General features: G+C 73.2%; 56 protein-coding genes, 2 tRNA genes, 2 pseudogenes and 2 riboswitches (2 of these 62 cut by a window edge). Of the genes and pseudogenes, 15 read left to right on the top strand and 45 right to left on the bottom strand.

All coding sequences use genetic code 11. From position 1 onward, the window contains the following. On the bottom strand, positions 1–1935 hold the 5' portion of the coding sequence (locus ABD981_RS25345) for an SPFH domain-containing protein (RefSeq protein WP_345530388.1). 864 nt of this gene lie to the left of the window's left edge; the window shows 1935 of its 2799 coding nt (coding positions 1–1935); it begins with the start codon at positions 1933–1935; the stop codon falls past the left edge of the window. A gap of 24 nt (positions 1936–1959) precedes the next feature. Continuing rightward, entirely contained in the window at positions 1960–3336 is a 1377-nt protein-coding gene (locus ABD981_RS25340; protein WP_046912141.1) for a peptidoglycan-binding protein, read from the bottom strand. Between the two features lie 183 nt (positions 3337–3519). Here ABD981_RS25340 and ABD981_RS25335 point away from each other — a divergent pair. After that, positions 3520–3593, top strand: a tRNA-Lys gene (locus ABD981_RS25335). A 257-nt stretch (positions 3594–3850) separates the two neighbouring features. Here the strand turns inward: ABD981_RS25335 and ABD981_RS25330 are convergent. From ABD981_RS25330 to ABD981_RS25270, 13 genes and pseudogenes are all read right to left on the bottom strand, one after another. After that, a complete protein-coding gene (locus tag ABD981_RS25330) occupies positions 3851–4501 on the bottom strand; it encodes a class F sortase (RefSeq protein WP_046912142.1) in 651 nt (216 codons plus the stop codon). Positions 4502–4505: 4 nt separating this feature from the next. Then, positions 4506–5093 (bottom strand): hypothetical protein, encoded by a 588-nt coding sequence (locus tag ABD981_RS25325; RefSeq protein WP_046912143.1) that lies wholly within the window; start codon positions 5091–5093, stop codon positions 4506–4508. An 86-nt stretch (positions 5094–5179) separates the two neighbouring features. Next, positions 5180–5959 carry an HAD-IIA family hydrolase gene (locus ABD981_RS25320; protein ID WP_046912144.1) on the bottom strand — a complete coding sequence of 260 codons (780 nt, stop codon included), beginning with the start codon at positions 5957–5959 and terminating at the stop codon, positions 5180–5182. Positions 5960–6040: 81 nt separating this feature from the next. Next, on the bottom strand, positions 6041–7621 hold the full coding sequence (locus tag ABD981_RS25315) for an alkaline phosphatase family protein (protein WP_046912145.1): 1581 nt from the start codon (positions 7619–7621) through the stop codon (positions 6041–6043). A gap of 144 nt (positions 7622–7765) precedes the next feature. Beyond that, complete coding sequence (locus ABD981_RS25310; protein ID WP_046912146.1) at positions 7766–8833, bottom strand: 2-aminoethylphosphonate ABC transporter substrate-binding protein; 1068 nt, start codon at positions 8831–8833, stop codon at positions 7766–7768. A gap of 14 nt (positions 8834–8847) precedes the next feature. Then, positions 8848–9645: an ABC transporter permease gene (locus tag ABD981_RS25305; RefSeq protein WP_046912147.1), complete on the bottom strand. Its 798-nt coding sequence runs from the start codon at positions 9643–9645 to the stop codon at positions 8848–8850. Next, complete coding sequence (locus tag ABD981_RS25300) at positions 9632–10564, bottom strand: 2-aminoethylphosphonate ABC transporter permease subunit (protein WP_123955226.1); 933 nt, start codon at positions 10562–10564, stop codon at positions 9632–9634. Before ABD981_RS25300 ends, ABD981_RS25305 begins: the two co-directional genes overlap by 14 nt. Beyond that, positions 10557–11612 (bottom strand): ABC transporter ATP-binding protein, encoded by a 1056-nt coding sequence (locus ABD981_RS25295; protein WP_046912149.1) that lies wholly within the window; start codon positions 11610–11612, stop codon positions 10557–10559. Before ABD981_RS25295 ends, ABD981_RS25300 begins: the two co-directional genes overlap by 8 nt. Next, a complete protein-coding gene (locus tag ABD981_RS25290; RefSeq protein WP_046912150.1) occupies positions 11609–12307 on the bottom strand; it encodes a phosphonatase-like hydrolase in 699 nt (232 codons plus the stop codon). The genes ABD981_RS25295 and ABD981_RS25290 overlap by 4 nt, the downstream gene beginning before the upstream one ends. Before the next feature lie 5 nt (positions 12308–12312). Beyond that, on the bottom strand, positions 12313–13449 hold the full coding sequence (locus ABD981_RS25285) for a TIGR03364 family FAD-dependent oxidoreductase (protein ID WP_046912151.1): 1137 nt from the start codon (positions 13447–13449) through the stop codon (positions 12313–12315). A gap of 182 nt (positions 13450–13631) precedes the next feature. Next, positions 13632–14399, bottom strand: coding sequence for a GntR family transcriptional regulator (locus tag ABD981_RS25280; protein ID WP_046912152.1), 768 nt, complete (start codon positions 14397–14399; stop codon positions 13632–13634). 50 nt (positions 14400–14449) lie between these two features. Beyond that, positions 14450–15382 (bottom strand): hypothetical protein, encoded by a 933-nt coding sequence (locus tag ABD981_RS25275; RefSeq protein ID WP_046912153.1) that lies wholly within the window; start codon positions 15380–15382, stop codon positions 14450–14452. A 125-nt stretch (positions 15383–15507) separates the two neighbouring features. After that, positions 15508–16720: pseudogene (locus ABD981_RS25270) on the bottom strand (ROK family transcriptional regulator). 158 nt (positions 16721–16878) lie between these two features. Here ABD981_RS25270 and ABD981_RS25265 point away from each other — a divergent pair. Beyond that, the gene (locus ABD981_RS25265; RefSeq protein WP_046912155.1) at positions 16879–17961 is read left to right on the top strand and encodes a Gfo/Idh/MocA family protein; all 1083 of its coding nucleotides are present in this window, start codon (positions 16879–16881) and stop codon (positions 17959–17961) included. A gap of 98 nt (positions 17962–18059) precedes the next feature. Further along, entirely contained in the window at positions 18060–18527 is a 468-nt protein-coding gene (locus ABD981_RS25260) for a heme-degrading domain-containing protein (RefSeq protein ID WP_046912159.1), read from the top strand. Here the strand turns inward: ABD981_RS25260 and ABD981_RS25255 are convergent. The 5 genes from ABD981_RS25255 to ABD981_RS25235 form a co-directional block, all read right to left on the bottom strand. After that, positions 18490–20022, bottom strand: a complete 1533-nt coding sequence (locus ABD981_RS25255) for a choice-of-anchor A family protein (protein WP_338058662.1) — start codon at positions 20020–20022, stop codon at positions 18490–18492. The genes ABD981_RS25260 and ABD981_RS25255 overlap by 38 nt on opposite strands. Positions 20023–20142: 120 nt before the next feature. Then, on the bottom strand, positions 20143–21000 hold the full coding sequence (locus ABD981_RS25250) for a fumarylacetoacetate hydrolase family protein (RefSeq protein WP_046912156.1): 858 nt from the start codon (positions 20998–21000) through the stop codon (positions 20143–20145). A gap of 137 nt (positions 21001–21137) precedes the next feature. Continuing rightward, entirely contained in the window at positions 21138–21860 is a 723-nt protein-coding gene (locus ABD981_RS25245; RefSeq protein ID WP_046912157.1) for a YidC/Oxa1 family membrane protein insertase, read from the bottom strand. Positions 21861–21970: 110 nt separating this feature from the next. Then, a complete protein-coding gene (locus ABD981_RS25240; protein WP_046912158.1) occupies positions 21971–22273 on the bottom strand; it encodes a DUF6412 domain-containing protein in 303 nt (100 codons plus the stop codon). Positions 22274–22352: 79 nt separating this feature from the next. Beyond that, positions 22353–22883, bottom strand: coding sequence for a winged helix-turn-helix transcriptional regulator (locus ABD981_RS25235; RefSeq protein ID WP_046912160.1), 531 nt, complete (start codon positions 22881–22883; stop codon positions 22353–22355). Between the two features lie 104 nt (positions 22884–22987). On the opposite strand from ABD981_RS25235, the gene ABD981_RS25230 reads away from it, so the two are divergent. Next, positions 22988–24514: an MFS transporter gene (locus ABD981_RS25230; protein ID WP_345530387.1), complete on the top strand. Its 1527-nt coding sequence runs from the start codon at positions 22988–22990 to the stop codon at positions 24512–24514. Here ABD981_RS25230 and ABD981_RS25225 read toward each other — a convergent pair. From ABD981_RS25225 to ABD981_RS25215, 3 genes are read right to left on the bottom strand one after another with little or no spacing between them, the layout of a single operon-like run. Continuing rightward, positions 24503–26143: a sodium:solute symporter family protein gene (locus tag ABD981_RS25225; RefSeq protein WP_046911974.1), complete on the bottom strand. Its 1641-nt coding sequence runs from the start codon at positions 26141–26143 to the stop codon at positions 24503–24505. The genes ABD981_RS25230 and ABD981_RS25225 overlap by 12 nt on opposite strands. After that, a complete protein-coding gene (locus ABD981_RS25220) occupies positions 26140–26322 on the bottom strand; it encodes a hypothetical protein (protein ID WP_046911975.1) in 183 nt (60 codons plus the stop codon). The genes ABD981_RS25225 and ABD981_RS25220 overlap by 4 nt, the downstream gene beginning before the upstream one ends. A 24-nt stretch (positions 26323–26346) precedes the next feature. Beyond that, on the bottom strand, positions 26347–27189 hold the full coding sequence (locus tag ABD981_RS25215; protein ID WP_240495481.1) for a class E sortase: 843 nt from the start codon (positions 27187–27189) through the stop codon (positions 26347–26349). 63 nt (positions 27190–27252) lie between these two features. Here ABD981_RS25215 and ABD981_RS25210 point away from each other — a divergent pair, with 63 nt between their 5' ends. After that, positions 27253–28260, top strand: a complete 1008-nt coding sequence (locus ABD981_RS25210) for an SEC-C domain-containing protein (protein ID WP_046911977.1) — start codon at positions 27253–27255, stop codon at positions 28258–28260. 7 nt (positions 28261–28267) lie between these two features. On the opposite strand, the gene ABD981_RS25205 is transcribed toward ABD981_RS25210, so the two are convergent. Both ABD981_RS25205 and ABD981_RS25200 read right to left on the bottom strand, forming a co-directional pair. After that, a complete protein-coding gene (locus ABD981_RS25205) occupies positions 28268–29380 on the bottom strand; it encodes an MrcB family domain-containing protein (protein WP_046911978.1) in 1113 nt (370 codons plus the stop codon). Between the two features lie 70 nt (positions 29381–29450). Further along, positions 29451–30092: an ATP-binding protein gene (locus ABD981_RS25200; RefSeq protein WP_046911979.1), complete on the bottom strand. Its 642-nt coding sequence runs from the start codon at positions 30090–30092 to the stop codon at positions 29451–29453. 163 nt (positions 30093–30255) lie between these two features. On the opposite strand from ABD981_RS25200, the gene ABD981_RS25195 reads away from it, so the two are divergent. From ABD981_RS25195 to ABD981_RS25185, 3 genes are all read left to right on the top strand, one after another. After that, positions 30256–31104 carry a helix-turn-helix domain-containing protein gene (locus ABD981_RS25195; protein ID WP_046911980.1) on the top strand — a complete coding sequence of 283 codons (849 nt, stop codon included), beginning with the start codon at positions 30256–30258 and terminating at the stop codon, positions 31102–31104. Then, positions 31101–31310 carry a DUF397 domain-containing protein gene (locus ABD981_RS25190; protein WP_123955202.1) on the top strand — a complete coding sequence of 70 codons (210 nt, stop codon included), beginning with the start codon at positions 31101–31103 and terminating at the stop codon, positions 31308–31310. Before ABD981_RS25195 ends, ABD981_RS25190 begins: the two co-directional genes overlap by 4 nt. 129 nt (positions 31311–31439) lie before the next feature. Continuing rightward, on the top strand, positions 31440–31748 hold the full coding sequence (locus ABD981_RS25185) for a hypothetical protein (RefSeq protein ID WP_046911981.1): 309 nt from the start codon (positions 31440–31442) through the stop codon (positions 31746–31748). 77 nt (positions 31749–31825) lie between these two features. Here ABD981_RS25185 and ABD981_RS25180 read toward each other — a convergent pair whose 3' ends face one another. The 5 genes from ABD981_RS25180 to ABD981_RS25160 all read right to left on the bottom strand — a co-directional run bounded on the left by ABD981_RS25180 (position 31826) and on the right by ABD981_RS25160 (position 36775). Then, positions 31826–32575, bottom strand: a complete 750-nt coding sequence (locus tag ABD981_RS25180) for a hypothetical protein (protein WP_240495482.1) — start codon at positions 32573–32575, stop codon at positions 31826–31828. A 56-nt stretch (positions 32576–32631) separates the two neighbouring features. Beyond that, on the bottom strand, positions 32632–33900 hold the full coding sequence (locus ABD981_RS25175) for a DUF445 domain-containing protein (protein ID WP_046911982.1): 1269 nt from the start codon (positions 33898–33900) through the stop codon (positions 32632–32634). Between the two features lie 25 nt (positions 33901–33925). After that, positions 33926–34939, bottom strand: coding sequence for an ABC transporter ATP-binding protein (locus ABD981_RS25170; RefSeq protein ID WP_046911983.1), 1014 nt, complete (start codon positions 34937–34939; stop codon positions 33926–33928). Positions 34940–34950: 11 nt separating this feature from the next. After that, the gene (locus ABD981_RS25165; RefSeq protein ID WP_123955206.1) at positions 34951–35853 is read right to left on the bottom strand and encodes an ABC transporter permease; all 903 of its coding nucleotides are present in this window, start codon (positions 35851–35853) and stop codon (positions 34951–34953) included. Positions 35854–35974: 121 nt separating this feature from the next. Then, the gene (locus tag ABD981_RS25160; protein ID WP_046911996.1) at positions 35975–36775 is read right to left on the bottom strand and encodes an ABC transporter permease; all 801 of its coding nucleotides are present in this window, start codon (positions 36773–36775) and stop codon (positions 35975–35977) included. Between the two features lie 205 nt (positions 36776–36980). On the opposite strand from ABD981_RS25160, the gene ABD981_RS25155 reads away from it, so the two are divergent. Continuing rightward, entirely contained in the window at positions 36981–39449 is a 2469-nt protein-coding gene (locus ABD981_RS25155; protein ID WP_345530386.1) for a transglycosylase domain-containing protein, read from the top strand. On the opposite strand, the gene ABD981_RS25150 is transcribed toward ABD981_RS25155, so the two are convergent. The 3 genes from ABD981_RS25150 to ABD981_RS25140 all read right to left on the bottom strand — a co-directional run bounded on the left by ABD981_RS25150 (position 39443) and on the right by ABD981_RS25140 (position 40662). Further along, positions 39443–39763, bottom strand: a complete 321-nt coding sequence (locus ABD981_RS25150; protein WP_046911998.1) for a DMT family transporter — start codon at positions 39761–39763, stop codon at positions 39443–39445. The genes ABD981_RS25155 and ABD981_RS25150 overlap by 7 nt on opposite strands. Positions 39764–39797: 34 nt before the next feature. Further along, positions 39798–39868, bottom strand: a riboswitch (guanidine-III (ykkC-III) riboswitch). Between the two features lie 58 nt (positions 39869–39926). Continuing rightward, the gene (locus ABD981_RS25145) at positions 39927–40265 is read right to left on the bottom strand and encodes a GroES family chaperonin (protein WP_046911984.1); all 339 of its coding nucleotides are present in this window, start codon (positions 40263–40265) and stop codon (positions 39927–39929) included. 76 nt (positions 40266–40341) lie between these two features. Then, on the bottom strand, positions 40342–40662 hold the full coding sequence (locus ABD981_RS25140; RefSeq protein WP_046911985.1) for a DUF3618 domain-containing protein: 321 nt from the start codon (positions 40660–40662) through the stop codon (positions 40342–40344). 142 nt (positions 40663–40804) lie between these two features. On the opposite strand from ABD981_RS25140, the gene bcp reads away from it, so the two are divergent. Continuing rightward, on the top strand, positions 40805–41272 hold the full coding sequence (bcp, locus tag ABD981_RS25135) for a thioredoxin-dependent thiol peroxidase (RefSeq protein ID WP_046911986.1): 468 nt from the start codon (positions 40805–40807) through the stop codon (positions 41270–41272). A 51-nt stretch (positions 41273–41323) separates the two neighbouring features. Further along, positions 41324–41407 (top strand) — tRNA-Leu (locus tag ABD981_RS25130). A gap of 26 nt (positions 41408–41433) precedes the next feature. On the opposite strand, the pseudogene rdgB reads toward ABD981_RS25130, so the two are convergent. The 4 genes and pseudogenes from rdgB to ABD981_RS25110 form a co-directional block, all read right to left on the bottom strand. Further along, positions 41434–42037 (bottom strand): annotated as a pseudogene (gene rdgB / locus ABD981_RS25125) (RdgB/HAM1 family non-canonical purine NTP pyrophosphatase). 59 nt (positions 42038–42096) lie between these two features. After that, on the bottom strand, positions 42097–42480 hold the full coding sequence (locus tag ABD981_RS25120) for a hypothetical protein (protein ID WP_046911988.1): 384 nt from the start codon (positions 42478–42480) through the stop codon (positions 42097–42099). Positions 42481–42569: 89 nt separating this feature from the next. Next, the gene (gene rph / locus ABD981_RS25115) at positions 42570–43301 is read right to left on the bottom strand and encodes a ribonuclease PH (RefSeq protein WP_046911989.1); all 732 of its coding nucleotides are present in this window, start codon (positions 43299–43301) and stop codon (positions 42570–42572) included. Positions 43302–43387: 86 nt separating this feature from the next. Then, entirely contained in the window at positions 43388–43621 is a 234-nt protein-coding gene (locus ABD981_RS25110) for a PTS sugar transporter subunit IIB (protein ID WP_018517946.1), read from the bottom strand. A gap of 246 nt (positions 43622–43867) precedes the next feature. Here ABD981_RS25110 and ABD981_RS25105 point away from each other — a divergent pair, with 246 nt between their 5' ends. Then, a complete protein-coding gene (locus ABD981_RS25105) occupies positions 43868–45169 on the top strand; it encodes a PTS transporter subunit EIIC (protein ID WP_046911990.1) in 1302 nt (433 codons plus the stop codon). A 276-nt stretch (positions 45170–45445) separates the two neighbouring features. Then, on the top strand, positions 45446–46711 hold the full coding sequence (locus ABD981_RS25100; protein WP_046911991.1) for a PTS transporter subunit EIIC: 1266 nt from the start codon (positions 45446–45448) through the stop codon (positions 46709–46711). 81 nt (positions 46712–46792) lie between these two features. Here the strand turns inward: ABD981_RS25100 and ABD981_RS25095 are convergent, their stop codons facing one another. Further along, on the bottom strand, positions 46793–47545 hold the full coding sequence (locus tag ABD981_RS25095; RefSeq protein ID WP_046911992.1) for an MBL fold metallo-hydrolase: 753 nt from the start codon (positions 47543–47545) through the stop codon (positions 46793–46795). Positions 47546–47745: 200 nt separating this feature from the next. Between ABD981_RS25095 and ABD981_RS25090 the strand changes: the two genes are divergently transcribed. Next, a complete protein-coding gene (locus ABD981_RS25090) occupies positions 47746–48231 on the top strand; it encodes a type II toxin-antitoxin system PemK/MazF family toxin (RefSeq protein ID WP_345530385.1) in 486 nt (161 codons plus the stop codon). A gap of 96 nt (positions 48232–48327) precedes the next feature. Here ABD981_RS25090 and ABD981_RS25085 read toward each other — a convergent pair whose 3' ends face one another. From ABD981_RS25085 to ABD981_RS25055, 7 genes are all read right to left on the bottom strand, one after another. Beyond that, positions 48328–49278 carry a PLP-dependent cysteine synthase family protein gene (locus ABD981_RS25085; RefSeq protein WP_046912196.1) on the bottom strand — a complete coding sequence of 317 codons (951 nt, stop codon included), beginning with the start codon at positions 49276–49278 and terminating at the stop codon, positions 48328–48330. A gap of 5 nt (positions 49279–49283) precedes the next feature. Further along, on the bottom strand, positions 49284–49562 hold the full coding sequence (locus ABD981_RS25080) for a MoaD/ThiS family protein (protein ID WP_046912197.1): 279 nt from the start codon (positions 49560–49562) through the stop codon (positions 49284–49286). A 110-nt stretch (positions 49563–49672) separates the two neighbouring features. Further along, on the bottom strand, positions 49673–49789 hold the full coding sequence (locus tag ABD981_RS25075; protein WP_338058663.1) for a putative leader peptide: 117 nt from the start codon (positions 49787–49789) through the stop codon (positions 49673–49675). Positions 49790–49833: 44 nt separating this feature from the next. Continuing rightward, positions 49834–50631, bottom strand: coding sequence for an ABC transporter ATP-binding protein (locus tag ABD981_RS25070; protein WP_046912198.1), 798 nt, complete (start codon positions 50629–50631; stop codon positions 49834–49836). Continuing rightward, complete coding sequence (locus tag ABD981_RS25065) at positions 50628–51656, bottom strand: FecCD family ABC transporter permease (protein WP_046912199.1); 1029 nt, start codon at positions 51654–51656, stop codon at positions 50628–50630. Before ABD981_RS25065 ends, ABD981_RS25070 begins: the two co-directional genes overlap by 4 nt. Beyond that, positions 51653–52624, bottom strand: coding sequence for an ABC transporter substrate-binding protein (locus ABD981_RS25060; protein ID WP_046912200.1), 972 nt, complete (start codon positions 52622–52624; stop codon positions 51653–51655). Before ABD981_RS25060 ends, ABD981_RS25065 begins: the two co-directional genes overlap by 4 nt. Before the next feature lie 38 nt (positions 52625–52662). Further along, positions 52663–52780: riboswitch (cobalamin riboswitch) on the bottom strand. An 18-nt stretch (positions 52781–52798) separates the two neighbouring features. Then, on the bottom strand, positions 52799–53437 hold the full coding sequence (locus tag ABD981_RS25055) for an HD domain-containing protein (RefSeq protein ID WP_046912201.1): 639 nt from the start codon (positions 53435–53437) through the stop codon (positions 52799–52801). Between the two features lie 72 nt (positions 53438–53509). Here ABD981_RS25055 and ABD981_RS25050 point away from each other — a divergent pair, with 72 nt between their 5' ends. Beyond that, positions 53510–54026: the 5' portion of a GlxA family transcriptional regulator gene (locus tag ABD981_RS25050; protein WP_240495489.1), read on the top strand. The gene runs 482 nt beyond the window's last position; the window shows 517 of its 999 coding nt (coding positions 1–517); it begins with the start codon at positions 53510–53512; its stop codon lies off the right edge, out of view.

The raw sequence follows: 54026 nt of genomic DNA, 5'->3' as shown, positions 1-54026 counted from the left end.
GCCCGGCAGCACCGGACCCGGCCGCTCGACCAGCTTCGGGTCGGCGGTCGGCGCGGGCCTCGCGGGGGTGCGGGCGGGTGCGGGGATCGCCCCCTTCCCCTTCTTCCGCACCGGCGCCTTCGGCTTCGGCACGGGCACGGTGGCGGGCCCGCCGTCATCGGCACCGTCGCCCCCGTTGCCCCCGCTCCCCTCCGGCTCCTCCCGGAACAGCAGGTGCACCGGGATGGACCCGGTGGTCTCGGTACCGATCACGTTGCGCCGACGGGTCGCGGCGGTACGCGCCGGGACGGCGGAGGCCGTCGCCTCCCCCTTGTCCGGGGCCGCGGCCCCCCGCACGGACGCGGCGACCGGCACGGCGACGGCGTTGACGCGCCCGCCGGCGATCCAGCCGAGGTCGACGGCGCCTTCGGCGGCGGGGGCGGGCCGAGCGGGCGCCTTGTCGGTGGTCGCCGCGGTGGCGGTGGCGGGGACGGGGCGGACGTGCACGGGCGGGGCGACGGAGGCGGCGGCGCTCCCGGCCCCTGCGGGCGCGGACGCGAGGCCCTGGCGGGGCGGCCCCTCGCGGCGGACCGCGGCGGGCGCGACGGGCGTCGCCGCCGGTGCCGAACCCGTGGCCGCGGGCGCGACGGGCTGGGCCGCCGAGAGCCCGACGCTGGGCAGGCCGGCGCGCGGGCCCGCCGCCGCGGGCGGGGAAAGCGGTGAACCGGGGGTCGCGGCCTCCCGCGCCGCGGCCCCGGCGGCCCGGTCCGGCTCGACCGCCTGCGGCGTGCCGGAACCGGCGGGCGCGCTCGGCGCCGACACCGTGGGGCGCGCGAGCCCGGGCCCGGGCTTCCGGTCCGGCTCCGGGGCTTCGGCCGCCGCCCGAGGCGAGTCGGCGGGCCCCGGCTTCGGCGGTGCGTCCCGTACGGCCGCGTCTCGGACAGGGCTCGTCGGCCCGGCCCCTTCGGACGGGCGGCCGGCGGCCGGCGCGGCGGCCCGGTCGCCGCGGGCCGGCACGGCGGAGCCGGTGACGCTCGCGGCGCGCGGCGCGGTGGTGGATGCCGTCGGCGTCCCGTCCACGACGGGCACGGCGGAGCCCGTGGCCGGCGCGGGAGCGGCCGGGCCCGCCGTCGCCGGCCCGGGTGCGGCGGCACCCGCCGGAACGGCCGGCCCCGCCGTCGTCGCTCCGGCCACGGCGGGGGCGGCGGAAGCGGTGGCCCCCGCCGATCCGGCCTGACCGGCCGTCGCCGAACCGGCCCCGGCGGCCGCAGCGGGACCGGCGGTCCCCGTCGGAGCGACCGGACCCGCCGTCGGCACTCCGGCCACGGCAGGCGCGGCGGAAGCGGTGGCCCCCGCCGATCCGGCCTGACCGGCCGTCGCCGAACCGGCCCCGGCGGCCGCAGCGGGACCGGCGGTCCCCGTCGGAGCGACCGGACCCGCCGTCGGCACTCCGGCCACGGCAGGCGCGGCGGGACCGGTGACGCCGGCCCCGGGGGCCGGGCCGGTCGCCGCCGGGCCGGCCGCTACCGGAGCAGTCCCATGCCCCGGACCGGCCGGACCCGCCGTCGGCGGTCCGGTGACGGCAGCGGCGGCACCCGCCACCGGCGTCGCCGGTCCTGGCGCGGCGGACGGGGCGGTGCCGGGGCCGGCCTCGGCCCGGGGCGGGGTGGTGGTGGAGGCCGCCGGCGGTCCCGCCGGGGAGGCCGTGGTGCTCGCCGGGCCGGTCGCGGCAGACGCCCCGGGGGTGGCCGGTGCCTCGGCGGGAGGTCCGGGCGTGCCCGGGGCGTCGGTGGCCTCCGCGGCCGGGGGCGCACCCGGGCCGTCGGGCACCGCCCCCTCCGCCCCCGGCGGCCCCGCGGGGCGTAGGCGGCCGTCGGTGAGGCGGCGGGCCGTCCGGGCCGCGTCTCGGGTGGCGGCCGGGCCGGAGTCCGGAGGGGTCGGGGTCGATGCCGTCATTCGGTCCACCTCATGTTCTCGGGGTCATCGGAACAAGCGCCGCCAGGTCTCCGGACCCGGGTAGCCGTCGGCCGCGCCGCCGCGCCAGCCCTGGGCCCGCTGGAAGGCCTCGACATTGCGACGGTCCGCCTCCGTCCACCGCGGACCGGGGCCGGACGCGTAGTGCTTGCCGAAGCCCCGCTTCATCAGTTGTTTGCCCAGCTTCTCCACATATGCGTTGGATTGGCCCGGACGGAAGTAGCCACGCCCGGGAAACCCGCTCGCAGTTGCGCTCGATCCGCCCGAACCACTCGAACCGCCGATGTCCTTGCCCTGTCCGGACACCAGCAGCGCCCAGGTCCGCGGGCCCGGCAGGCCGTCGGCCGCGGTGCCCTTCCACCCCTGGGCCAGCTGGAAGGCCTGGGTCGCCCGGCGGTCGGCCTCGCCCCAGCGGGGGCCGGGTCCCTGGGCGTAGTACTTCTTGGCGCCGCGCTGGACGAGGAGCTTCCCCAGCTGGGTGACGTACGTGTTGTTCGCGCCGGGGCCGAAGCGCGCGGTCCCGGGGTAGGGGGGCGCGCTCGTGCCCGAGCCGGCGCTCCCGCCGCCGCTGACGACGCCCTTGTAGCGGTAGGCGAGGTAGCGGTCGGAGTTCTCCCAGTACGCGAGCGGTGTCGCCTGCTTCCGCGTGCGCGGCTTGGTCTGCTCGTACGCGATGTAGGAGGTGTGGGTGTAGTCCGTCCATCCGCCGAAGATCGTCACGTGCGAGCCGCGCGTCGGGTTGGCGGGGTTGTGGAAGAGCAGGATGTCGCCGGGCTGGAGGTCGGCGCGGTCGATCCGGTCGGCGAAGCGGTCGAGGCTGCCGGTCCACTCGTTGCCGGGCAGGTTCCAGGCCATGGAGATGTAGCCGGAGCAGTCCTGGCGGTAGCCGTCTCCCCAGTACTTCTCCATCGAGTACGGGACCTGGTCCGCGACCCAGATCTTCGCGCGGTTGATGATCTCGGCGCGGGTCGTCTTGCGCAGGGAGGCGGTGGAGATCTGACTGGTCGTCGGGGTCGCGTCGGGGGACGGCGCGGAGCCGGGGCCGGGGGCGCCGTGCAGGGGTCCGGCGCCGCCCTGCGGGGTCTCGGGGCCGGGGCCCGTCCGGCCCGTCGTCGGAGCGGTGAGGACGGCGGGGTCCGCCGCCACGGTCCCGGGGCCGGCCGCGTCGGAGTCCGTGACCGTGTCCGCCATGCCCGTGCCCGCGCCGCCCAGGACCACCCCCGCCGCCGTCACCAGGACCAGCGCACGGCGGGCGCCGTGCGCGGCCGGGTGGCCGCCCGCCCGTACCGGCAGCCCCAGCGCGAGGTCGCGCCGCTGCCGGGCGCAGCCCGCGCAGCCGCAGTCCGACGCGGGTTCGATTTCTTCGAAGACCGGCACACTCATGCGTTCCCCTCCACACTCGTCAAGATCTTTTGGCGCTCCTGCACGGGCGCCAGTGTCTCAACTGTCTGGACAAATCGCATTTTGACGGATCGAAGGCTCAATACGACCATCCGACAGGCCGGGCGGGGCCGTAAATGGTCAAGAGCAGGGTCAGAGGTCCTGTAGAGTTATCTCTGTCAGCAGGCGCCGCTAGCTCAGTTGGTTAGAGCAGCTGACTCTTAATCAGCGGGTCCGGGGTTCGAGTCCCTGGCGGCGCACGCGAAGACCGAGGCGCTCACCGGATGGTGAGGGCCTCGGTCGTTTCCGTATGCCGGTCCGTCCGCGTATTCGGTCGCCGGAGTCTGGGCCCCGGGCCGACGCGGCCCCTACAGTGAGCGGAACCCCGACCTCCCGCGGCGGCGCCGGGCTCCTCCCGCGGCCCGTGAGCCCGCGGTCGAGGACCGGTCCGGCCGGCGGCCGGCGGGACCTGGTCCGCCGGCCGGTGCCCGGTCGGCGCCGGTCGGGTCGGCCGGTGTCACTCCTGGCCGCCCCGCACCGCCGTCAGGTACGCCGAGACGACGACGTTCGCGGTGTAGGCGCCGGCCGCGCGGTCGAAGGTGCCGCCGCAGGTGATCAGCCGCAGCTCGGCCCGGTCCGCCCGGCGCTGCCCGTACGCCTTCTTCGGGTCGAAGCCCTCCCGGTCCAGGACCTGGACGTCCTCGATCGTGAATTCCGCGACGCTTCCGTCCGAACGGGTCACGTCCACCGTGGCGCCAGGGCGGGCCGCGCTCAGGCCGTAGAAGACGGCGGGGCGGGTCTCGGTGTCGACGTGGCCGACGAGCAGCGCGGCCCCCGAGGCGCCGGGCCGGGTGCCGGACCCGTACCAGCCGACGGTCTGCGGCATCTCGAACGGCGGCGGGTCGATCGCCCCCGCCGCGTCGAGCCCGCGGGCCACGACGGGTGCGGTGATCCCGACCGAGGGGATCTCGACGCGGCGCGGCTCGGCGGGCGTCATCGGGGCGTGCGCCGGGGGCAGCGGGAGTCCGAGGGGGCGGCCGACGGCGGCGATGTCGCCGGTGGCGGGCGCGGGGACGGCGGGCCCGTCGGCGCCGTCCCGGCCCCAGAGCCACAGCCCGCACAGCAGCAGTGCCCAGGCCGCCCCGGTCAGCGCCCGCCCGGACGACACGCGCTCAGTCCGCGCCCGCGCCGCGGCGGCGGGCGCTGCGGAAGGCGACGGACACGGCGGCGACGGCGGCCAGGCCGAGCCCCAGGAGGGTGTACGGGGTACCCAGGCCGTCCTCGCCCGCGGTCTGCGCCACGCCGGGCGCCGCGGGGGCGGCGAAGGCGGCCGCGCCACCGCCGCCGGCCCGGACCGGGGCGATCGGGGACGGGTGGTGGGTGGGCTGGTGGGTCGGCTGTTCGTGGCGCTTGACGTGCACGGTGCCGACGTCGTGGTGGTCGTGGCCGTCACAGGTCACGCTGATCTTGTACGTGCCCTCGTCGAGACCCGACTTGAGGGTGGTGTCGCCGAACAGCGGGTTCTTCCCGCCGTCCCGGCCGGTGAGCTCGGCGTCCGCGACGAACGCCTGGGACTTGGCGGCGCCGGTGGTGCCCTTGCAGCCGGTCACGCGGACGTCGACGTCCGCCCCGGGCCGGGCGTCGGACGGGGTGACGGTGGCCTGGACCCCGTCATGGGCCAGGGCGGTGCCCGCCGTGGGCGCGAGCACCAGAACCAGAGCCGCGCCTGCGGCACGGAGAGCGATGGGACCTGAACGCATGGTGACCTCCTGATACTGGCAGGGTCACCCGGTTCGGCCCGTTCCGCATCCGCAGGGCGGCGGTCAGGGGACGCGCGTCCCGTCGGTCAGATGCGCTCGACGAGGTCCGCGATCGACTTGACGACCTTGGACGGGCGGAACGGGAAGCGGTCGATCTCCGCCTGACCGGTCAGGCCGGTCAGCACCAGGAAGGTCTGCATGCCCGCCTCCAGTCCGGCCAGGATGTCGGTGTCCATCCGGTCGCCGATCATCGCGCTGGACTCGGAGTGGGCGCCGATGGCGTTCAGGCCGGTGCGCATCATCAGCGGGTTCGGCTTGCCCGCGAAGTACGGCTCCTTGCCGGTGGCCTTGGTGATCAGCGCGGCGACCGACCCGGTGGCGGGCAGCGGGCCCTCCAGGGACGGGCCGGTCTCGTCCGGGTTGGTGCAGATGAAACGGGCGCCGGCGTTGATCAGCCGGACCGCCTTCGTCATGGCCTCGAAGGAGTACGTACGGGTCTCGCCGAGCACCACGTAGTCCGGGTCGTGGTCGGTGAGCACGTAGCCGATGTCGTGCAGCGCCGTGGTGAGGCCGGCCTCGCCGATGACGTACGCGGTGCCGCCGGGGCGCTGGTCGTCGAGGAACTTGGCGGTGGCGAGCGCCGAGGTCCAGATGTTCTCGACCGGGACCTCCAGGCCCATGCGGGCCAGGCGGGCGTGCAGGTCCCGGGCGGTGTAGATCGAGTTGTTGGTGAGGACCAGGAAGGGCTTCCCGGTGTCCCGCAGCTTCGTGATGAACGCGTCGGCGCCGGGGATGGGGACGCCCTCGTGGATGAGGACGCCGTCCATGTCGGTGAGCCAGGATTCGATCGGCTTGCGTTCTGCCATGGGTGCGGGACTCCTGCCGTACAAGACTTCCGGTGTACTGGGGGCGACGCGACAGCGCTGTGGCGACGCCCCCAGCCTAGGTCAGGATGCGGTGACCTTGACCCCGTCGATCACCCAGTACCAGTTGTTGGAGCCGGTGTAGCGGAAGCGGAAGCTCACGCTGCTCGCGCCGGACGGGACGGCGACCGTGACGGACTGGGGCTGCGAGATCACGTCCGCCGTGTAGCTCTTCACGACCGTCGGCGTGCCCCCGTTGAAGGAGGCCAGGATCTGGGCGGTCTGCGCGCCCTCCTGCCGGTAGAGGGTCGTGAAGTCCAGCGTCGCGCGGCTCGCCCCCGTGACCGCGTACGCCGGGGTGACGAGGGTCGAGTCGTAGCTGCCCGAGAAGCTCTTGTCGGCCCACTCGTCGGAGTCGGCGACGGCGAAGACGCCCCGGGCGCGCACGTTGAGCTCGCGGGACTGGTCGCGCTGGGAGCGGGACCAGAACTCGTCGGTGGCGAAGGCCCAGCCGCGCCACTCGGTCACCCCGCCGGTGCCCATGGCGTTGTTGATGACCGACCAGCCGCCGGGCGCGGTGTGGGTGAAGCCCAGGACGCCGGCGGGGATGCCGGTCTCGTCGACGCGGCCGGTGAGGGAGGGGTGGAGGGTGTCGAAGGGGTCGGCCGAGCGGTCCTGGACCGGCTTGCCGTCCAGGCCCCAGGAGGGGTCCGGGACGATGCCGAGCTGGCGGAAGACGGTGGCGGCGACGTCGACCAGCCGGGTGTCGACGGGGCGGGCGCCGGCCTCGATGCCGGGGCCCTGGGCGAGGACGAAGGTGCGCCGCTCCTCGATGCTGGAGCCGCCGTGGCCGCCGGCGTCGGTGTGTCCGTGGTCGGTGGCGACGATGACCGTCCAGCGCTCGGTGGCGTAGGCCGGCCGGGACCGGATCGCGGTGAGCAGGCGCCCGAGGTAGGCGTCCTGGACGTCGATGGCGTCCAGGTACGCCGGGCTGGCGGCCCCGTTGTTGTGCCCGATCTCGTCGGTCTCGCCGAAGTAGACGAAGAGCACGTCGGGGTTCTGGTTGCGGAGCACGTCCTCGGTGATCTCGGTGATCACGCGGTCGTTGACGGCGTAGTCGTTGTTGTAGACGACCTTGGCGTCGGCGCCGGGGGTGACCGTGCCGTAGGTGTCGAGCTCCGGCCAGTCGACTGCGGCGAAGAGCGAGAGCTCGGGGCGGACCTGGTGCAGGCGGGCGAGGAAGCCGGGGTAGGCGCCGTAGTTGCGGCCGGTGAAGGTGTTGTCCTTCACTCCGTGCTTGTCGGGCCACACGCCGGTGGAGATGGTGGACCAGCCGGGGCCGGAGGAGGTCGCGGCCATCGGGTTGGCGTAGAGCAGGGAGCGGCCGTAGGTGCCGTTCGCCATCAGGGACTTGAGGTTCGGGGCCTTGGCGGCGTCGATGCGGTCGTGCCGCAGGCCGTCCATGCCGACGAAGAGCACCTTGTCCTTGCTGGTGCCGTTCGGGAGCGTCGGGGCGGCGGACGCGGATGCGGCGGCCCGGGCGGTGGGGGCGGCGGCGAGGCCGGTGGCGGCGACGGCCGCGGTGGCGCCGGCGGCGGCGGCGAGCAGGGTGCGGCGCGTGGGGTTCGACGGGCTGGTCGAGGAGGTCGTGGCGGTGATCGGCATGTCGGGAGTCCTCCGTGGTCGGGGGTGACTGGCGGCACACCAACGCCCCTGATCCCTCAGGGGCGTTGCGCGATCTTGCTTTGGTCCGTACCCGTTATCTTTTCGCTATGCGGATACGGCGGGGAAGGGACGTGCGGTGAACTCTCAGCTGCCCGTGGCGGTCTTCCACGCGTCCACGTAGGCCGTGAGGTTCTCGTCGATGTCGGTCCAGTCCGGCTCGAAGACCTCGACGCCGTCCATCAGCTCGGCCAGCGCGACGGCGTTGGCGTCGGTGGGCTTGACGTCCTGGCGGGCCGGGAATCCGCCGCCGATGGCGCTGACCTCGCGCTGGGCCTGCTCGCCGAGCATGAAGTCGAGCAGCTTCCTGCCGTTGTCGCTGTGCGGGCCCTTGGCGACGAGCCCGGCGGCGTACGGCAGCGCGAAGGTGGTCGGCTTGCCGCCCTCCTTCGCCGGGAACCAGATGTCCAGGTTGGGCATGGTCCTGGCCTGGGCGAAGTTCATCTGGACGTCGCCGTTGGCGACCAGGATCTCGCCCTTGTCGACCTTCGGCGCCAGCTTCGAGGTGGAGGAGGACGGGCCGACGTTGTTGGCCTGGAGCTTCTTCAGGTAGGCCATGGCCGGCTCCTGGCCGCCGAAGTCGTGCAGGGCCTTGATGAGCACGGCGGTGCCGTCGCCCGCGACGCCCGGGGTGGAGTACTGGACCTTGTCCTTGTACTTCGCGTCGAGCAGCTCCTCCCAGGTCTTCGGGGCGGGGTTCGGCTCCTTCTTGTTGCGGATGAAGCCGAAGTAGTTGTTGACGACCGAGGTCCACTTGCCGTCGCTCGCCTTGTCGCCGCCGCCGACCTGGTCGGAGCCCTTCGGCCGGTACGCCTCGAGCAGCCCCTTGGAGTCGGCCTGCTGGATGAAGGGCGGGAGGGTGACGAGGACGTCGGCCTGGGTGTTGCTCTTCTCGCGGGCGGCGCGCTGCACCATCTCGCCGGAGCCGCCCTCGACGTACTTCACCTTGATGCCGGTCTGCTTCTCGAAGTCCTTGAAGACCTTGTCGTACCAGCCGTCGCCCGCCTCGCCCTTGAGGCCGTCGGCGCTGTAGACGGTGACGACCTTCTCGTCGGAGGCGGCCGAGGAGCCGCCGCAGGCGGTGAGGGTGGCGGCGAGGGCCAGGCAGCCGGTGACGGCGGCGATCGGCTTGACGTACGGGATCGGGGTAAGCATGACGTCGTTCTCTCCTAGCGGTACGAGGCTTTGGTACGGATGCGGGAGACGGCGAGCAGGACCAGCAGGGTCGCCGCCATGAGGACCACCGCGAGCGCGGAGCCCGTGAAGAGCGAACCGCGGTCGGTGGCCGTGAAGATGAGCACCGGGAGCGGCAGCCAGTCCGGCGGGTAGAGCATCATCGTGGCGCTCAGCTCGCCCATGGACAGGGCGAAGCAGAGGCCGGCCGCCGCGTTCAGCGACGGCAGCAGGAGCGGCAGCCGGACCCGGAGCAGGACGTACGAGGGGCGGGCGCCGAGGCTGGCCGCCGCCTGCTCGTACATCGGGTCGAGCCGCAGGATGGCAGCCGAAACCGACTGGTAGGCGAACGCCGTGACAAGAACGGAGTGCGCGAGGATCACGATCCAGCGCGTGCCGTTCAGGAGCAGCGGCGGCTGGGAGAAGGCGACCAGGACCGCGAGCCCCACCACCACGGACGGGACCGCCACCGGCAGCATGAACAGCGCGTCGACGACCCTGCGGCCGCGCGTGCGCAGCGCGGCGGCGGCGAGCGCGGCCCAGGTGCCGGCGGTCAGCGCGAACACGCTGGCCGCGAGGGCCGTCACCAGGCTGGTGGTGAGCGCCGTCAGCGACTCGCCGCGCACGGCGGCGGCGTAGTGGGCGGTGGTCGGCCCGGAGGGGAAGGCGCCGGACCAGTGGGTGGAGAACGAGGCGGCGAGGATGACGAGGAGGGGCAGCGCGAAGAGCGGCACGAAGAGGACCCCGAAGAGGATCCAGACCGCCCACCTCCCGGCTCGGCTATGCACCAGCACGACGGCTCACCACCCGGTAGACGGCGTAGAGACCCACGGAGATCACCACGTTGACGACGGCGACGACGCAGGCCGCCGCGTAGTCGGATTCGAGGATGGCCTTGCCGTAGACGAGCATCGGGAGGGTCGTGACGCCCTTGGCCCCGGTGAAGAGCACGATCCCGAACTCGTTGAGGCACATCACCAGGACGAGGCTGCCGCCGGCGGCGAGCGCCGGAAGCGCCTCGGGCAGGATCACCTGCCGCACGATCCGCAGCGGCCGCGCGCCGAGCGAGGAGGCCACCTCCAGCTGGGCGGTGTCCAGTTGGGAGAAGGCGGCGAGCAGCGGGCGCATCACGAACGGCGTGAAGTACGTGATCTCGGCGAGGAGCACGCCCCAGGGCGTGGTCAGGAAGTGGAAGGGCCCGTCGGCGGCCCCGGTGAGGTCCGTCCACAGTCCGTTGGCCACGCCGACCGTGCCGTAGAGGAAGAGCAGGGCGAGCGTGATCAGGAAGGACGGGAAGGACAGGAACACGTCGATGAACCGCGCCACCGCCCGCCCGCCGGGGAACGGCACGAACGCGATGACCAGCGCCAGCACGAAGCCGAGCACCAGGCACCCGACGGTCGCCGCCACCGCCAGCCACACCGTGGTGACCAGCGCGTCCCGGAACGAGGCGGACGCGAACACCTCGGCGTACGCCCCGGGGGCGAGGGACTCCCGGACGACGAGCGCGAGGGGGTAGAGGAAGACGACGGCGAGGGCGAGGACCGGGGGTACGGTCCAGAACCAGGTGCGGGGGCCACGCCGGCCGGACACCGCCGCGGGCCCGGGTTCCGCAGGGGCGTCGGGGGTCCCCCCGGACGAAGTCCGGGGGAGGGCGGGCACGACCCCGCCTGCGCGCCGCGCTTCCGCGACACCCGCACCCCGGCTAGCCATCGTTCACCCCGGCGGCCAGCAGTACGGCGTCCTCCCGCGCGAAGTGCAGGGTCACCTCGTCGCCGAGCGCCGGTGTCTCCTTCAGCTCCCGCACGTCCGCCTTCATCCGCTGCCCGGAGCCGACGTCGACGTACAGCCGGTGGGTGGAACCCCGCCACTGGACCTCGGCTATCCGCCCCCGGAGTGCGTTCGGCCCGTCTCCGAGCCCGACGAGGTGGGGACGGACGCAGAGCGTGGCGCCCGCGCCGGGCACCGCGTCGGCGACCGGCACGTCGAGGGCGATCCCGTCGAGGCTGACCCCGTCCTCCCCCACCACCACCGGCAGCAGGTTCGCGTTGCCCACGAACGACGCCGTGAACTCCGTACGCGGCCGCCGGTAGAGCTCCTGCGGCGTGCCGCAGTCCCGCAGCCGGGCCCGGTCCATGACCGCGATCCGGTCGGCGAGGGTGAGCGCCTCCACCTGGTCGTGGGTGACGTACAGGATGGAGACGTCCGGCAGCTCCCGGTGCAGCCGGGCCAGTTCGGCGAGCATGCCGGAGCGCAGCTGGGCGTCGAGGGCGGAGAGCGGCTCGTCGAGGAGGAGCACGTCGGGGCGGATGGCGAGGGCGCGGGCGATGGCGACGCGCTGCTGCTGGCCGCCGGAGAGCTCGCGCGGGTAGCGCTTGGCGTAGGCCCCCATGCCGGTCATCTCCAGCGCCTCGGCGACCCGGCCGGGGATCTCGCCCTTGGGGGCCTTGCGCGCCTTCAGGCCGAAGGCCACGTTGTCCTCGACCCGCAGGTGGGGGAAGAGGGCGTACTGCTGGACGACCATGCCGATGCCGCGCTTGTGCGGCGGGAGCGCGGTGACGTCCCGGTCGCCGATGAACACGCGCCCGGAGGCGGGCCGTACGAATCCGGCGACGGCCCGCAGCGCGGTGGTCTTGCCGGAGCCGGAGGGCCCGAGCAGGGCCATGACCTCGCCGGGTTCGACGGTCAGGTCGAGGCGGTCGAGGACGGTGTGGTCGCCGTACGCGACGGAGACGGCGTCGAAGCGTATGCCGCTGGTCATGCCTCGTACTCCCGCAGCAGTCCGGGGAGTCCGGCGACGGAGGCGAGGACGTGGGTGGCGCCGTGCTCCCGGAGCGCGGTCTCGCCGTGCGCCCCGGTGAGCACGCCCGCGACGATCCCGGCGCCGGAGCGGACGCCGCTGAGCATGTCGTACGAGGTGTCCCCGGCCACGGCGACCCGGCGGACGTCGTCGACGGCGCCGGTGCGCAGGAGGGCGGCGAGCACCATGTCGGGGTAGGGCCGGCCGCGGCCGCCCGCGTCGGCGGGGCAGAGGGTGAGGGCGACGAGCTCGCGCCAGCCGAGGGCGTCCAGGATGGCGTCCTGGGTGACGCGGGCGAATCCGGTGGTCAGCACGACGGTCCGGCCCTGCTCGCGGAGGGCGGCGATGGCCTCGGCGGCACCGGGCAGGGCGGCGATCCGGCCGTCGGCGACCAGTTCCCCGTACGCCTCCTCGAAGGCGAGGTTGGCCTGCCGGGCGCGCTGTTCGTCGCCGCCGAAGAGATGGCGGAAGACGGAGATCTTGGACTCGCCCATGGTGGCCCGGACGTAGTCGATCATCGTGGCCGGGTCCTCGCCGAGGCGTTCGGCGGCGGCCGTGAAGGCCTGCTCGACGAGCCCGCCGTCGGCGACGGTGGTGCCGGCCATGTCGAGGACGACGAGGCCGTGCTGCGGTGCGGTGGTGGCGGTGTCGGTCATGGTGGCTACCAGCCCAGTTCGTTCGCGGTGGTCTCGGCGATGGCGGGCGAGCAGGTCATGCCGCGCCCGCCGGGTCCGGTGACCAGCCACACGCCGTCGCGCACCTGCTGGCGGTGGACGACGCGGCTGGTGTCGGTGCACTGCGCGTACACGCCGGCCCAGCGGCGCCGGACGCGCGGCAGCGGGCGGCCGAGGAAGGACTCGACGACGCGGGTGAGGTGCTCGTAGGGGTCTTCGAGGGTGTCGAAGGCGAAGGGGTGCTCGTACTCGTGGGTGTCGCCGATGGTCAGCCCGCCGTCGAGGCGCTGGACCATGAGCAGCTGCATCTTGTGGGCGGCCGCGGTCGGGTCCTGCGCCTGGCCGGCGTTGAGGGCGTCCAGCTCGGGGGAGGCGTAGGCCGGGTAGTAGCGGAAGGAGTCGGCGTCGGCGACGGAGGTGGTGAGGGGCTCGCCGAGCGGGTCGGTCTGCATCATCTGGAGCCGGACCCTGCGGACCGGGATCTCGCCGGCGACCTCGCGGACCAGTCCGGAGAGCCAGGCGCCGGTGCACAGGACGACGGCGTCGCCGGTGTGGACGTCGCCGTGGTCGTCGCGGACCGCGTTCTCGCCCACGACCTCCCGCACCTCGCGGTGCGGCAGGAAGGTGTAACGGCCGGTGGCCAGGAGGGACTCGCGCAGGGCGAGCTGGGCGGTGCGGGGCTCGACGGCCGCGTCCCGCTCGCACCACAGGGCGGCCCGGGCCACTCCGTTGTCGAACGCGCCGCGCAGGGCCGGGTTGACGGCCAGCGCCTCGTCCGCGGTGAGCAGCTTGTAGCCGCGGGCGGCGGCGTCGGGGCGGGCCACGGCGGCCTCGGCGACGGCGAGTTCGAGCTCGTTGCGCACGGGGGTGAGGGAGCCGATCGCCCGGAAGCCGAGCCCGGGGACGCGGGCACCGACGCCCTCCCACAGTTCGCGGGCGCGCAGGGCGGTGTCGAGCTCCTCGCCGCCCGCCCGGCCGCTGACCCATATCTGGCCGAAGTTGCGGAGCGAGGCGCCGCGGGCCTCCGCTTCGCGCTCGATGTGGACGACCTCATGGCCGCGTTCGACTGCGTGCCAGGCGTGCATGGTTCCCACCACGCCGGCTCCTACGACGATCACCTTCATGCCGTTCACGGTCGCGGCGATGGGTGACCCGGACCGATCGGCTGGGCGACGGGACGGTGAACGGGCCGCCAAACTTGGACTAGACCCGTTATCTTGCCGTGATATTCGGGTGGGTCTTCAGGCCGACGCGGACGACGGGACGGCGGGGTGGCGGGGTGGCGGGACGGCGGGGTGGCGGGCGCTCAGTCCTGGCGGCCCAGATGGGCCGTGAAGCTGAAGCGGTCGCCCCGGTAGAGCGTGCGCACGCGCTCCAGGGGCCGCCCCGCGGTGTCCCGCGAGACGCGGTGGATCAGCAGCATCGGCAGCGCGGGCGGCGTGCCGACGAGCAGGGCCTCGCGGGGGGTGGCCAGGACGGTCTCGATCCGCTCGTCGGCGTCCCCGAAGGAGATGCCGAGCCGGTCGTGGAGATAGGCGTAGAAGGAGGAGTCCGGGTCGAACTCCGTGTCCAGCCGCGGGGCGCGCGCCTCGGAGACGTACGTGCTCTCCAGGCCGACCCGCTCGTCGTCGGCCAGCAGCACCCGCTCCATGTGCCAGACGGGCTCGCCGCGCACCACGCCGACCTCGGGGGCGAGCGCCTCCGGGCACGGGAAGCGGTCCAGGGAGATCAGCGCACGCCCCGGGCGGCGGCCCTGGCGGCGCAGTCCCTCGGTGTAGCTGGCGAGCGAGAGCGGCTGCTCCAGCTTGGGCCCGGCGACCACGGTGCCGCGCCCCTGCCGGCGCAGCCGCCCCTCCAGGAGGAGCTCGCGCAGGGCCTGCCGGACGGTCTCGCGCGACACCTCGTAGCGGAGCGCGAGGTCGCGCTCGGTGGGCAGCTGCCCGCCCTCGCCCAACTCGGTGATGAGCGCGGCGACCTTCGCCTTGACCGCGTAGTACTTGGGGATGCGGCCGTGCTCGGGGATGCCGGAGCGGATGGGGGCGCCGGGGTCATCGGGGCTGTTCGGGTTCTCCACCCGGTGATCGTTGCAGATGCGAGTGAACGGGACGGTGTACGCGGGGTGGCCTACGCGTGCCGGTGGGCGCGTCCGGTCCGGTGGCGCCGGGCGAGCAGCACCAGGGCCGCCCCCGCCCCCAGCAGGGCCAGCGAGGCGGGCGCCGCGCGGAGCGCGGACTCCCGCCCGGTGTGGGCCAGTTCGGGGCGGACCGGGACGGGGGCCGCGCCCGGCGGGGTGGGCCGCGCCGGGTCGGCCGGGGCCGGGTCCCGCCGGGGAGCGGGATCGGTGGGATCGGTGGGGTCGGCGGGGCCCACGGTCAGCGTGTAGTCACCCGACTCGCCGACCCAGTCCCCGTCGTCGCCCCGGCGCTGCACGACGGCGGCGTTGACGACCACCTGATCGGGCGCGGTGTCGGCACGGAAGGCGAGCCGGACGGGGACGGTGAGGATGCCGTGCGCGGGGACGGCGAAGCCGGTGAAGGCGGGGGGCGGGGTGAGCGCGGGGGGCGAGGTGGGATCGGCGGGATCGGCGGAAGGGGTGGTGCCGGGGGGCAGGGTGGCTCCGGGGGTCGGGGCGGAGGCGGCCGCCGGGGCCTCCGGCTCCTCCCCCGCCCCGCCGAACACGCCCACGTTCTCCGCCCGGTCCGTTCCCTCGAACGTGACGGGCCGCCACAGCCGCGCCCCGGCGTCGTAGAACTCGGCCCGGATCTGCTCCGGCCGCAGGACCCGCCCGCGGTCGGCGAGGACGAGCACCGGGTGGATGCCCCGGCAGGGCTGGGCGGTGGTGTTGGCGAGGTCGAGGTTCCAGGCGCGGAAGTCCCCGCCCGCGGCGTACGCGGCGGGCCCGTCCTGGATCCGGGCGGCGAGCGGGAAGTCCCGCGCGGTCCCCGCGCCGCACTCGGGCGGCGCCGCCACCGCCGGCACGGGGGCCAGGGCATGGGCGACCGGCACGGCGGCGGCCGTGGTGAGGGCGGCGAGGGCGAGGGCGTTGCGCAGTCGCATGGGGACGGTGCCTTTGCTGCTCTCGGGCGTACGGGTCGGCCGCGACGCTGCCACGCGGAGCGCGGCGGGGGCGGGAGCGACGCGGCCGGGCCCCTCGGACGCCCGCCGGATCCCGCCCGATCAGCCTATTTTCCGACCGCCCTGGGCCCGCCGTCGAAGCCCGAGGGCTCCCTGCCGAAGACCGGCGCCAGGATCAGCTGCGCCGCACCCTCCGCGACGGCGTCCGGGGCGGCCGCCACCGCCACGTCCGCCGGGAGGCCCAGCCCGCCCAGCACCGCGCGGGTCCCGCGCGCGAACGCCTCGGGTGCCGCGAGGACCGCCCGGCCGCCGAGCAGCACCCGGTCGACGTCGAGCAGCCGGACCAGGTTCGCCGCGCCGGTGCCGAGCACCCGGGCCGCGCCGTCGAGGTCACCGTGCGCCAGCGCCGCCAGGCACAGCACCTCCAGGCAGCCGCGCCCGCCGCACTCGCAGGGCGGCCCGTCGAGCTGGACCGTCTGGTGCCCGAGCTCCCCCGCCCCGGTCCTGCCCCCGCGCAGCACCGCCCCGCCGAGCACCAGGCCCGCGCCCAGCCCCGTACCGAGGTGGACGTACGCGAAGGAGGCGGGGGCGCCGGGGCGCAGGGCGAGGCCCAGGGCGGCGGCGTTGGTGTCCTTGTCGAGCACGACGGGCAGCCCGAGCCGCCGCGCCAGCTCGTCCCGCAGCGGGAAGCCCTCCCACTCCGGGAAGCCGGTGACCCGCCCGGGCGTTCCGGCCCGGTGGTCCAGCGGACCGGGCATGGCGACGCCGACGCCGAGCACTCCGGACGGGGGCGCGCCGCGGGAGGCCCCACCGCTGCCGCCGTCACCGCTGCCGCCCTCGCCGCTGCCGCCCTCGCCGCTGGCGTCCTCGCCGCCGCCGTCCCGCTCGCCGCTCCCGTCTCCGTCCGGCCCGGCGGCGAGCAGGGCGGCGACCTCGGCCCGCACCGCCGCCAGGACCGGCTCCGCGCCCGCGCCCAGGTCGAGGGGGGGCGCGGCGGTGGGCGACGCGTTCGCCCGCGAGGTCGAGCAGGACGGCGGTGAGCTCGTCGCGGTCGAGGTGGAGGCCGATCGCGTGACCCGCCTCGGGGACGAGCCGCAGCACGGTGGCCGGCTTGCCGCCCGTGGAGGCCCGGCGCCCGGCGTCGGCGGCCAGGCCCTCGGCGCGCAGCCGGGCGGTGATCTTGCTGACCGCCTGGGGGGTCAGGCCGGTCCGGTCCGCCAGCTCCAGGCGGCTGATCCCCTCGCGGCCCGCCGTGCGCAGCAGGTCGAGCACGAGCGCCGCGTTGTGGAGGCGCAGCGCGGGAAGGTTCGCCCCGCCCATGCCCGCCCCCGTGCGCGTACGTGCGCCTTCGTCCGCCCTCGTACCTGCACCCGCGCCCGTCCCCGTACTCGTCCCCACGCCCGTACCCCTGTCCGTCCTCACCCGCCCATTGTCCCCCGTGCTTGCACTTTCGCAACAGCGTTGCCAAAGTGGGTGCCATGACTGGCACCGCCTCCGCCCCCCTCCGCGTCGGACTCGTCGGCTACGGCCTCGCGGGCTCCGTCTTCCACGCCCCGCTGATCGCCGCCTCCCCCGACCTCGTCCTGGACACGGTCACCACCGGCAGTCCGGAGCGCGCCGCCCAGGCCCGCGCCGAGCACCCGGGCGTGACGGTCGCCGCCTCCCCCGAGGAGCTGTGGACCCGGGCCGACGCGCTGGACCTGGTCGTGGTCGCCTCCCCCAACAAGACCCATGTCCCGGTCGCCACCGCCGCCCTGGAGGCCGGGCTGCCCGTCGTCGTGGACAAGCCGCTCGCCGGCACCGCCGCCGAGGCCCGCGGACTCGCCGCCCTGGCCGACGCGCGCGGACTGCTGCTCTCGGTGTTCCAGAACCGTCGCTGGGACAACGACTTCCTGACCCTGCGCGCGCTCCTCGCCGAGGGCGAGCTCGGCGCGGTGCAGCGCTTCGAGTCCCGCTTCGAGCGCTGGCGCCCGCGCCCCAAGGGCGGCTGGCGCGAGTCCGGCGCCCCGGAGGAGATCGGCGGCCTCCTCTACGACCTCGGCAGCCACGTCGTCGACCAGGCCCTGGTCCTGTTCGGACCGGCCGTCCGCGTGTACGCCGAGTCCGACGTCCGGCGCCCGAGCGCCGAGGCCGACGACGACACCTTCCTCGCGATCACCCACGCGAACGGCGTCCGTTCGCACCTCTGGGTGAGCGCCACCACCGCCCAGCTCGGCCCCCGCTTCCGGGTGCTCGGCCAGACCGCCGGCTACGTGAAGTACGGGCTCGACCCCCAGGAGGCCGCCCTGCGCGAGGGCCTGCGCCCGGAGCCGGGCGCCGTCTGGGGCGTCGAGCCGGAGCGGCTGTGGGGGCGGATCGGCTCGGGCGAGTCCCCGCTGACCGGCGGCGGCACCCCCGTCGAGACCCTGCCCGGTGCCTACCCCGCCTACTACGCGGCCGTCTCCGCCGCCCTGCGCGGCACCGGCCCCAACCCGGTGACGGCGTACGAGGCGGCCGCCGCGCTCGACGTCCTGGAGGCGGCGAAGCGCTCCGCCCGCGAGGGCGTGGCGGTGGCGCTGTGAGCACCCCGCCGAGCACCCCGGGCACGTCGGGCACGTCGGGCACGCCGGGCACGCCGGGCACGTCGGGCGGCGCGGCCGGCGGGTCCGAGGTCGCCGCGCTGGAGGCCCAGGAAGCCGCCCTGGTCCTGCCCCGTTTCACGTACGAGGACGCCTGGACGCTCGGCACGATCCTGGCCGGACTGGCCCGGGAGCGCCGGGCGCCCGTCGCGATCGACGTCCGCCGCGGCGCGCAGCAGCTGTTCCACTGCGCGCTGCCCGGGTCGAGCGCCGACAACGACGCCTGGATCGACCGCAAGCGGCGGGTGGTGGAGCGCTACGGCGTGAGCTCCTTCCTCGTCGGGGCCAGGTTCCGCGCGAAGGGGAGCTCCTTCGAGCTGTCCTCGCGCCTCGACCCCGACCGGTTCGCCGCGCACGGCGGCTCGTTCCCGCTGGCGGTCGAGGGCGCGGGCGTCATCGGTGCGGTCACCGTCTCGGGGCTGCCCCAGGCCGAGGACCACGCGCTGGTCGTCCTCGGCCTGGAGCGCCTGCTCAGCTCGTTCCGGTCGAGCGGCGCCGCCGCCGGCTGACGGCCACGAGGGCGCCGCCGCTGAGTGCGAGCCCGGCGGCCGTGACGCCCATGACGATCTTTCCGGTGGTGGAACCGGCGCCGGTGTCGGGGAGTTCACCGCCGCCGGTGCCACCGGTGGAGTGCCCGCCGGTGCTGTACCCGCCGGTGTCGCCACCCGTGGCGTGTCCGCCCGTGGTGTCGCCACCCGTGGCGTGTCCGCCCGTGGTGTCGCCGCCCGTGGTGTCGCCGCCGGTGGCGTGCCCGCCGGTGTCCGCGCCGCCGTCCGACGCGCCGCCGTCGCTCGCGCCGCCGTCCGACGCACCGCCGTCGGACGACCCCCCGTCGCTGGAGCCGCCGTCACTCGCGCCCCCGTCCGTACCGTGCGAGTCCGTCGGGCTCGGGGTCGGCGTCGGGGTCGGCGTGGGGGTCGGCGTGGGGGTCGGCGTCGGCGTCGGGGTGGGCGTCGAGTCGTCGCAGTCCGGCAGGTCACCGTTGAACGGGTAGGCGTGCAGCTCCTGTCCGCCGCCGCCGCTCGTCAGCGAGGTGTGGGTCAGCGAACCGCTCGTGTAGAAGCGCCCGTTCATGCCCGGCAGGGTCACCGTCGCCATGCTCGCCGGGCGGCCGATGAGCACGCTCCCCTCCAACTGCCCGCTGCCCTCGAAGGTCGCCCTGGTCGCGTCGGGGAAGTTCCACATCAGCCGGTCCTCCAGGGCGGCCGGGACGTCGCCGCTGTAGGTGTCGATGGTCCGGTCCGCGCCGTAGACGTTGACCAGGACCGTCGCGCCGGCCGGGATGCCGGTGAAGCGGAAGCCCTGCGAGCCGCCGCTCTTCGACTCCAGGTCGAAGTCGACGTCGAAGACCTGGAGCATCGCCTTGCCGTCGCCGGTGAAGAGGGTCTCGCTGCCGCTGTTGACGGCGGTGCCGGTCGCCGCGCGGTGGGCGCCCTTCACGTACGCGTAGCAGCGGCTGGCCTCGGTGAGCTGCTCGCGCAGACCCTCGTACGGGGCGACCGCGGCGGTGTCGTGGACGGCGGTGGGCGAGACGGTGCCGGTGAGCTTGCCCGCGTACCGTACGACCCCCCTGACCGTCCCCTCCTCGGCCAGCAGCCGCTGGCCGGAGGCGACGGCGACGTCCCCGCCGGTGGCGAGGAAGTCGGTGCCGTCGGCCGGCGGGACCCGCGAACCGACGCCCGCGACGCCGACGTTGTAGACCTGCGAGACGCCCGCGCGCTTGTTCATGTCGAACGTCCCGAGGACGACCACCTTGCCCTCGGCCTCGGCCGCGGCCTGGCGGACGAGGAAGTCGCCGCCGACGAAGACGTTGATGTTGTTGTCGCGCCCGGCGATCGGCCCGTTGTTGATGTCCGGGTACGGCGTGGGGCACTTGCCCGGCAGACAGGGGCCGAGGCCGCCCGGGAGCGGGTCGGCCAGGCTCGCGGTGGCGAGGCCGCCCACGAGGGCGGCGGCGCCCGCCACCGCCGCGGCCGCTCGCATCAGACGTCGACGATTCGTCATATGTGCACTCATATGGGCCAATATGCAGAATCAGGATGCCGATGGCGACGACCCACGCGCAAGGCACCGGGGGCGTCGCCCGAACGACTCACGGTCCGGAGGACGGACCCCCGGGGGGCGTCAGGCGCTCTTGAGTTCCTGGCGCTGGCGTCCGAGGCCCTCGATCTCCAGCTCGACCACGTCTCCGGCGCGCAGGTACGGCTTGGGCTCCGGCTGCCCCATGGCGACGCCGGCCGGGGTGCCGGTGTTGATGACGTCGCCGGGGTAGAGGGTCATGAAGCGGCTGACGTAACGGACCACCTCGGCGACCGGGAAGATCTGGTCGGAGGTGTGGCCGTCCTGCTTCAGCTCGCCGTTGACCCACAGCTTCAGGCCGAGGTCCTGCGGGTCCGGCACCTCGTCGGCGGTCACCAGCCAGGGGCCGAGCGGGTTGAAGGTCTCGCAGTTCTTGCCCTTGTCCCAGGTGCCGCCGCGCTCGATCTGGAACTCGCGCTCGGAGACGTCGTGGGCGAGCGCGTACCCGGCGACGTGGGCCAGGGCCTCCTCGTCGGTCTCCAGGTAGCGGGCGGTGCGGCCGATCACGATGGCCAGCTCCACCTCCCAGTCGGTCTTCACCGAGCCGCGCGGCACGAGGACGGTGTCGTCGGGGCCGACGACGGTGTCGGAGGCCTTGAGGAAGACGACCGGCTCCGCCGGGATCGCGGCGCCGACCTCCGCCGCGTGCCCGTGGTAGTTCAGCCCGATGCACACGACCTTGCCGATCCGGCCGACCGGCGGGCCGATCCGCAGCCCGGTCGCGTCGAGCGCGGGCAGCACGCCCGCGCCCGCCGCCGCGCGCACCCGGTCGAGCGCGGACGCGTCACCGAGGAGACCGCCGTCGACGTCGTCGACCAGGGCGGACAGGTCGCGGAGCGTCCCGTTCTGGTCGAGGAGGGCGGGCCGCTCGGCCCCTGCCGGGCCGACACGCAGCAGCTTCATGGTCTTCTCCCTGTGGTCGAGGTGGCCCGGGGGCGGGCCGTGGTGAACCCCGGCCGATGGAGTGCGGCCATCGGAGGATTGGTCGATCCTCCAATGGAACGGGTCAGTCTGCAAGACCCCGTTCACACCCTGGACCCTTACGCGGGAGTAACCAGAGCCCCGGCGGCGGGCATGTCCCGGTAGAGGAAGGCCCGCTCGACGGCGGTCCAGGTGGTGCTGGTGACGATGTACAGCGCGGCGGCCAGCGGCACCGCGGCGACCGAGAGCAGGGTCGCGAAGGAGAGCAGCGGCAGGTAGCGGGCCATCGCCGTCGCCACGCCCGCGCCGGGCTGGGAGGGGTCGGCCGGGACGGCGAGCGGCTGCCGGCGGGCCCGCAGGTAGTTGTACGTGGCGACGGCGCCGACGATCGCGAAGAGCACCAGGTAGACCAGGCCGGCCGGGCCCCACACGCCGCCGTTCGAGAGGGCGTCGGCGTAGTGGTCGCCGAGCGGGGCGGCGAAGAGGCTGTGGCCGGCCATCCGCCCGCTGGAGAAGAGGTGGAACATCAGGAAGAACGCGGGTGCCTGGAGCAGGCTGGGCAGGCAGCCGGCGAGCGGCGAGACCTTCTCCTGGGCGTGCAGCTCCAGGACCGCCTTCTGCAGGCGCTCGGGGTTCTTGGCGTGCTTCTTGCGCAGCTCGGCGAGGCGCGGGGCGAGCCGGGTGCGGGCCTTCTGGCCGCGGGCGGCGGCGCGGGAGAGCGGGTGGACGGCGATCCGTACGCACATCGTGAAGAGGACGATCGCGGCGGCGGTGGCGCTCGCGCCGAAGAGCGGCTGGAGCAGGTCGGCGAGGCGCTCGACCAGGGAAGCGAAAACGGACATGGGAGCCCTCCGAGGGGTCTCGTCGTGCCGGGATGACGGGAGAGGTCGGCAGGACGGAACCGCGCGGAGAACAGCGGAGAACGGTGAGGAAGAAGGGCTTCCGGGTCTCGCTACGCGGCCGTCGGGAGGGGACGGCCGGGTGCCCGGGGCCTGCGGCGGCCCGAGGCGTCGGGGTCGCGTTGCGGCAGGAAGGCGGTGCGCCGGGCGCGTTCGCGCAGGGCGGTGCGGACCCGGGTAGGCGGCACCGGCAGGACCGCGCCGGCGCCGATCAGGGAGCAGACGAGGGCGGTCGCGGCCATGGCGACGGCGGCGGAGAGACCGGCGCCGGTCGAGCCCTCGGAGAGCAGCAGGTCGGCGAGGGCGAGGAGGAAGAGGAGCGGCGCGAGGACGCGGAGCAGCAGTCCGTTGCCCATGCCCGCCTCCTGTCCGTCCGCTCGTCCGCTCGTCCGCGCGTTCGTGTCGCCCGCTTACCCGATGTACGCGTTCCACCCGTTATACACGACCGGTCTCCAGCGGTACGAGGAGCCGGCGGGGCGCGAGGAGGGCGCGGCCGACCGGATCGGCGGGGTCCGGATCGAGCCCGGCGCCCGGGCGCATCTCGATGTCGGCGGGGTGGACGGGGATCCGGCAGGCGGGGCACTCGCCGTACGGGCCGACCTCGGTGCCGCAGTCGACGTGATGGAAGTGACGCATGGGGACGGCGCCGGGCTGGGCCTCCCGCCCCCAGAGACCGAGGGAGCGCAGCACGGGCCAGAGGGCGATGCCGCGCTCGGTGAGCAGGTACTCGTCGCGCGGCGGCGCCTCCTGGTAGCGGTGCCGGTCGAGCACCCCGGCCTCGACGAGGGCCTGGAGCCGGGCGGCGAGGACGGCGCGGGGGGCGCCGAGGTGGAGGAGGAAGTCGTTGTAGCGGCGCACGCCGTAGAAGGCGTCGCGCACGACGAGGAGGGTCCAGCGCTCGCCGACGACTTCGAGGGCGCGGGCGATGGAGCACTGCTGGGTCGCGTAGTCCTTGCCGAGGGCCATGGGAACGAGCATAGAGGAGCAGGTTCAATGAATGAACCTTGACTGGTACGGTACGAGGACGCTCAAGGTTCAGTGAACGAACCTACGGAAGCCGAGGTCCTGCCATGCCCCAGCCGCCGACCACCGAGGCCGCCGCCGCGGCCGAGGGCGCCACCGCCGCGGCCCCGGCCCTCCGGCCCGCCGCCACCGCGGCCGGCGCCGGCACCCCGGCCACCGCAGCCGCTCCCGCCGCCCCGGCGCCCTCGACCGCGCACCCCGGCCCGGCACCCTCGGCCCCGCACCCCGGCCCGGCCCCGCGCGGTCGTGCCACGCTCGCCGTGACCAGCGCCGCCACCGCGCTGACGCTGATGAACTACACGGCCCCGATGCTCACCCTGCCCAGCACGGCCCGCGCCTTCGGCACCCCCGCCTCCCTCCAGGCCTGGCTCCTCAACGGCACCCCGCTCGGCCTCGCCGTCCTCCTCCTGGTGGCCGGCAGCCTCGCCGACGCCCACGGGCGGCGCCGGGTCTTCCTGCTCGGCACCCTCGGCCTCGGCCTCACCACCGCGCTCGGCGGCTTCGCCGCCTCCACCCTCACGTTCACCCTCGCCCGCGTCGCCCAGGGCGCGGCGAGCGCGGCCGTGCTCGCCGCCAGCCTCGGCCTGCTGGCGCACGCCTTCCCGACGGGCCCGGAGCGGATCAGGGCGACGGCCGTGTGGGGCGCCTTCGTCAGCGCGGGCATCGCGCTGGGCCCGCTGCTCGCGGGCACCGTCAGCACCCTGGCCGACTGGCGCTGGACGTACCTGGCCCTGGGCTCCGCCACCCTCCTGGTGGCCGCGCTCGGCACCCGCACCCTCGACGAGTCCCGCGCCCCGCGCGAGGGCCGGACGGACCTGGCCGGGGCGCTCGCCCTGGGCCTGGCCCTCGCCTCGCTGCTCACCGCGCTGACCCTGGGCCGGGACGGCTGGCTGCGCCCGTCGGTCGGCCTCCTCGCCCTGGCGGCCGCCGCCCTGGGGGCGCTCTTCGTCCGGGTCGAGCGGCGCGCCGCCGCGCCGATGATCGACCTGGCCCTGTTCCGCACCCCGGCGTTCCGGGCGGCGACGGCGGGGGCGCTGTTCACGGGCCTGGCGGTGATCGGCTTCTTCAGCGTGCTGCCCGCGCTGCTCCAGCGGGGCGCGGGGATGGCCGCACTGACGACGGCCTGGCTCTTCCTGCTGTGGTCGGGCACGGCGTTCGTGGTGGCGCTGCAGTCCCGCCGCCTCGCGGGCCGGCTCTCCGCCACGTACCAACTGGCCCTCGGCTTCGGCCTCTCGACAGCCGGGGTGCTCGCCCTGTTCGGCGCCCTGGAGGGCGCGGGCTGGCCGCGCATGCTGCCCGGCCTGGTCGTGGCGGGCGCGGGCAGCGGCCTGCTGAACGCCGCCCTGCCCCGGCTGGCCGTGGACTCCGTGCCGCGGGAGCGGGTGGCGATGGGCTCGGGCGCCAACAACACGGCCCGCTACATCGGCTCCTCGGCCGGCGTGGCCCTGGCCCTCGCCCTGTCGACGACCGGCCCGGACACGGCCCTGCTGGCCTCGGCGGCCCTGGGCCTGGGCGGGGCGGCGGTGACGCTGGCGGCGGGGCGGGGGCGAGGTGCCGGAGGGTCAGGCACCTGAGGGCGAGGCGCCGCCCCCGCGGGCACCGGCTCCGCGGACGCCGCCCCCGCGGACACCGGCCTCGTTGGAAACGCCCCCGGTGCCGGAACCGGCACCGGCATCGGCACCGGCACCGGCACCGGCCGCCGGGTCACCCGTCGTCCCCGGCAGCCGGGCGTCGGTGAACTCCTCGCGGGCGAGGACGTCCTCGTCCCGCCGCGGGTCCTCGGGGCCGGCGGGCCCGTACCGGCTGACGAGGACCGCGACGGCGAGGTTGACGAGCAGGGCGAGGAGCCCGGCGTTGAGGCCCCAGAGGGGGTCGTTCCCGGTGAAGACCAGGCAGCAGACCAGCACGACCCCGACGACGAGCCCGCAGACCCCGCCGTACAGACTCATCCGCCGCCACACGAGCCCCAGCAGGAGCAGCGGGAGGAGCTGCGCCATCCCCTCGTACGAGATGAGGGAGAGCCGGACGAGGGTGTTGGGCGCGGTGTACGTCATGACCAGCGCGAGCACCCCGGCGACGACCACGACGAGCTGGGAGAGCCCCTTCTCGCGGTCCCGGAGCCGGGGCAGGAGGGAGAGCACGCTGCGCCCCCACATGGTGCCGACGACCAGCATGAACACGGCCATGGGCACGATGGAGGAGAGCGCGGCGGCGACGCCGACGAGGCCGACGGCCCAGGGCGGCAGCGAGTCGGTGACCAGCTCGAAGAGGGCGAGGTTGGAGCCGGCGCCGGTGAGACCGGGGACGACGAAGAGGGCGGCCATGCCGAGCAGCATGGGCACGAAGAGCAGGACGTTGTAGGCGGGCAGCCAGACGGCGTTGCGGCGCAGGGTGTCGGCGTCGCGGGCGCCGAGGTAGCCGGCGACGGTGGTCGGGAAGATCACCACGGTGAGGGAGTTGAGCAGGGTGGTGGAGGCGAACCAGCCGACGCCGTACCCGCTCGCCGCACCCCCGTGCCCGGGCAGCGCCAGCCACTCGCGCTTCTCGTCGACGAGCCGGCCGAGGAACTCCCCGTACCCGTCGAAGTAGTGCAGCGGCACGTACACGGCGAGGAAGCCGAGGGTGAGGATGACGAGGGCGTCCTTGAGGACGGAGACCCAGGCGCTGCCGCGCAGCCCGCTGACGACGACGAAGCCGGTGGTGACGGCGAAGGCGAGGAAGTAGGCGAGGTCGAGCCCGATCCGCCCGTACGAGACCGTCGAGAGCACGACGCCCATGCCGGTGATCTGCAGCTGGATGTACGGCAGCAGGAACACGGTGGCGAGCACCGCGACCACCGCGCCGAGCCAGGGGCGGCCGTAGCGGTGGGCGGCCATGTCGCTGATCGAGACGAGCCCGTGCTTGCGGGCGTACCCCCAGAGCATCGGCCCGACGAGGTAGCCCAGGGCGTAGCCGCAGGACATGTAGGCGACGACGTAGAGGACGGGGGCGCCGTAGTTGTAGCCCCAGCCCGCGGCCCCGAGATAGCTGAAGCTGGTGTACCCCTCCCCCGCCATCAGCACCCAGATGAACACCGGCCCGAGCGAGCGCCCGCCGACGGACCAGTCGGCCAGCCCGCCGCTCTCCTGGCGCCGCACGGCGAGCAGCCCGAGGAGGACGGTGAGCACGAGGAACCCGCCGACGATCCAGAGCGCCGCACTCACTTCGCTCCCGCGGCCCGCCGGTCCCCGCGCCGCGCGAGGGCGACGGAGAAGGGGGTGAGGACGGTGGCCCCGAGCAGCCAGAAGAGGAGAAGCGGGACGTGGTTGACGAAGGGCAGGGCCGCGACGAACAGGAGGTACGGCACGAGCAGCCACAGCAGATGGGGACGGCGCTTGATCACCCGGTCGAGCCTATGCCCTGCCCCCTAGGAGGCGCCCTGGCGCACGAGCCTGGCCCACACGATCAGCCGGTACGTGGAGGAGAACTCCGGGGTGCAGGTGGTGAGGGTGAGATAGGCCCCGGGCTCGTCGTACCCGTAGGACGGCTTGTAGAGGGACCGGGGTACGGGGGCGATGACGCCGGTGTCGCGGGGCGAGGTCTGCGGGAGGACGAGGTCGACGCGGTAGGTGTAGGACCCCTGGCGCGTCCGCACCCCGATGAGGTCCCCCTTCCGCAGCCGGTTCACGTGGCGGAAGGGCTCGCCGTGGGTGTTCCGGTGCCCGGCGAGCGCGAAGTTCCCGGTCCGGCCGGGCCCGGCGGTGCCCGGGTAGTGCCCGACGAACCCCCGGTCGAGCACGCTCCGCTTGCCGACGCCGTCGGCGACGGGGACGGTGAGGCCGAGGCGGGGGATGCGGAGGACGGCGTAGGCGGAGGAGGTGACGGGAGGCCGGCCACCGGCCGAACCGGAGGAACCGGCGGCCCGGCCGGCCCCGTCACCCGAGGAGTCCTCCCCGCCGCCGGCGTCCTGCCACCCCGCTCCCGCGGAATCCTGCCCGCCCCCGGGCGACTCGCCCCCCGCGGGGACTCCCCCGGCCCCTGCCGATCCGTCCGCGCCGGAGGGTGAGCTGTCCCACTCCCTCTCCAGGTCCCGCACCTGTTCGACGGCCTGGGCGCGGGCCTGCTCGTTGGTCCACCACATCTGGTGGACGACGAAGAGGACCAGCACAAGCCCGCAGGTGACGATGACCTCGGCGCCCACCCAGAGGGCGCGGCCGACGCCTCCGCGTCCCGCGCGCCCCTGAACGACCACCGGATTCCGACCCCGCACGGCGGGCACGATAAGCGCTGAGGCACCAACTCTCCAGGGCCGTACAGCAGTACGGTGGTCGACATGCGCCCCGACATGTCTGCCGACCACACCACCGAAGCCGAGCGCCTGCTCCGCACCGCGGGGCAGTACCCGGAGGACCGCGAACCGCTGCTGCTGCGCGCGGCGGCCCACCTGGAACTGGCGGGCGAGCGCGAACGAGCGACGTCCCTGTACGACTCCCTGCTCTCCGCCTCCCCGGCCTCCCCGCTCCTCATCAGGTCCCTGAAGGCGGCGAACCTGTGGGAGTACGGGCACGAGGCGGAGGCCCGCGCGATCATCGAGGGCGTCCGGCGGGAACGCCCGGCGGACCCGGCCCCGTGGGAGATCGCGGCGGAGACGCTGGAGTCCCACGACGAGCTGGAGGAGGCGGAGGCGACGTTCACGGAGGCCGCGGACCTGCTGGTGCCGCTGTCCTCCGAGGACGTCTCGTACGCCCTGCAGTCCCTCCTGGCCGCCCGCCACCGCGTCCGCCGCCTGCTGGCACTGCCGCACGACGGGCACGACACCCTGGCGGACCGCCTCCACACCGGCGACGTCCCCCTGGACGAGCTGCACGACCCGAAGCGCCTGTGGGCCCTGGGCTCCTCGGACCCGGCCGAGCTCCAGGCCGAGATCACCCGCCTCCGCTCGGAGCTGGGCTCCTACCGCACCGCCCTGTCCCGCCCCTTCCCGGTGGCGGTCCTGCACTGGCCGGAGCGGGAACTGGACGAGCTCCTGGCGGCCTACCCGGAGCTGGAGGCGGAGTACCCCACCTACCGGGCGCACCTGACCGACATCGAGGCCTCCCTCCGCGAACTCGCCCAGGCCGGCACCCCGAACCTGGGCATCGTCCCGGCGACGGTCCCCTCCTACGAGGCCTTCGCCGCCTCCGAATCCTCCACCCCCGCCAACCCCGACCTCCTCCCCCAGTACGCCACCACCCTCGCCGCCCGAGGCCGCGCCACGGCCTGGCCGCCGCTGCGGGGGGCGGAGTGCTGGTGCGGGTCGGGGCGGGGGTACGGGGGGTGCCACGGGCGGGACCAGGTCTGAGTCCGCGCTACGAGGTCATGCCCCACTCCTGAGCCTTGGAGGAGCCGCCCCACCCGGAACCGTCCCGCCAGATCGAGGCGATTCCCTGCTCCTCCAAGTACGGGGCATAGGCGCCGATCTCTTCGGAGAAGAGGCCTATGAGGAAGGGCTCAGGTCGCTTCGCGTACAGGAAGTGGCGGTACTCGTAGAGCTGTCCGACGGCCTCGCGCACCGCCTGAGTGGGATTCCCATTGCGGACGACCTTTGCCTCGACCAGCCACTCCCCACCCGACTCCGCTGACGCGCCCCGGGGACGCAACACAAGGTCCCTGGGGTGTTGAAGCTCCGTTACCGGGACAAACCCGCGCTCGCAGACGTGGAGGCCGAAGTCTCCGATCAGCGTCTCGTGGCTGCGCCGCTTCACCTGCTGCCGCGCACGGATCTGCGCCACGTAGTCACTGCTGTCCTTCGGCCGGAAGTTCGCGAGCGGATTCGTGACCGGCTGGGGAGCGTGATGGCCGGGTTCGTACGACAATTCAAGCGCCTCAGGGGAATCGCTCCCCCACCACACGCGATCCGCCGATTCAGCCAGCCGTAGGGACTCGATCCCCAGCAGCAGGTCTTCCATCAGCGCGACATCACTGGGCAGGGCGCCCGTGTCGTACGTCTTGGCGATGACGCTGGCCGCCTCGTACGCCCTGGGTCGCGCCGCCCCGTCACGGAGCTGTGGCTCGTCGATCCAGCCCTGACGATCCTGCCGTCGCACGGCTCTGCGGAGTCGAGCCGCGTGGCGTCGGAGGTGGTCTTCGCGTGCCTGACCTCTGCCGAGTCGGTCCTCCAGCCAGGTGATCCCCTGCTGCAAGGTCAACGACACGTCCTTCAGGTCCTCACTGAAGATGTAGGCGAGGTACAAACCCTTCTTGGGGTCACGCTGGCCACCCTCCTCGAAGACACCGATCCAAGGGGTCGCGGCTGGCGTTGTCTGCCCTCCGTGCCCCTTCGCCTTGAAGCCGGGCGGAAGCGCCAAATCAGTACGCCCCGCCACTCCTCGCAGGACCTGCTGCCCCTTCACATCGCGCCCCGAACCGGCGTGACGGTCGTACGTGCCCGCGACCTCGCCGAGCAAGTCTCGAATCCCCATACAGGGAATTTAGATCAGGGGGCCCTGCGGTACACAGGAGTTCGCTTCACCCCGTCAGGTTCGGCGCGGCTCACATGCCAGCCTCGAATCGCATCTGCGCCATATCCAGAACGTCATCGGCGTCGTACCCATGGGCCCCCGACCAATGCAGGAGATCCACGATCACGTCAATCGCCGCGTCCTTGGCCACCGCGGCACTCAGCCGACTCGCACTGACCGCTCGCGGGGAGGCCACGGTGCCGTAGAGGGAGATCATGGCCTCCGCTCGAGTGACGCGCACGCCTCCCCCATGACCGTTCGGACTCATGAGGTCGGTAGCGATCTCGCACCACGTCACCTTCCGGTCCGCTCCGAGCAACACACCCCAGCGGTCAGCCATCGCATCGACGAGCGCCAGCCCTCTCCCCGAGTCAGACCCCGGCCCCGCGGCGACCAGCGTCGGCAGCGCCCGGCAGTCTGGATCGCGCACCTCAATCCGAAGGTACGTTCCGTTCATCGAGAGCCGTAGCGCCGTCGGCGTCCGTGGCCCGACGTGCAGGATCACGTTCGTCACGAGCTCGCTCACACAGAGTTGCGCGACCCCGACCTGCCGTGGCAAGCCCCACATCTTGAGGTGGAGCCGCACGATGCGCCGAAGCGCGGCCACCTCCTTCGCCTCGGCAAGGAACGGAAGCTCCCACGGCCTCCGCACCATGCACCCGTCGTCGCCCATGCCGTTCCCCACTCCATCGCGATGACTGACCGTGATGGACCACTAGCATTGCGTTGCACATCCCGGGATGCAATGTGCACCGCGAGATTCCCACGATCGAGCGATTGGCCGGCCACCTCCTGGATACGCAGACTGAACCTCCGCTAGATAAGGAGGGGTTGAGGTGGCTGGTTCACCCACTGCTCGCCGTCGACGCCTGTCGATCGAACTCAAGAAGCTCCGCGAATCGAGAAGGATGACGTGCGCCCAAGTCGGCGCGGCCCTCGATTGGAGCGGTTCCAAGGTCAACCGCATGGAAACGGGCACTGGAAGGGTCCAGCCATCCGACGTCGAAGCGCTCTGCCGCTTCTATGACGTGGACGACGAGCTACTTGAGTTCCTCAAATCACTCGCACGGCAGGCGAAGACGAAGGGTTGGTGGCAGGCCCACGACAGCGGCGTACCCGCCTGGTTCTCGATCTACGTGGGCCTAGAACAGGACGCTTCCACCTTCCGGCAGTACCAGAACGAGTTCGTGCCCGGACTTATGCAGACCCCGAGGTACGCCGCCGAACTACATCGCGCGACCAATCAGATGACCGACGAGGACATCAACCGCGCCGTACGCGTCCGGATGGAACGCCAGGAGCGCCTTCGGTCACCCAGCGCGCCGGACAGCTGGTTCGTCGTGCACGAGAGCGCGCTGCGCTCCGTCATCGGAGATCAGGCTGTCATGCGCGAGCAGCTTGAGAAGGTGCTGGAGATGGCCGAACTCCCCAACGTCACTCTGCAAGTCCTGACTTTCGACGCTGGGCCGTACCCCGCGACAGGCACGTTCAGCATGCTGGGCTTCCCCGACCCCGAGGATCCAGACATCGTGTACCGGGACGGCATCACGGATGCCGTCTACCTGGAAGGAGCCGACGAGGTACGCGCGTACGGCAGGGCCTTCGACAATCTGCGCGCCGCGGCGGCAAGCCCCCACCGCTCGATCCAGGTCATCACGACCCTACTGAAGGACTACGCGAAATGAGCAGCTCCACATCTGCAACGCCCGACCCCAGCCAGTGGTTCAAGTCCTCGTACAGCAACGGCTCTGGCGGCGAGTGCGTCGAGTGCTCCCGAACCGACGACGGGGCCTTGATACGCGATTCGAAGCAACCGGGAGGGCCCCTGCTGGCCATACCCGGGGACGCTTGGAGCGCGTTCATCCGTGGCGTCTCCAGCTCTGGTCGATGACGAGCGGATGGCCAGGAGTCCTGGTAAGCGCGGGCAGTCGGATCAGCTCACGGTGGATGTGACCCTCGGCCCCGAGTAGTGGGTCGTTAGGCTCGGGGTTGACTGTCGCCACATGAAAGGACCGCTGCCATGCCCAGCGCCCGCATCCCCTCCCCCGCCATAGCCGCCGCCGGGCTCGTCGGTGGGTATGCCGTCGCCCGGTGGACGAAGAAGCGGCCGCTGGGTGGGGTCGTGCTGGCCGTGGCTGGTGGGGTGGCGGCTCGGGAGTGGCAGGCGGTCGGTGGGGCGAAGGTCGCCGGGGGGCTGACGGCGGCGTACGTGGCCGCGTTCGCCGGGTCGCATCCGCTGGCGAAGAAGATCGGGGCGTGGCCCGCGGTGTTCGCCGTGGCCGGTGGGATGGCCGGGGCCGCGTACGCCGTGACCCGGCGGGCGGCGTAGGGCCCGCTCCCCGGGGCGGCGTAGGGGTTCGCTCCCCGGGGCGGCGGAGGGGGCGGTGAGGCCCCCCGGACGTTCCGCTACCCGCCGAGCGCTCGCACCTCGATGCTCCACGGGCCGTCCGCGCGCGCGTACACCAGGCACGGGCCGGCCAAGGGGGCTTCGGCCTGCCAGGGGCCCGTGTGGTTGGCCAGGACGTCGAGGAAGCCCGAGCCGTCGGGGGCGAAGGTGTCGGTGAGGAAGTAGCCGCCGTCGGAGGCGGTCGGGGTGCCCCGGTAGTGGAGGGTCGCGATCGCCGGGCCGCCCGTGTAGCGGAGGACGTCGGAGGCGGGGCGTTCCGCGTACGTGTCCAGGGTGACCGCGTCGGTCAGGTCCGTGAGCTCGATCGTCCACGGGGCCTCCGCCTGGATCCGCAGGGCGCGGACCGGGCGGCCGTCGGCGTTGGCCAGGGCGCGGGCGGCGAACGGGCCGTCCGTGTAGACGAGCTGGCTGCCCGCGCGGAGCCTGCCGTCCAGGGCGTCCACCACGAAGTGGCCCGGGCCGTGGTGCGTGATGCCGATGATCACCGGCTGCGCGCCCGTGGTCAGCTCCACCACCCGGTCCGCGGTGCCGGTCGTCCGCTGGAGGACCGGCGCGCCCGCCGTGGTCAGGGCGGGCGCGGGCCCGGGAGCGGCGGGGGGTGGGGTAAGGGTCTTGGAGACTCCGGTCAGGGGGCGCGGGGTGGGGCTGGGGCGGGCGTCGCCCTGGTCGCCCTGGTCGCCCTGACCGTTCTGCCCCTCGTGCCGGCCCTGTCCGCCCTGTCCGTTGCGGCTGGCTCCTCTGTTCCTCAAGCTCCGGCTCAGCCAGTTCATCGCGCTCCCCCGTCCGCGGTCGTGTCCAGCGGACTCTACCCGCCCACCGCGTGGCTGACCGTGTAGATCAGCAGGCCCGCCAAGGCGCCGACCACCGTGCCGTTGATGCGGATGAACTGGAGGTCGCGGCCGATGTTGGCCTCGATCTTCTTCGAGGTCTGGGTGGCGTCCCAGCCGGCGACCGTGTCGGTGATCAGGGAGGTGATCTCGGCGCGGTAGGTGGTGACCACGTAGGCGGCGGCGTCCTCCACCCAGCCCTCGACCTTCGCCTGCAGGCGGTCGTCGGTGGCCAGCCGGGTGCCGAGGGAGATCAGGGAGGCGCGGGCGCGGCGGCGGAGCTGGCTCTGGTCGTCCTCGGCGGCGGCCAGGATCAGGGCGCGGACCGAGGACCAGGCCGAGGCGATGAGGTCCTGCACCTCCGGGCGGGAGACGAGGTCCGACTTGAGGCGTTCGACGCGGGCGCGGGTGTCGGTGTCGGACTGGAGGTCGGCGGCGAAGTCCGTCAGGAAGCGGTCGATCGCGCCGCGCGCCGGGTGGGCCGGCATGTCGCGCATCTCCGTCACGAAGCGGAGGAGCTCCTTGTAGACGCGCTCGCCGATGCGCCGGTCCACGAAGCGCGGGGTCCAGCCCGGCGCCCCGCCCTGTACCGCGTCCATCACCGAGTCCCCGTGCGTGACCAGCCAGTCGTGGGCGCGGGTGCAGACCAGGTCCACCGCCCGGTGGTGGGAGCCGTCGGCGACCATGCGCTCCAGGGTCTTGCCCAGGCCGGGGGCGATCTCGGCGGCCTCCGCCCGGCGGGTGATCGCCTCGCCCACGACCGCCTGCACGTCGGAGTCGCGGAGGACCGTGAGGGCGCCGCGCAGCGCCGCGGCCAGTTCGGAGGTGACCCGGTCCGCGTGGACCGGGTCCGCCAGCCACACGCCGAGGCGGCGTGCGATGCCGAAGCCGCGCAGCCTGCCCCGTACGACGTCGGCGGAGAGGAAGTTCTCGCCCACGAAGGTGCCGAGCGAGGCGCCCAGCTGGTCCTTCTTGGTGGGGATGATCGCCGTGTGCGGGATGGGGAGGCCGAGGGGGCGGCGGAACAGGGCGGTGACCGCGAACCAGTCGGCCAGCGCGCCGACCATGCCCGCCTCCGCGGCGGCGGCCACATAGCCCGCCCACGGCCCGGCGCCCGCGTTCTTCGCCCACGTCGCCAGGGCGAACACCAGCGCCACGAACGCGAGCAGGCCCGTCGCCAGCAGTTTCATCCGCCGGACGCCCTTGCTCTTCTCCTCGTCCGCGGCCGTGTACGTGAAGCTCACCATCACCTCACCTCCCTTTCTCCCTATCTCAGTGACTCCTGGGGCGCATCCGGAGTTCCCCGTGCCCGTCCCCGTCCGCGTACCCGCCCCCGTACATCTTCGCGATCACCGCCTCGATGTCCGGCTCCCGCACCGACAGGTCCACCAGCGGGTACGCCGCGGCCACCGCCGCCACCACCGGGGCCGCGGAGGAGGAGGCGGGGAGCGCCAGCCACTGGCGGGGTCCCTCCGCGCGTACGAAGCGGGCGCCCGGCACCTCGATGGGCGCCGACTCCCGTGCCAGGTCGACCACCAGCAGGCGCTCGCTCTCCCCGGCCTCGTGCAGTCCGGCGAGCTCCCCGTCGTACATCAGGCGCCCGTGGTCGATGACCATCACCCGGCTGCACAGCTGCTCGATGTCGGTCAGGTCGTGGGTGGTGAGCAGGACCGTCGTGCCGCGGGTCGCGTTCAGCTCGCGCAGGAAGCCGCGGACCTTCGCCTTCGACACGACGTCCAGGCCGATCGTCGGCTCGTCCAGGTACAGCACGTCCGGGTCGTGCAGCAGCGCCGCCGCGATGTCCCCGCGCATCCGCTGGCCGAGGGAGAGCTGCCGCACCGGTACGTCGAGCAGGTCGCCGAGGTCGAGCAGCTCGACGCAACGGGCGAGGTTCTCGGCGTAGCGCGCATCGGGGATCCGGTACATGCGGTGGACCAGCGTGTACGAGTCGCGCAGCGGCAGGTCCCACCAGAGCGTGGTGCGCTGGCCGAAGACCACGCCGATGCGGCGGGCCAGCCGGGTGCGCTCGCGCGAAGGGTCGATGCCGGCCACCCGCAGCCGGCCGCCGCTCGGGGTGAGGATGCCGGTCAGCATCTTGATCGTCGTGGACTTCCCGGCGCCGTTGGGGCCGATGTAGCCGACCATCTCGCCCTCGGCGACCCGGAAGGAGATGCCGTCGACCGCCCGGACCTCCCGCTTCTCGCGGCGGACGAGGCCCGCCCTGCGGCGGACGGTGAAGACCTTCTCCAGGCCTTCCAGTTCGATGAACGGATCCATGGACGCCATGGATGGATACCTCAGCTTCCTGTCGACTGGTAGCTGCGCAGTCCCGCCCGCCACGCCAGCCCCGCCACCGCGCAGCACACCGCCGCGACCAGGGGTGACGCGAACGCCGCCCACCCCGGCACCCCGGCCGGCGGCGTCCTCCCGAGGACGTACAGGGCGGGCAGCCAGTTGACGAAGGCGAGCGGCACGACGTAGACGACGCCCCGCACCAGGTCCTGGGCGAAGATCGTCGGCGGGTACTGGAGCATCGTGTTGCCGCCGTACGTGAAGGAGCTCGTCACCTCGCCGGCGTCCTGGAGCCAGAACAGGAGCGAGGCGCCCAGCACCATCAGCGCGGCGAAGATCAGCGCGCCGCTCAGCAGCATCACCGGCACCAGGAGCACCTTCAGCGGCGTCCACTCCACACCCTCCAGCACCACCAGCCCCCAGACCAGCACCAGCAGCCCCTGGGCGATCCGCCCCAGCCGCCGCAGCGCGAAACGGTCCGCCGCGACCTGCGCGAGGACCGGGGCGGGGCGCAGCAGGAAGGTGTCCAGCGAGCCGTCGCGCACCCGCTTGCCCATCCGCGGCAAGGAGCCCATCACCAGGTCCGCCAGGCCGAACGAGGTCCCGGTCGCCCCGTACAGGAACGCGACCTCCGCGAAGGAGAAGCCGCCGAGCCCGCGCACCTGACCGAACATCAGGAGGATGACGACGAAGTCGAAGAAGGTGGCGACGAGGGAGGAGAGGAAGGTCAGGGCGAAGGAGGAGCGGTAGGCGAGGGTGGACCGGATCCACATCGCCGCCACCATCCGGTACGTACGCCAGGACTCGGCCACGCCCGAACCGGACCACGCCTCCTCACCCGCGCCGCGCCCGGCGTACTCCGCGCGGTCCACGTGCTCCGCGCGGTCCACGTGCTCCGCGCGATCCATGTGGTCCACGTGGTCCATGTGGTCCACGCCCGTGACGCGCTCCACGCTCGCCGCGCTCGCCACGCTCGCCGCCCCCTCCGCGCTCGCCGCGTTCGCCGCGTTCGCCGCGTTCTCGACAGGCTCAGCCACCCTGCACCACCACCTTCCGCGTCGCCGCCGCCTGCACCGCCCGGCCCGTCGCCAGCAGGACGACCGCCCAGCCGGCCTGGAACGCGTACACCCCCAGCAGCCCCCAGCCCTCGTACCGCCCCAGGTACACATCGGCCGGCACCTGCAGCATCGAGGCCCAGGGCAGCATCCGCGCCACCTCGCCCAGGGCGCCGGGGAAGACGTTGAGCGGGAGCAGCATCCCGGAGAAGAACAGGCCGCCGAGCCAGGCCGCCTGGACCACGCCCTGGCCGTCGAGCAGCCAGAAGGCGCTCAGCGCCACCAGGTACCAGAGGGCGAAGCTGACGATCGCGCCGAGCGCCACCGAGCCGAGGAAGGCGGGCCAGGTCCAGGGACTGTCCGGCAGGGTCAGGTCGAAGACGAGGGCGCCGAAGACCATGGGGGCGATCCCTCGGCCGAGCAGCTGGTACGCGGCGCGGCCCAGGTTCGCGGCGAACCACCAGGTCTGCAGATCGGCGGGCCGGTAGAGGTCGACCGCGATGTCGCCGGTCCTGATCCGCTCGATGAGTTCTTCCTCGAAGCCCCCGCCCATCAGCCCGCAGACGGTGATGAGGCCCTGGCCGATCCACACGTAGGCGAGGGCGTCGCCCATGTCGTATCCGCCGAGCGTGGGACGGGCGTCCCAGAGGGCGATGTAGGTGTACGACAGGATGAAGCCGAAGACGGTGTTGGTGAACACCCCCGCCGCCGTGGCCACCCGGTAGGTGGCATGGCGCCTGAACCCACCGGCGGCGACGGTCGCGTAGAGCCGCAGCATGTCCCCTGCTCCCTCCGGTCGGTCACTCCGCGCAAAGGGCCCGACCTTAGGGGGACTTCCCGTGCCGTCGCGACCGGTTTTCGGGCCCGCAGGGGCAGGATGTGACCTTATGTCCCTTTCATTCGGCAGGTCATCCGATGGCCCATCACGTGGCCCGTCACGTGGGCCGTCACGTGGGGCGCGAGGCGGGCCATCACATGGGGTGCCAGACGGCACGTCCGGTGGAACGTCCGGTGGGACGTCCGCCGAGTCCTCCTCCTGGGAGCCCCGGGACCCGACCGTCCCCGCCGCGTCCCCGCCCCCGCCCCCGTCCCGCGGGCGCCACCCCCACCGCCCCCGCGGTCCCCGCCGCCTCCTGCGGCGACTGCTCGGGCTCGTCGTCCTCGGCGGCCTGCTGCTGCTCGGCGGCTTCGTCGCCGGCTACCTCCTCGTGGACATCCCGTCCGCCAACGCCACCGCGGTCGCCCAGTCCAACCTGTTCCTCTACAGCGACGGCAGCCCGATCGCCCGCGCCGGCGAGGTCGACCGGGAGAACGTGAGCCTGGCGCAGGTCCCGGCCGGCGTCCGGGACGCCGTGCTGGCCGCCGAGGACCGCGACTTCCACACGGCGCCCGCGGTCGACCCCCGGGCCATGGTCCGCGCCACCTGGAACACCCTCACCGGCAAGGGCCGCCAGTCCGGCTCGACCATCACCCAGCAGTACGTCAAGAACTACTACCTGGGCCAGGAGCAGACCCTCACCCGCAAGGCGAAGGAGTTCTTCATCGCGATCAAGCTGGGCCGCGAGAAGAGCAAGGCGGAGATCCTGGAGGGGTACCTGAACACCAGTTACTTCGGGCGCAACGCGTACGGGATCCAGGCCGCCGCCCGCGCCTACTACGGCAAGGACGCCAAGGACCTCGACACCGCCGAGGGCGCGTACCTCGCCTCGCTGCTCAACGCCCCCAACGCGTACGACGTCGCCGCCCACCCCGAGAACCGGCCCCGCGCGCTCGCCCGCTGGCGCTACGTCCTCGACGGCATGGTCAAGGAGGGCTGGCTGTCCCCCGCCGGCCGCGCCGCCGCCGTCTTCCCCACCCCGCAGCCGGCCCACGCCTCGGCCGGCCTCTCCGGGCAGCGCGGCTACCTCGCGCAGGCCGTCGCCCAGTACCTGACCGAGCGCGGGATCGTCGACGAGAAGACCCTGGCCGCCGGGGGCTTCCGGATCACCACCACCCTGGAGCGGGCCAAGCAGGACGCCCTCGTGCGGGCCGTCGACGAGCACGTGAACGACAGGCTGGACCCGGCCCGCAACCCCGCCGACCGGTACGTACGGGTCGGCGGCGCGGCCGTCGAACCGGCGAGCGGCCGGGTCGTCGCCCTCTACGGCGGCATCGACTACACCCGGCAGTTCGTCAACAACGCCACCCGCCGCGACTACCAGGTCGGCTCCACCTTCAAGCCCTTCGTCCTCGCCGCGGCGCTCCAGCACGGCGCACTGACCCAGGAGGGTGAACGGATCACGCCGAACACCTACTACGACGGCGACAACCGGCGCCCGGTGCAGGGGTGGAACGGCGCCCTCTACGACCCGGCGAACGAGGACGACACCAGCTACGGCGACATCACCGTGCGGTCCGCCACCGACCGGTCGGTGAACGCCGTGTACGCGCAGATGGCCGTGGACGTCGGCCCCGGCCGGGTCCGCGAGGCCGCGGTCGCGCTCGGCCTGCCCCGGAACACCCCCGACCTCACCTCCTCCCCCTCCATCGCGCTCGGCCCGGCCACGGCGAGCGTCCTGGACCTCGCGCAGGCGTACGCCACGCTCGCCAACCACGGCTCCCACGGCACGTACACCCTGGTCGAGAAGGTCGCCCGGGGCGGCGAGGAGCTGGCGCTGCCGGGCACCGCGGGCCCGGCCGGGGCCGGCCAGGCGATCGGCCGTGAGGCCGCCGACACGACGACGTCCGTGCTGCGGAGCGTCGTCCAGGGCGGGACCGGCACGGCGGCGCTCGCGGCCGGGCGGCCGGCGGCGGGCAAGACGGGCACGGCGGAGGACGACAAGGCGGCCTGGTTCGCCGGCTACACCCCCGAGCTGGCGACGGTGGTGGCGATGATGGGCCAGGACCCGGAGTCGGGCCGCCAGGAACCGCTGTACGGGGCGCTGGGCCTGCCCCGCATCAACGGGGGCGGGCCGCCCACCGAGATCTGGGCCCAGTTCACCCGCGAGGCGCTCGCGGGGGTCCCGCCGAAGGAGTTCGACCTGCGGCTCATGGAGGGCGCGGAAGAGCTGCCGCAGGTGCCCCCGATGCCGGACCTCCCGGACGGGGCGCAGGGCTTCGAGGGCCCGGGGGCGGCCGACCGCAGGCCGCCGCGCGGGACGGCGGGGCCGAAGGGGGCGCAGCGGTGGGAGCAGGCCGGGGCCGGACCCCGGCGCGAGGACGACCGGCGTACGGGCCCGGGCCACGGCCAGGAGCCCGTACGGGAACGGGAGCAGGCCCCGGAGCCCGTACGGGAGGCACCTCGGCCACCGGCGCACAGCGCGCCCGCGCCGGACGGCCCCGGCGGTCCGGGGGGCCTGGGGAACGACCTGACGGGCACCCCGGCCCACGGCACCGACCCCGGCCCTGACACCGGCCCGGGCGCAGGGCCCGGCCCTGACACCGCCCCCGCCCCCGCCCCCGGTCAGTGACCCGAGGTCGCCTTGAGGCCGACCACGGCCACCAGCAGCAGACAGACGAAGAAGATCCGGGCGGCGGTCGCCGGCTCACCGAGCACCAGCATGCCGAACACCGCCGCACCGGCCGCGCCGATGCCGACCCAGACGCCGTACGCCGTGCCGATCGGCAGGGTCTTGGCGGCCTGCGAGAGCAGCACCATCGAGAGGACGATCCCGGCGCCCGTGAAGACGCTGGGCCAGAGCCGGGTGAAGCCCTCGGTGTACTTCATGCCGATCGACCAGCCGACCTCGAGCAGACCGGCGATGATGAGAAGGACCCAGGCCATGACGACGAACACCTCCGCGAGACGGATCAACAGGGGTGCGTCGTCTTGTCGTGAAACCCGGTACGGCGCGTCTCGTCGGGTGTCCCCAGCCTAGCAAAGAACGGGCAAAGGGCCTGGTGACACCGGTCACCAGGCCCTTCGTGTACGGGGAGGAGGCCGCGCGCTACAGGTACAGCCCGGTCGAGTCGGACTGCCCCTGGAAACGGTCGGCGGCGACGGCGTGCAGGTCGCGCTCGCGCATCAGGACGTACGCGACCCCGCGCACCTCGACCTCGGCGCGGTCCTCGGGGTCGTACAGGACCCGGTCGCCGATCTCGACGGTCCGGACGTTCTGCCCGACCGCGACCACCTCGGCCCAGGCCAGCCGGCGGCCGACGGCCGCGGTCGCCGGGATGAGGATGCCGCCGCCCGAGCGCCGTTCCCCTTCCGGGGTGTCGGTACGGACCAGGACCCGGTCGTGGAGCATCCGGATGGGCAGCTTGTCGTGGGTGTTGTCGCTCACGACTCGAACCTACCTGCCCGGGCGTGTCGCCCGTACCCGGGACGGCCCGGTCGGGGCGTTCCGTTGCCCCGGTTCCTCAGTCCCTGCCCTTGCGGGCGGACGCGGCGATCAGCCCGACGACCGCGACGGCCACCAGTGCCACCGGCACCACGCGCTCCAGGCGGGGCGCGCCGTCCTCGTGGGTGAAGCGGGCCTTCACGTCCGAGACGACGCGGTTGACGGCCACGAAGGCGCGCCCGGCGGTGTGGTCGACCGTGGCGGCGACCTTCGCCTTCGCGTCGCCGATGATCGTCTTCGGGTGCACCCGAATGCCGATCTCGTCGAGAGTGACGGCGAGCTGCTCGCGTCGGCGGACGATGTCCGCCTCGATCTGCGCAGGGGTCCTGGCGTCCGACACCGCGCTGCCTCCGTAGTCGTGTACCGGCGAGTACCGGCGTGTTCCGGTCGTCCATGGACAGTCTGTCAGCTTCCGCGCCCGCGGGTCGTCCCCGACCCCCATTAGGCTCTGAACGCGTACGCGAACATTCCCGAGGAGAGCCATGAGCGAGCGACTGCAGCCCGGCGACACCGCCCCCGCCTTCACCCTTCCCGACGCGGACGGCAACGAGGTCTCCCTCGCGGACCACAAGGGCCGCAAGGTCATCGTCTACTTCTACCCGGCCGCCCTGACCCCCGGCTGCACCAAGCAGGCCTGCGACTTCACGGACAACCTGGAGCTGCTGGCCGGTGCGGGCTACGACGTCATCGGCGTGTCCCCGGACAAGCCGGAGAAGCTGGCGAAGTTCCGCGACAAGGAGAACCTGAAGGTCACGCTGGTCGGCGACCCGGAGAAGAAGGTCCTGGAGGCGTACGGCGCCTTCGGCGAGAAGAAGCTGTACGGCAAGGTGGTGACCGGCGTGATCCGGTCGACCGTCGTCGTCGACGAGGAGGGCAAGGTCGAGCGCGCCCTCTACAACGTGAAGGCGACCGGCCACGTCGCCAAGATCATCAAGGACCTGGGGATCTGACCCCGCTCCTGTGACGGAGCCTGCCCGGCCAGTAGCATGGCCGGGCAGCGAGCGGCCGTGGTGGAATTGGCAGTCACGCTGGGTTTAGGTCCCAGTGGGGTAAAACCCGTGGGGGTTCGAGTCCCCCCGGCCGCACTCACGCGTTCTTTCCTCGGGCGATGTCAGCCCAACAGCTCCCGCACCACCGGCACCAGGGCCCGGAAGGCCTTGCCGCGGTGGCTGATCGCGTTCTTCTCCGCCGGGGTCAGTTCGGCGCAGGTCACCGTGTGGCCGTCCGGCTGGAGGATCGGGTCGTAGCCGAAGCCGTTGGTGCCCGCCGGGGTGTGGCGCAGGGTGCCTCGCATGCGGCCCTCGACGACGCGTTCGGTGCCGTCGGGCAGGGCGAGGGCGGCGGAGCAGGCGAAGTGGGCGGCGCGGTGGGGGGGCGTCGATGTCGGCGAGCTGGGCGAGGAGCAGGTCCAGGTTGGCCTTGTCGTCGCCGTGGCGGCCGGCCCAGCGGGCCGAGAAGATGCCGGGGGCGCCGTTGAGGACGTCCACGCAGAGGCCGGAGTCGTCGGCGACGGCGGGCAGGCCGGTGGCCCGGGCGAGGGCGTGGGCCTTGAGGAGGGCGTTCTCGGCGAAGGTGACGCCGGTTTCCTTGACGTCGGGGATCTCGGGGAACGCGTCCGCGCCGACGAGCTCGTGGTCGAGTCCGGCGTCGGCGAGGATCGCGTGGAGTTCGGTGATCTTGCCCGCGTTGCGGGTGGCGAGGATCAGACGGGTCATGTGCCGATTATCGGGGGCCGCCCCGGCAGGACGGTGCGGCCCCTGGTCGGCGGTCCGGGCTAGCCCGGCGTGCAGACCTTGCCGACCTCCGTCGCCGCGTCCGTGATCGGCTTGATGTCGGGGGTGGTGTCGCCGTTCTTGACCGCCGCGCGGACGGAGTCGACGCCCTTGGTGAGGTCGTCCACCGCCTTGGACAGGTCCGCGTTGTCCGTCGAGTTCTTGAGGTTGCCCAGCTCCGTGTCGATGCTGTTCAGGGCCTCCTCGATCTGGGTCGGGTCGTTGGAGGCGCTGGAGACGGCCTGCGAGAGCTTGTCGACCGAGGTGGCGATGGCGTCGGCGGTCTTGACGCAGTCCATGGCCTTGTCGAGCGCACCGCAGCCGACCAGTCCGGTGAGTGCGGCGGCGGTGGCGACGGCGAGCGCTATGGAGCGGCGGCGCTTCAAGAGTTGGGTCCTCCCCCTCGTACCTGAATGTCTGGACGGGGCGCACGGTTCGACCCGTGCGCCCGTATCCAGACAGACGCCCGGGGTCCTCAGAGAGTTCCTTCGAGCGCCTTGCGCTGGATCTCGGCGAGGTCGGCGCAGCCGCCGGAGGCGAGGTCGAGGAGGGCGTTGAGCTCCTTGCGGTCGAAGGGCTCGGCCTCGGCGGTGCCCTGGACCTCGACGAAGCGGCCGTCGCCGGTGCAGACGACGTTCATGTCGGTGTCGGCGCGGACGTCCTCCTCGTAGCAGAGGTCGAGGAGGGGGGTGCCGTCGACGATGCCGACGGAGACGGCGGAGACGGTGCCGGTGAGGGGCTTGCGGCCGGCCTTCACCAGCTTCTTGTTCTGCGCCCAGGCGACGGCGTCGGCGAGGGCGACGTACGCGCCGGTGATGGCGGCGGTGCGGGTGCCGCCGTCGGCCTGGAGGACGTCGCAGTCGAGGACGATGGTGTTCTCGCCGAGCGCCTTGTAGTCGATGACGGCGCGCAGGGAGCGGCCGATGAGGCGGGAGATCTCGTGGGTGCGGCCGCCGATCTTGCCGCGGACGGACTCGCGGTCGCCGCGGGTGTTGGTGGAGCGGGGGAGCATCGAGTACTCGCCGGTGACCCAGCCTTCGCCGCTGCCCTTGCGCCAGCGCGGGACGCCCTCGGTGACGGAGGCGGTGCAGAAGACCTTGGTGTCGCCGAAGGAGACGAGGACGGAGCCCTCGGCGTGCTTGCTCCATCCGCGTTCGATGGTGACGGGGCGGAGCTGTTCGGGGGTACGGCCGTCGATACGAGACATGGGACGAGCGTAGCCGCACATGACGAAGGGCCCGTTCCCCTGCCGGAACGGGCCCTCGTCGATGCGTCAGTCGCGGAGGCGACCGCTCACATCATGTCTTCGATGTCCGCGGCGATCGGGTCCGCGTCGGTGCCGATGACGACCTGGATGGCGGTGCCCATCTTCACGACGCCGTGGGCGCCGGCGGCCTTGAGGGCGGCCTCGTCGACCTTGGACGGGTCGATGACCTCGGTGCGGAGGCGGGTGATGCAGCCCTCGACCTCTTCGATGTTCTCGATCCCACCGAGCCCGGCGACGATCTTCTCAGCCTTGCTGGCCATGTGTTTCTCCCTGTCCGTTCCGTTCAAAGAACGTGAGTCTCGGCGCACCGGAGGTCCGCTTTGTCACGGTAACCCACGGTTGGACCAGTCTCGCGAGCGAAGTCCGCCGTTCTGCCGAATGATGACGATCACCGGCGGCCTGCCCTCGATCGGCCCCGGGGAGCCTATCGCAACTGGTCTACACCAGTGTGAACGAGAGCCTGGTCCGGATTGTTCCGGGGCCATGTCGGGTCAGGGAGGACGCCGATGAGCAGTACGAGCGCCGCAGCCGCACCGAAGAAGTCGCATTGGAACGGCTTCTTCCAAGGGCTGCAGAAGATGGGCCGCAGCCTGCAGCTGCCCATCGCCGTCCTCCCCGCGGCCGGCATCATCGGGCGGCTCGGCCAGCCGGACGTCTTCGGCGACGAGGGCCTGGGCTGGACCAACGTCGCCAAGGTCATGGCGGGAGCCGGTGGCGCGCTCCTCGACGCCGACCTCGGCCTGCCCCTGCTCTTCTGCATCGGCGTCGCGATCGGCATGGCGAAGAAGGCGGACGGCTCCACCGCCCTCGCCGCCGTGGCCGGTTTCCTCGTCTACCGGGGCGTGCTGCACGCCTTCCCCAAGTCCTGCCCGGAGGGCACCAAGGACATCAACGGCGGCTGCCTCGGCGCCGGTGACACCTTCGCCGGGTACACGTACCAGAACCCCGGCGTCTTCGGCGGCATCATCATGGGCCTGCTGGCCGCCTTCTTCTGGCAGCGCTACCACCGGGTGAAGCTGGTCGACTGGCTCGGCTTCTTCAACGGCCGCCGGCTCGTCCCGATCATCATGGCCTTCGTCGGCATCGCCTTCGCCGCCCTCTGCCTGTGGATCTGGCCGCCGATCGGCGACGGTCTGGAGAGCTTCAGCGACTGGCTGGTCGGACTCGGCTCGTGGGGCTCCGGCATCTTCGGCGTGGCCAACCGCGCGCTGCTGGTGATCGGTCTGCACCAGTTCCTGAACGTGCCGGTCTGGTTCCAGTTCGGCTCGTACACCAAGCCGGACGGCACGGTGGTCCACGGTGACATCAGCATGTTCCTGGCGGGCGACCCGGCCGCCGGTCAGTTCACCTCGGGCTTCTTCCCGATCATGATGTTCGCCCTGCCGGCCGCCGCCCTGGCCATCGCCCACTGCGCCAAGCCGCACCGGCGCAAGGAGGTCGGCGGCATGATGCTCTCGGTCGGCCTGACCTCGTTCGTCACCGGCATCACCGAGCCGATCGAGTACTCGTTCCTCTTCATCGCCCCGGTGCTGTACGCGATCCACGCGCTGCTGACCGGTGTGTCGATGGCGGTGACCTGGGCCCTCGGCGTACACGACGGCTTCAGCTTCTCGGCCGGCCTGATCGACTACGTGATCAACTGGGGCCTGGCCACCAAGCCGTGGCTGATCATCCCGATCGGCCTGTGCTTCGCCGTCGTCTACTACGCGATCTTCCGCTTCGCGATCACCAGGTTCAACCTCCCGACCCCGGGCCGCGAACCGGACGAGGTGGGCGACGAACTGGAGCGGGACAACACCAAGGCGTAGGCCCTTCCGACCCCCCTCCCCCGGGGCGATGGACCACCTTTCGCCCCCTCCGCAAGGCCCTCGGACCCCTGGTCCGGGGGCCTTATGTCGTCGGTTGTCCGGCTATGGCTGAGCCCACAAAATTCGAAGGTTCCTTATCTAAGTCACACGTGCTACAACTGGTCTACACCATTAATTGGTGTAGACCACGCGGTCCAGACCACCGCGTTCCACGAGACGCCGCCGTCACCCCCTTTCACTGTCCTCTGGCGGCGCCTTGCCTACTGGAGGAAGTTGATGAGTACGGCCACCGCCCAGGCCGCCGCTCCCGCGAAGAAGCGCGGATCCGGCCTGTTCCAGGGCCTGCAGAAGGTCGGTCGCAGCCTGCAGCTGCCGATCGCCGTACTGCCGGCCGCGGGTATTCTGCTCCGCCTCGGTCAGCCCGACGTGTTCGGCAAGGACGGGCTCGGATGGGACAAGGTCGCCTCCGTGTTCGCCACGGCCGGCGGTGCTGTCTTCGACAACCTGCCGCTGCTCTTCTGTATCGGCGTCGCCATCGGCTTCGCCAAGAAGGCCGACGGCTCGACCGCTCTCGCCGCCCTCGTCGGCTTCCTGGTCTACAGCAACGTCCTCAAGGCCTTCCCCGTCACCGAGGCCGTGATCAACACGACCGCCAACAAGGGTGTCGACGTCGCCGCGACGTACAACAACCCGGGCGTGCTCGGCGGCATCCTCATGGGTCTGCTCTCCGCGGTCCTGTGGCAGCGCTTCCACCGCACCAAGCTGGTCGACTGGCTCGGCTTCTTCAACGGCCGCCGCCTGGTCCCGATCATCATGGCCTTCGTCGGCACCGCCGTCGGCGTGGTCTTCGGCCTGGTCTGGGAGCCGATCGGCGAGGGCATCTCCAACTTCGGCGAGTGGATGACCGGCCTCGGCGCCGGGGGCGCGGGCCTCTTCGGTCTCATCAACCGCGCGCTGATCCCGGTCGGCATGCACCAGTTCGTGAACACGGTCTCCTGGTTCCAGATCGGCGACTTCACCAACGCCGCCGGCGAGGTCGTCCACGGTGACCTGAACCGCTTCTTCGCCGGTGACCCGAGCGCCGGAATCTTCATGTCGGGCTTCTTCCCGATCATGATGTTCGGCCTCCCGGCCGCCGCCATCGCCATCGCCCACGCCGCTCGCCCCGAGCGCCGCAAGGCCGTGATGGGCATGATGGTCTCCCTCGCGCTGACCTCCTTCGTCACCGGCATCACCGAGCCGATCGAGTTCACGTTCATGTTCATCGCGCCGGTCCTGTACGCGATCCACGCCGTACTGACCGCCGTCTCGATGGCCGTCACCTGGGCCTTCGGTGTCCACGCCGGCTTCACCTTCTCCGCCGGCGGCATCGACTACCTGCTGAACTGGAACCTGGCGACCAAGCCCTGGATGATCATCCCGATCGGTCTCGTCTTCGCGGCCATCTACTACGTGGTCTTCCGCTTCGCCATCACCAAGTTCAACCTCCCCACCCCGGGCCGCGAGCCCGAGGAGGAGATCGAGGACCTCACCAAGGCGTGAGTCCCCGCCCGCACCCCCGTGCGACGGAAGGCCCCGGAACCCTCAGGGTTCCGGGGCCTTCCCCGTGCGCGTACGGCGAGGTCAGACCTCGTACACCGCGCCCGCGCGCGCCAGCTCCGCCGGTCCCGGGTACACCTCGCGCGCGTCCGCCAGGTTGCGCTCGCCGTCCGTCCACGGGGGGATGTGGGTCAGCACCAGACGGCCCACGTCGGCGCGGGCGGCCTGGGCGCCGGCCTCGCGGCCGTTGAGGTGGAGGGCCGGGATGTCCTCCTTGCCGTGGGTGAAGGAGGCCTCGCACAGGAAGAGGTCCGCCCCGCGCGCGAGCTCGTCCAGCGCGTCGCACACCCCGGTGTCGCCCGAGTAGGTCAGCGCCCGGCCCCCGTGCTCGACGCGGATGGCGTACGCCTCCACCGGGTGGCACACCTTCTCCGTCCGCACGGAGAACGGGCCGATCTCGAAGGCGGCCGACTTCAGCGTCCGGAAGTCGAAGACCTCGCCCATCGCGGTCGGCGAGGGCGTGTCGGCGTACGCCGTGGTCAGCCGCTGCTCGGCGCCCTCCGGCGCGTAGACGGGGATGGCCTCGCAGCGGCCGCCCTCGTGGCGGTAGTAGCGCGCCACGAAATAGCCGCACATGTCGATGCAGTGGTCGGCGTGCAGATGGCTGAGGAAGATCGCGTCCAGGTCGTACAGACCGATGTGGCGCTGCAGCTCGCCCAGGGCACCGTTGCCCATGTCGAGGAGCAGCCGGAAGCCGTCGGCCTCTACGAGGTAGCTCGAGCAGGCCGATTCCGCGGACGGGAACGACCCTGAGCAGCCGACGACGGTGAGCTTCATGGAGCGTGAACCTCCGTGGACGGGTGCGGGAAAGCGCGCGGGAGGGGAGGTCGTGCGATCTGTCGAGCGTACGGGGCACTACGGCGCGTCGCTCCTCCGTGGCGGCCCGTTGTGGGCGAACTCACGGGCTCTGTCACCGGTTCGGATGGATGGCGGGGCACCCGGGCGGTGCGGGGGCCGTGCCGGTACGGTCTTGAGGTATGGACACGTCGTGGTGGCCCGCGCTGGTCGCGGGCGTGGTGATCGCCCTGGTCGTGGCGGTCGCCGGACGGCGGCGCCCGGACCGCCGGCCCCTCGGCCGGACCCGCCCGCCCGCACGGCCGACGCGTCCGGCCCCGCCGCGCGGCCGGGCCCCGGCGGGGAGGGCCCCGGCGCGGCTGCCGCGGCCCGGTGAGATCTGGTGGGCGGAGGTGCCGTTCGAGGACGGGCCGGGTTCGAAGGACCGGCCGTGCCTGGTCCTCGGGCTGCGCGGCGAGAGCGCGCTGGTCGCCAAGATCACCAGCAAGTACCACGACGAGCGCCCCGGGGTGATCGCGCTGCCGCCCGGCTCGGTGGGCGACGCGCAGGGCCGGCCGAGTTTCCTGGAGACGGACGAGCTGCGGGACGTGCCGGTGGTGGACTTCCGCCGCAAGGTGGGAACGGCGGACCCGGTGGTCTGGGACCAGGTCCGCCATCTGGCGCGCTGAGCCGTGCGGTGACGGTGCGGTGCGCGGGGGTGCGGCGATCGAGCGGTGCGGGTGGTGCGGGCGATCGAACGGTGCGGGTGGTGCGGGTGGTGCGGGCTACGCCCAGAGCTGGTCCTGCACCGCCGCGATCGCCTCTTCCGTGGTCGCCGCGGTGTAGAGGCCGGTCGACAGGTACTTCCAGCCGCCGTCCGCCACGATGAAGACGATGTCGGCGCTCTCTCCCGCCTTGACCGCCTTGTTGCCGACGCCGATGGCCGCGTGCAGGGCCGCGCCCGTGGAGACGCCCGCGAAGATGCCCTCCTGCTGGAGCAGGTCGCGGGTGCGGGTGACCGCGTCGGCGGAGCCGACCGAGAAGCGGGTGGTGAGGACGGAGGCGTCGTACAGCTCGGGGACGAAGCCCTCGTCGAGGTTGCGCAGGCCGTAGACCAGGTCGTCGTAGCGCGGTTCGGCGGCGACGATCCGGACGTCGGGCTTGTGCTCGCGCAGGTAGCGGCCGACGCCCATGAGGGTGCCGGTGGTGCCGAGGCCGGCCACGAAGTGGGTGATCGACGGCAGGTCGGCCAGGATCTCGGGGCCGGTGGTGGCGTAGTGGGCGCCCGCGTTGTCCGGGTTGCCGTACTGGTAGAGCATCACCCAGGAAGGGTTCTCGGCGGAGAGTTCCTTGGCGACGCGGACCGCCGTGTTGGAGCCGCCCGCCGCGGGGGACGAGATGATCTCGGCACCCCACATGGCGAGCAGCTGGCGGCGCTCCTCGCTGGTGTTCTCCGGCATGACGCAGACGATCCGGTAGCCCTTGAGCTTGGCGGCCATCGCGAGCGAGATGCCGGTGTTGCCGCTGGTGGGCTCCAGGATGGTGCAGCCGGGGGTGAGCCGGCCGTCCTTCTCGGCCTGCTCGATCATGTGGAGCGCGGGGCGGTCCTTGACCGAGCCGGTGGGGTTGCGGTCCTCCAGCTTGGCCCAGATGCGGACCTCGTCCGAGGGGGACAGCCGCGGCAGCCGGACCAGGGGCGTGTTGCCGACCGCCGCCAGCGGGGAGTCGTAGCGCATGTGGATCAGACCATGCCACCCGCGACCGCGGGCAGGATCGTGACGTTGTCGCCGTCGGTGAGCTTGGTGTCGATGCCGTCGAGGAAGCGGACGTCCTCGTCGTTCAGGTAGACGTTGACGAAGCGGCGCAGCTTGCCGCCGTCCACGATGCGGGCCTCGATCCCGGCGTGGCGGGACTCCAGGTCGGCGAAGAGCTCGGCGAGGGTGTCACCGCTGCCCTCGACGGCCTTGGCGCCGTCGGTGTAGGTGCGGAGGATGGTCGGGACGCGGACCTCGATGGCCATGGGGTGGGCTCCTGTCGGAACAAGCTCGGAAGGGCGGGTGGCGTACTGGGCGCGCGGCTCTGGCCCCCGCGCGGGGGGTCTTGCGGGTGAGGTGCGCTCGGCCCGGTCGTTCAGAGCGCGGCGCGCGGCGTACAGATCGCGCTGGCGAGGCGGCACAGGTCGACGTGCAGGCGCGCGACGAGCAGGGGTGTGCCCGGCGTCTCTTCGCTCACGTCGTGGGAAACCATGGGCTCATCGTATCGATTCCCGGTCCGGGTTCCGGAATGTGATCTCACATGACGGACAGATTCTGACCAACCGGCGGACGAGGCAGGTAGACGACCAGCGGCGTGCCGGTGGCGGGATGCGGGATGACCTCGGCTTCCACCCCGTAGACGGCTGCCAGCAGGGCCGGCGTGAGCACCTCGGCCGGCGGGCCCTCGGCGACGATCCTCCCCCGGTCCAGGACGTAGAGCCGGTCGCAGTAGGCCGCGGCGAGGGTCAGGTCGTGCAGGGCCAGGAGGTTGGTGGTGCCCAAGTCGCGCACGAGCGAGAGGACTTCCAGCTGGTAGCGGATGTCCAGGTGGTTGGTGGGCTCGTCGAGCACGAGCAGGGCGGGGTCCTGGACGAGCGCCCGGGCGACGAGGGCCCGCTGCCGTTCGCCGCCGGAGAGCGCGGGGTACGGGCGGTCGGCGAGGTCCAGGATGCCGACCCGGTCCAGCGCCGCGTCCGCCCGCTCCCGGTCCCGCTCGGTGTCGCCCTCCCAGAAGCGCTTGTGCGGGGAGCGGCCGAGGGCGACCAGCTCGCGGACGGTCAGCTCGAACTCCAGGCCGCTCTCCTGCGGCACGGTCGCCACCCGGCGGGCCCGCGCCCGGGGGCCGAGCGTCCGCAGGTCGTCGCCGTCGAGGAGGGCGCGGCCGGAGGTGGCGGCGAGGGTGCCGTAGACGCAGCGCAGCAGGGTGGTCTTGCCGCTGCCGTTGGGGCCGACGAGGCCGACGGTCTCGCCGGGGCGGGCGACGAGGTCGGCCTCGTACAGCCGTCCCGCGTAGGAGAGGGACTCGGTCCGGAGCTCGGCGGTGCGGGGGGTCACAGGGTCGCTCCGTCCGCGCGGCGGCGCATCAGCCAGAGGAAGAAGGGGCCGCCGGTGAGGGCGGTGAGCACGCCGACGGGGATGTCCTGGGGCGCGGCGACGGTGCGGGCGGCCAGGTCGGCGAGGACGAGGGCGAGCGCCCCGCCGAGGGCGGCGACCGGCAGCAGGCGCCGGTGCGGGGCGCCGACGGCCATGCGGGCGGCGTGCGGGACCATCAGGCCGACGAAGCCGACGGCGCCGCTGGCCGCGACCATGACGGCGGTGACCAGGGAGGCGAGGACGAAGACGGCCGCGCGGAAGCGGGCGGTGTCCAGGCCGAGGACGGTGGCGCCCTCCTCGCCGACGAGCAGCAGGTCGAGCGGGCGGGCGAGGGTGAGCAGGGCGCCGATGCCGAGGGCGAGGACGGCGGCGGGCAGCGCGAGGCTGTCCCAGCGGGCGCTGCCGAGTCCGCCGAGGGACCAGAAGAGGGCTTCCTGGAACTGCTCGGGCCGCCCGGCGAGGACGAGGAGCAGGGTGGTGAGGGCGGACAGGATGTACGAGACGGCCACCCCGGCGAGGACCAGCCGGGCGCCGGTCATGGTGCCGCCGCGCCGGGCCAGGCCGTAGACGAGGACGAGGGAGAGCAGGGCGCCGGCGAAGGCCCCGGCGGGCAGGGCGACGGCGGTGCTGACGCCTCCGACGATCCCGGCGCCGCCGCCCAGGACCAGGACCAGCACCGCGCCGGCGGAGGCGCCGGAGGAGATCCCGAGCAGGAACGGGTCGGCGAGCCGGTTGCGGACCAGGGCCTGGAGCACCGCGCCGACGACGGCGAGCCCGGCGCCGACGACCGCCCCGAGCAGCACCCGGGGCAGCCGGACGTCGAGCACGATGGTCCGGTACGGCGAGGGCCCGGCCCGCCCGGTCAGGGCGTCGAGCACCTGGCCGGGCGGGATGCGGACGGAGCCGAGCGCGAGGGCCGCGACGACGGCCGCGGCGAGCGCCACGAGCAGTCCGGCGACGACCGCCGTGTGGCGGAGCCGGGTCACCGTGCGGCGGGGTGGAGCTGCGCGGCCAGCTTTCCGACGGCGGCGGGGGCGCGGACGCCGAGGACCGCGTCGGAGAGCGGCAGCACGGCGAAGCGGCGGTTCTTGACGGCCGGGACCTCGCGCAGCGCCGGGTCCTCCAGGAGGCGGCGCTTCTTCTGCTCGACGGTGGTGGAGCCGTAGTCGTAGATGACGATCACGTCGGGCTTGCGGGCGACGACCTGCTCCCAGCTCGCGTCGCCGAAGGTCTTGTCGAGGTCGGCGAAGACGTTGCGGCCGCCGGCGCGGGTGATCAGCTCGTTGCCGATGCCCTTGCCGCCGGCGGTGAAGGCGGTCTTGTCGCCGCTGTCGTAGACGAAGACGGAGACGGGGGCGACGCCCTTGAGCCGCTTCTCGGCGGCGGCGACCCCGGCGCGGGCCTCGCGGCTCCAGGCCTCGGCCCGGTCGGGGACGCCGAAGGTGCGGCCCACCTCGGCGACCTCGCGGTAGACGTCGTCGAGGGCGCCGGCGCCGGAGGGGCAGTACTCGGTGTTGAGGCGGGAGGCGATGCCGGAGCGCTTGAGGTCGTCGCGGGAGCGGCCGGCCTTGGCGTCGAAGGCGGAGGCGTAACCGCCGTACACGAAGTCGGGGCCGGCGGCGAGCAGCGCTTCCTTGGAGGGGTACTCCTTGGCGAGCACGGGGACGGCGTCGTACGCCTTCTTGTAGGCGGGGAGGACGGCGTCGTCGAGGTAGGCGGTGCCGACCAGGGACTTCTGCAGGCCGAGGGCGAGCATGACCTCGGTGACGTGCTGGTTCATGGTCACCGCGCGCTTCGGCGGGGCCTGGAAGGTGGTCGTCACCCCGCAGTTGGTGACGGTGTACGGGAAGCCGGCGGCGGCCTTGCCGCCGGCGGGGGTGCTCGCGGGCGCCGAGCAGGCGGCGAGCAGGGGTATGAGGACGGCGGCGGGCAGCAGCGGGCGGCGCCAGGACATGGGAAGGCCTCCAGACGGGGATCTCCGCGTCCCCGGTCGGTGCTGGCAGGCGGCAGGTCAGTTCCTGGCTTCCGGCCCTGGTCAGGGGCTGGTCACAGTGGCGGGACCGTGCCGGATTCGCACCGGCTTCCTGGGTCCTGCCGCCCTCGTTTCCCGACAGTCTCTCACTCGCCGTCAGGCGGGCCAGGCGGAGGTGCGGATCGTCTCGACGAAGTCGCCGGGCTCGAATCCGGGCACGAAGTGGCGCAGGACGTCGGCCTTGACGTTGCCGAACGTGGTCTCCGGCTTGGGGCCGACGCCCTCGGCGAAGGCGGCGAGGATGCGGTTCTTGAAGTCCGGGCGCGGGTGGGCGGCGACGATCGCGGCCCGCTCCCCGGGCGTCACGGCGGCGTGGTCCCCGTAGCCGATGCCGAGGACGTCGTACTCGACGCCGGCGGTCACCAGGGCGACCTCGGGTTCCATGAACTCCGGGACGCCGGGGGTGGTGTGGAGCGCGATGGCGGTCCACACCCGGCGGACGGCGTCCTCGCCGATCCCGTGGGAGCGCAGGAACGCGGCGGCCTCGTCGGCGCCGTCGACCTCGAAGCGGCGGCCGGAGGAGTGGTGCTTCGCGCCGAGGCCGAGGTCGTGGAACATCGCGCCGACGTAGAGGAGTTCGGGGTCGTACGCGAGGCCGCGGGCGCGGCCCTGGAGGGCGCCGAAGAGGTGGACGCGGCGGGAGTGGTGGTAGATCAGCTCGTCGGTGGTGTCGCGGACGAGCTCGGTGGCGGCGGCGGCGAGGGCGGTGTCGGGGATCAGCGTCAGCGGGTTCATGGGACCAGCCTCGCTCCGGCGGCCCCGGGCCCGCCATGTCCCTGAGGACAGGCATCCCACAGAATCGGACCCGTGACGACCGTGCAGACCTCACCGCGCCCGCAGCCGGCCCACGACGTGTGGGTGTTCGCCTTCGACGGGGTCCGCCTCCTCGACGTCTCGGCGCCCCTGGAGGTGTTCGCCACGGCCGGGGCCCCCTACCGGGTGCGGGTCTGCACGCCCGACGGGCGGGACGTGCGGACCTCGTGCGGGCTGCGGATCGGCGCGGACGGGGCGGCCGGGACGGTGACGGCGGTGGGCACGCTGATCGTGCCGGGGGCGGTGGAGGTGGCCCGGTGCGTGGCGGCGGGGCCGCAGGTGGCGGAGCTGGCGGCCCGCTCGGCGCGGGTGGCCTCGGTCTGCACGGGCGCGTTCGCGCTGGCGGCGGCCGGGCTGCTGGACGGGCGGCGGGCGGCCACGCACTGGGAGCACGCGGCGGAGCTGGCCCGGCGCCATCCGGCGGTCGAGGTGCTGGCGGACGCGATCCACGTACGGGACGGGGAGGTGTGGTCCTCGGCGGGGGTGACGGCCGGGATCGACCTGTGCCTGG

Origin of the sequence: Streptomyces showdoensis (assembly GCF_039535475.1) — a bacterium.
Taxonomy (GTDB): Bacteria; Actinomycetota; Actinomycetes; order Streptomycetales; family Streptomycetaceae; genus Streptomyces; species Streptomyces showdoensis.
Note: the sequence above shows the minus strand (reverse complement) of the source record. Positions and strands in the feature narration are given on the sequence as shown.

What these genes read in the sequence shown, in the direction of transcription:
- ABD981_RS25340 (WP_046912141.1), bottom strand. Translation starts at nt 3,336, where the DNA reads ATGAGTGTGCCGGTCTTCGAAGAAATCGAACCCGCGTCGGACTGCGGC.
- ABD981_RS25325 (WP_046912143.1), bottom strand. Translation starts at nt 5,093, where the DNA reads ATGCGTTCAGGTCCCATCGCTCTCCGTGCCGCAGGCGCGGCTCTGGTT.
- ABD981_RS25320 (WP_046912144.1), bottom strand. Translation starts at nt 5,959, where the DNA reads ATGGCAGAACGCAAGCCGATCGAATCCTGGCTCACCGACATGGACGGC.
- ABD981_RS25315 (WP_046912145.1), bottom strand. Translation starts at nt 7,621, where the DNA reads ATGCCGATCACCGCCACGACCTCCTCGACCAGCCCGTCGAACCCCACG.
- ABD981_RS25310 (WP_046912146.1), bottom strand. Translation starts at nt 8,833, where the DNA reads ATGCTTACCCCGATCCCGTACGTCAAGCCGATCGCCGCCGTCACCGGC.
- ABD981_RS25300 (WP_123955226.1), bottom strand. Translation starts at nt 10,564, where the DNA reads ATGGCTAGCCGGGGTGCGGGTGTCGCGGAAGCGCGGCGCGCAGGCGGG.
- ABD981_RS25295 (WP_046912149.1), bottom strand. Translation starts at nt 11,612, where the DNA reads ATGACCAGCGGCATACGCTTCGACGCCGTCTCCGTCGCGTACGGCGAC.
- ABD981_RS25290 (WP_046912150.1), bottom strand. Translation starts at nt 12,307, where the DNA reads ATGACCGACACCGCCACCACCGCACCGCAGCACGGCCTCGTCGTCCTC.
- ABD981_RS25285 (WP_046912151.1), bottom strand. Translation starts at nt 13,449, where the DNA reads ATGAAGGTGATCGTCGTAGGAGCCGGCGTGGTGGGAACCATGCACGCC.
- ABD981_RS25275 (WP_046912153.1), bottom strand. Translation starts at nt 15,382, where the DNA reads ATGCGACTGCGCAACGCCCTCGCCCTCGCCGCCCTCACCACGGCCGCC.
- ABD981_RS25265 (WP_046912155.1), top strand. Translation starts at nt 16,879, where the DNA reads ATGACTGGCACCGCCTCCGCCCCCCTCCGCGTCGGACTCGTCGGCTAC.
- ABD981_RS25255 (WP_338058662.1), bottom strand. Translation starts at nt 20,022, where the DNA reads ATGACGAATCGTCGACGTCTGATGCGAGCGGCCGCGGCGGTGGCGGGC.
- ABD981_RS25250 (WP_046912156.1), bottom strand. Translation starts at nt 21,000, where the DNA reads ATGAAGCTGCTGCGTGTCGGCCCGGCAGGGGCCGAGCGGCCCGCCCTC.
- ABD981_RS25245 (WP_046912157.1), bottom strand. Translation starts at nt 21,860, where the DNA reads ATGTCCGTTTTCGCTTCCCTGGTCGAGCGCCTCGCCGACCTGCTCCAG.
- ABD981_RS25240 (WP_046912158.1), bottom strand. Translation starts at nt 22,273, where the DNA reads ATGGGCAACGGACTGCTGCTCCGCGTCCTCGCGCCGCTCCTCTTCCTC.
- ABD981_RS25235 (WP_046912160.1), bottom strand. Translation starts at nt 22,883, where the DNA reads ATGGCCCTCGGCAAGGACTACGCGACCCAGCAGTGCTCCATCGCCCGC.
- ABD981_RS25230 (WP_345530387.1), top strand. Translation starts at nt 22,988, where the DNA reads ATGCCCCAGCCGCCGACCACCGAGGCCGCCGCCGCGGCCGAGGGCGCC.
- ABD981_RS25210 (WP_046911977.1), top strand. Translation starts at nt 27,253, where the DNA reads ATGCGCCCCGACATGTCTGCCGACCACACCACCGAAGCCGAGCGCCTG.
- ABD981_RS25205 (WP_046911978.1), bottom strand. Translation starts at nt 29,380, where the DNA reads ATGGGGATTCGAGACTTGCTCGGCGAGGTCGCGGGCACGTACGACCGT.
- ABD981_RS25200 (WP_046911979.1), bottom strand. Translation starts at nt 30,092, where the DNA reads ATGGGCGACGACGGGTGCATGGTGCGGAGGCCGTGGGAGCTTCCGTTC.
- ABD981_RS25190 (WP_123955202.1), top strand. Translation starts at nt 31,101, where the DNA reads ATGAGCAGCTCCACATCTGCAACGCCCGACCCCAGCCAGTGGTTCAAG.
- ABD981_RS25185 (WP_046911981.1), top strand. Translation starts at nt 31,440, where the DNA reads ATGCCCAGCGCCCGCATCCCCTCCCCCGCCATAGCCGCCGCCGGGCTC.
- ABD981_RS25175 (WP_046911982.1), bottom strand. Translation starts at nt 33,900, where the DNA reads ATGGTGAGCTTCACGTACACGGCCGCGGACGAGGAGAAGAGCAAGGGC.
- ABD981_RS25170 (WP_046911983.1), bottom strand. Translation starts at nt 34,939, where the DNA reads ATGGCGTCCATGGATCCGTTCATCGAACTGGAAGGCCTGGAGAAGGTC.
- ABD981_RS25165 (WP_123955206.1), bottom strand. Translation starts at nt 35,853, where the DNA reads ATGGATCGCGCGGAGCACGTGGACCGCGCGGAGCACGTGGACCGCGCG.
- ABD981_RS25150 (WP_046911998.1), bottom strand. Translation starts at nt 39,763, where the DNA reads ATGGCCTGGGTCCTTCTCATCATCGCCGGTCTGCTCGAGGTCGGCTGG.
- bcp (WP_046911986.1), top strand. Translation starts at nt 40,805, where the DNA reads ATGAGCGAGCGACTGCAGCCCGGCGACACCGCCCCCGCCTTCACCCTT.
- rph (WP_046911989.1), bottom strand. Translation starts at nt 43,301, where the DNA reads ATGTCTCGTATCGACGGCCGTACCCCCGAACAGCTCCGCCCCGTCACC.
- ABD981_RS25110 (WP_018517946.1), bottom strand. Translation starts at nt 43,621, where the DNA reads ATGGCCAGCAAGGCTGAGAAGATCGTCGCCGGGCTCGGTGGGATCGAG.
- ABD981_RS25105 (WP_046911990.1), top strand. Translation starts at nt 43,868, where the DNA reads ATGAGCAGTACGAGCGCCGCAGCCGCACCGAAGAAGTCGCATTGGAAC.
- ABD981_RS25100 (WP_046911991.1), top strand. Translation starts at nt 45,446, where the DNA reads ATGAGTACGGCCACCGCCCAGGCCGCCGCTCCCGCGAAGAAGCGCGGA.
- ABD981_RS25095 (WP_046911992.1), bottom strand. Translation starts at nt 47,545, where the DNA reads ATGAAGCTCACCGTCGTCGGCTGCTCAGGGTCGTTCCCGTCCGCGGAA.
- ABD981_RS25090 (WP_345530385.1), top strand. Translation starts at nt 47,746, where the DNA reads ATGGACACGTCGTGGTGGCCCGCGCTGGTCGCGGGCGTGGTGATCGCC.
- ABD981_RS25085 (WP_046912196.1), bottom strand. Translation starts at nt 49,278, where the DNA reads ATGCGCTACGACTCCCCGCTGGCGGCGGTCGGCAACACGCCCCTGGTC.
- ABD981_RS25080 (WP_046912197.1), bottom strand. Translation starts at nt 49,562, where the DNA reads ATGGCCATCGAGGTCCGCGTCCCGACCATCCTCCGCACCTACACCGAC.
- ABD981_RS25075 (WP_338058663.1), bottom strand. Translation starts at nt 49,789, where the DNA reads ATGGTTTCCCACGACGTGAGCGAAGAGACGCCGGGCACACCCCTGCTC.
- ABD981_RS25060 (WP_046912200.1), bottom strand. Translation starts at nt 52,624, where the DNA reads ATGTCCTGGCGCCGCCCGCTGCTGCCCGCCGCCGTCCTCATACCCCTG.
- ABD981_RS25055 (WP_046912201.1), bottom strand. Translation starts at nt 53,437, where the DNA reads ATGAACCCGCTGACGCTGATCCCCGACACCGCCCTCGCCGCCGCCGCC.